The 57,377-nt window shown below is 62.5% G+C and carries 50 protein-coding genes and 1 riboswitch (1 of these 51 running past the window's edge); of the genes, 46 read left to right on the top strand and 4 right to left on the bottom strand.

What is annotated here, in order from left to right; genetic code table 11:
* The 15 genes from ACN2XU_RS10780 to ACN2XU_RS10710 all read left to right on the top strand — a co-directional run.
* Nucleotides 1–2,655: the 3' portion of an indolepyruvate ferredoxin oxidoreductase family protein gene (locus tag ACN2XU_RS10780; RefSeq protein WP_419410445.1), read on the top strand. It extends 777 nt beyond the left edge of the window; 2,655 of the gene's 3,432 nt are visible here — the last part of the coding sequence; its start codon lies beyond the left edge, outside the window; it ends in the stop codon at nucleotides 2,653–2,655.
* Between the two features lie 72 nt (nucleotides 2,656–2,727).
* Nucleotides 2,728–3,285 carry an exonuclease domain-containing protein gene (locus ACN2XU_RS10775; protein WP_419410444.1) on the top strand — a complete coding sequence of 186 codons (558 nt, stop codon included), beginning with the start codon at nucleotides 2,728–2,730 and terminating at the stop codon, nucleotides 3,283–3,285.
* A 231-nt stretch (nucleotides 3,286–3,516) separates the two neighbouring features.
* Nucleotides 3,517–5,076 (top strand): ABC transporter substrate-binding protein, encoded by a 1,560-nt coding sequence (locus ACN2XU_RS10770; protein ID WP_419410443.1) that lies wholly within the window; start codon nucleotides 3,517–3,519, stop codon nucleotides 5,074–5,076.
* A gap of 124 nt (nucleotides 5,077–5,200) precedes the next feature.
* Nucleotides 5,201–6,181, top strand: coding sequence for an ABC transporter permease (locus ACN2XU_RS10765; protein ID WP_419410442.1), 981 nt, complete (start codon nucleotides 5,201–5,203; stop codon nucleotides 6,179–6,181).
* Nucleotides 6,178–7,140, top strand: coding sequence for an ABC transporter permease (locus tag ACN2XU_RS10760; RefSeq protein WP_419410441.1), 963 nt, complete (start codon nucleotides 6,178–6,180; stop codon nucleotides 7,138–7,140). Before ACN2XU_RS10765 ends, ACN2XU_RS10760 begins: the two co-directional genes overlap by 4 nt.
* A 3-nt stretch (nucleotides 7,141–7,143) precedes the next feature.
* The gene (locus ACN2XU_RS10755; protein ID WP_419410440.1) at nucleotides 7,144–8,136 is read left to right on the top strand and encodes an ABC transporter ATP-binding protein; all 993 of its coding nucleotides are present in this window, start codon (nucleotides 7,144–7,146) and stop codon (nucleotides 8,134–8,136) included.
* Nucleotides 8,133–9,167 carry an ABC transporter ATP-binding protein gene (locus ACN2XU_RS10750; RefSeq protein ID WP_419410439.1) on the top strand — a complete coding sequence of 345 codons (1,035 nt, stop codon included), beginning with the start codon at nucleotides 8,133–8,135 and terminating at the stop codon, nucleotides 9,165–9,167. The genes ACN2XU_RS10755 and ACN2XU_RS10750 overlap by 4 nt, the downstream gene beginning before the upstream one ends.
* Before the next feature lies 1 nt (nucleotide 9,168).
* The gene (locus tag ACN2XU_RS10745) at nucleotides 9,169–10,161 is read left to right on the top strand and encodes a LysR family transcriptional regulator (protein ID WP_419410438.1); all 993 of its coding nucleotides are present in this window, start codon (nucleotides 9,169–9,171) and stop codon (nucleotides 10,159–10,161) included.
* A 248-nt stretch (nucleotides 10,162–10,409) separates the two neighbouring features.
* Nucleotides 10,410–10,519: riboswitch (guanidine-I (ykkC/yxkD leader) on the top strand.
* A 92-nt stretch (nucleotides 10,520–10,611) separates the two neighbouring features.
* The gene (locus ACN2XU_RS10740) at nucleotides 10,612–11,679 is read left to right on the top strand and encodes a putative urea ABC transporter substrate-binding protein (protein ID WP_419410437.1); all 1,068 of its coding nucleotides are present in this window, start codon (nucleotides 10,612–10,614) and stop codon (nucleotides 11,677–11,679) included.
* Between the two features lie 44 nt (nucleotides 11,680–11,723).
* A complete protein-coding gene (locus tag ACN2XU_RS10735; protein WP_419410436.1) occupies nucleotides 11,724–12,536 on the top strand; it encodes an ABC transporter permease in 813 nt (270 codons plus the stop codon).
* 57 nt (nucleotides 12,537–12,593) lie between these two features.
* Nucleotides 12,594–12,977, top strand: coding sequence for a nuclear transport factor 2 family protein (locus ACN2XU_RS10730; RefSeq protein WP_419410435.1), 384 nt, complete (start codon nucleotides 12,594–12,596; stop codon nucleotides 12,975–12,977).
* Nucleotides 12,978–13,017: 40 nt separating this feature from the next.
* The gene (locus ACN2XU_RS10725) at nucleotides 13,018–13,803 is read left to right on the top strand and encodes an ATP-binding cassette domain-containing protein (RefSeq protein WP_419410434.1); all 786 of its coding nucleotides are present in this window, start codon (nucleotides 13,018–13,020) and stop codon (nucleotides 13,801–13,803) included.
* A gap of 111 nt (nucleotides 13,804–13,914) precedes the next feature.
* Nucleotides 13,915–15,189, top strand: a complete 1,275-nt coding sequence (locus ACN2XU_RS10720; RefSeq protein WP_419410433.1) for an agmatinase family protein — start codon at nucleotides 13,915–13,917, stop codon at nucleotides 15,187–15,189.
* Between the two features lie 3 nt (nucleotides 15,190–15,192).
* A complete protein-coding gene (locus ACN2XU_RS10715) occupies nucleotides 15,193–15,642 on the top strand; it encodes a hypothetical protein (protein WP_419410432.1) in 450 nt (149 codons plus the stop codon).
* Entirely contained in the window at nucleotides 15,639–15,806 is a 168-nt protein-coding gene (locus tag ACN2XU_RS10710) for a hypothetical protein (protein ID WP_419410431.1), read from the top strand. Before ACN2XU_RS10715 ends, ACN2XU_RS10710 begins: the two co-directional genes overlap by 4 nt.
* Before the next feature lie 10 nt (nucleotides 15,807–15,816).
* Here ACN2XU_RS10710 and ACN2XU_RS10705 read toward each other — a convergent pair whose 3' ends face one another.
* Nucleotides 15,817–16,698: a MurR/RpiR family transcriptional regulator gene (locus ACN2XU_RS10705; protein WP_419410430.1), complete on the bottom strand. Its 882-nt coding sequence runs from the start codon at nucleotides 16,696–16,698 to the stop codon at nucleotides 15,817–15,819.
* A 95-nt stretch (nucleotides 16,699–16,793) separates the two neighbouring features.
* On the opposite strand from ACN2XU_RS10705, the gene ACN2XU_RS10700 reads away from it, so the two are divergent.
* From ACN2XU_RS10700 to ACN2XU_RS10650, 11 genes are all read left to right on the top strand, one after another.
* Nucleotides 16,794–17,561 (top strand): N-formylglutamate amidohydrolase, encoded by a 768-nt coding sequence (locus tag ACN2XU_RS10700; RefSeq protein ID WP_419410429.1) that lies wholly within the window; start codon nucleotides 16,794–16,796, stop codon nucleotides 17,559–17,561.
* Complete coding sequence (locus tag ACN2XU_RS10695; protein ID WP_419410428.1) at nucleotides 17,558–18,079, top strand: TRAP transporter small permease subunit; 522 nt, start codon at nucleotides 17,558–17,560, stop codon at nucleotides 18,077–18,079. Before ACN2XU_RS10700 ends, ACN2XU_RS10695 begins: the two co-directional genes overlap by 4 nt.
* The gene (locus tag ACN2XU_RS10690) at nucleotides 18,069–19,394 is read left to right on the top strand and encodes a TRAP transporter large permease (protein WP_419410427.1); all 1,326 of its coding nucleotides are present in this window, start codon (nucleotides 18,069–18,071) and stop codon (nucleotides 19,392–19,394) included. The genes ACN2XU_RS10695 and ACN2XU_RS10690 overlap by 11 nt, the downstream gene beginning before the upstream one ends.
* 55 nt (nucleotides 19,395–19,449) lie before the next feature.
* Nucleotides 19,450–20,481, top strand: a complete 1,032-nt coding sequence (locus tag ACN2XU_RS10685) for a TRAP transporter substrate-binding protein (protein ID WP_419410426.1) — start codon at nucleotides 19,450–19,452, stop codon at nucleotides 20,479–20,481.
* A 76-nt stretch (nucleotides 20,482–20,557) separates the two neighbouring features.
* Entirely contained in the window at nucleotides 20,558–21,016 is a 459-nt protein-coding gene (locus ACN2XU_RS10680; protein WP_419410425.1) for a phage tail protein, read from the top strand.
* 14 nt (nucleotides 21,017–21,030) lie between these two features.
* Nucleotides 21,031–22,380, top strand: a complete 1,350-nt coding sequence (locus ACN2XU_RS10675) for a glutamine synthetase family protein (RefSeq protein WP_419410424.1) — start codon at nucleotides 21,031–21,033, stop codon at nucleotides 22,378–22,380.
* 94 nt (nucleotides 22,381–22,474) lie between these two features.
* Nucleotides 22,475–23,857 carry an aldehyde dehydrogenase family protein gene (locus tag ACN2XU_RS10670; protein WP_419410423.1) on the top strand — a complete coding sequence of 461 codons (1,383 nt, stop codon included), beginning with the start codon at nucleotides 22,475–22,477 and terminating at the stop codon, nucleotides 23,855–23,857.
* On the top strand, nucleotides 23,854–24,999 hold the full coding sequence (locus ACN2XU_RS10665) for an iron-containing alcohol dehydrogenase (RefSeq protein ID WP_419410422.1): 1,146 nt from the start codon (nucleotides 23,854–23,856) through the stop codon (nucleotides 24,997–24,999). The genes ACN2XU_RS10670 and ACN2XU_RS10665 overlap by 4 nt, the downstream gene beginning before the upstream one ends.
* A 422-nt stretch (nucleotides 25,000–25,421) precedes the next feature.
* Nucleotides 25,422–28,769, top strand: a complete 3,348-nt coding sequence (locus ACN2XU_RS10660) for a transglutaminase family protein (RefSeq protein WP_419410421.1) — start codon at nucleotides 25,422–25,424, stop codon at nucleotides 28,767–28,769.
* Nucleotides 28,770–28,772: 3 nt separating this feature from the next.
* Nucleotides 28,773–31,172, top strand: a complete 2,400-nt coding sequence (locus tag ACN2XU_RS10655) for a circularly permuted type 2 ATP-grasp protein (protein ID WP_419410420.1) — start codon at nucleotides 28,773–28,775, stop codon at nucleotides 31,170–31,172.
* Between the two features lie 4 nt (nucleotides 31,173–31,176).
* On the top strand, nucleotides 31,177–32,055 hold the full coding sequence (locus ACN2XU_RS10650; RefSeq protein WP_419410419.1) for a transglutaminase family protein: 879 nt from the start codon (nucleotides 31,177–31,179) through the stop codon (nucleotides 32,053–32,055).
* Between the two features lie 10 nt (nucleotides 32,056–32,065).
* Here the strand turns inward: ACN2XU_RS10650 and ACN2XU_RS10645 are convergent, their stop codons facing one another.
* Nucleotides 32,066–33,301: an AGE family epimerase/isomerase gene (locus ACN2XU_RS10645; protein WP_419410418.1), complete on the bottom strand. Its 1,236-nt coding sequence runs from the start codon at nucleotides 33,299–33,301 to the stop codon at nucleotides 32,066–32,068.
* A 271-nt stretch (nucleotides 33,302–33,572) separates the two neighbouring features.
* On the opposite strand from ACN2XU_RS10645, the gene ACN2XU_RS10640 reads away from it, so the two are divergent.
* The 10 genes from ACN2XU_RS10640 to ACN2XU_RS10595 all read left to right on the top strand — a co-directional run bounded on the left by ACN2XU_RS10640 (nucleotide 33,573) and on the right by ACN2XU_RS10595 (nucleotide 42,675).
* Entirely contained in the window at nucleotides 33,573–34,250 is a 678-nt protein-coding gene (locus ACN2XU_RS10640) for an amino acid ABC transporter permease (RefSeq protein WP_419410417.1), read from the top strand.
* On the top strand, nucleotides 34,247–34,960 hold the full coding sequence (locus tag ACN2XU_RS10635) for an amino acid ABC transporter permease (protein ID WP_419410416.1): 714 nt from the start codon (nucleotides 34,247–34,249) through the stop codon (nucleotides 34,958–34,960). The genes ACN2XU_RS10640 and ACN2XU_RS10635 overlap by 4 nt, the downstream gene beginning before the upstream one ends.
* Nucleotides 34,961–34,983: 23 nt before the next feature.
* Nucleotides 34,984–35,772, top strand: a complete 789-nt coding sequence (locus ACN2XU_RS10630; RefSeq protein WP_419410415.1) for a transporter substrate-binding domain-containing protein — start codon at nucleotides 34,984–34,986, stop codon at nucleotides 35,770–35,772.
* A 228-nt stretch (nucleotides 35,773–36,000) separates the two neighbouring features.
* Nucleotides 36,001–36,858 (top strand): isocitrate lyase/PEP mutase family protein, encoded by an 858-nt coding sequence (locus ACN2XU_RS10625; RefSeq protein WP_419410414.1) that lies wholly within the window; start codon nucleotides 36,001–36,003, stop codon nucleotides 36,856–36,858.
* Nucleotides 36,855–37,568: an SDR family NAD(P)-dependent oxidoreductase gene (locus ACN2XU_RS10620; protein ID WP_419410413.1), complete on the top strand. Its 714-nt coding sequence runs from the start codon at nucleotides 36,855–36,857 to the stop codon at nucleotides 37,566–37,568. The genes ACN2XU_RS10625 and ACN2XU_RS10620 overlap by 4 nt, the downstream gene beginning before the upstream one ends.
* The gene (locus ACN2XU_RS10615; protein WP_419410412.1) at nucleotides 37,565–38,068 is read left to right on the top strand and encodes a TRAP transporter small permease; all 504 of its coding nucleotides are present in this window, start codon (nucleotides 37,565–37,567) and stop codon (nucleotides 38,066–38,068) included. The genes ACN2XU_RS10620 and ACN2XU_RS10615 overlap by 4 nt, the downstream gene beginning before the upstream one ends.
* Nucleotides 38,065–39,342 (top strand): TRAP transporter large permease, encoded by a 1,278-nt coding sequence (locus ACN2XU_RS10610; RefSeq protein WP_419410411.1) that lies wholly within the window; start codon nucleotides 38,065–38,067, stop codon nucleotides 39,340–39,342. The genes ACN2XU_RS10615 and ACN2XU_RS10610 overlap by 4 nt, the downstream gene beginning before the upstream one ends.
* 41 nt (nucleotides 39,343–39,383) lie before the next feature.
* Nucleotides 39,384–40,391, top strand: a complete 1,008-nt coding sequence (locus tag ACN2XU_RS10605) for a DctP family TRAP transporter solute-binding subunit (protein WP_419410410.1) — start codon at nucleotides 39,384–39,386, stop codon at nucleotides 40,389–40,391.
* Nucleotides 40,392–40,460: 69 nt separating this feature from the next.
* On the top strand, nucleotides 40,461–41,879 hold the full coding sequence (locus tag ACN2XU_RS10600) for an FAD-binding oxidoreductase (RefSeq protein WP_419410409.1): 1,419 nt from the start codon (nucleotides 40,461–40,463) through the stop codon (nucleotides 41,877–41,879).
* Nucleotides 41,880–41,997: 118 nt separating this feature from the next.
* Complete coding sequence (locus ACN2XU_RS10595) at nucleotides 41,998–42,675, top strand: GntR family transcriptional regulator (RefSeq protein WP_419410408.1); 678 nt, start codon at nucleotides 41,998–42,000, stop codon at nucleotides 42,673–42,675.
* Nucleotides 42,676–42,826: 151 nt separating this feature from the next.
* On the opposite strand, the gene ACN2XU_RS10590 is transcribed toward ACN2XU_RS10595, so the two are convergent.
* On the bottom strand, nucleotides 42,827–45,277 hold the full coding sequence (locus tag ACN2XU_RS10590) for a GcvT family protein (RefSeq protein WP_419410407.1): 2,451 nt from the start codon (nucleotides 45,275–45,277) through the stop codon (nucleotides 42,827–42,829).
* 159 nt (nucleotides 45,278–45,436) lie between these two features.
* Between ACN2XU_RS10590 and ACN2XU_RS10585 the strand changes: the two genes are divergently transcribed.
* From ACN2XU_RS10585 to ACN2XU_RS10560, 6 genes are all read left to right on the top strand, one after another.
* Nucleotides 45,437–45,991 (top strand): helix-turn-helix domain-containing protein, encoded by a 555-nt coding sequence (locus ACN2XU_RS10585; protein WP_419410406.1) that lies wholly within the window; start codon nucleotides 45,437–45,439, stop codon nucleotides 45,989–45,991.
* A 470-nt stretch (nucleotides 45,992–46,461) separates the two neighbouring features.
* Nucleotides 46,462–47,646: a 3-hydroxybenzoate 6-monooxygenase gene (locus ACN2XU_RS10580; RefSeq protein ID WP_419410405.1), complete on the top strand. Its 1,185-nt coding sequence runs from the start codon at nucleotides 46,462–46,464 to the stop codon at nucleotides 47,644–47,646.
* A 78-nt stretch (nucleotides 47,647–47,724) separates the two neighbouring features.
* Nucleotides 47,725–48,420: a fumarylacetoacetate hydrolase family protein gene (locus tag ACN2XU_RS10575; RefSeq protein WP_419410404.1), complete on the top strand. Its 696-nt coding sequence runs from the start codon at nucleotides 47,725–47,727 to the stop codon at nucleotides 48,418–48,420.
* On the top strand, nucleotides 48,417–49,061 hold the full coding sequence (gene maiA, locus ACN2XU_RS10570; RefSeq protein WP_419410403.1) for a maleylacetoacetate isomerase: 645 nt from the start codon (nucleotides 48,417–48,419) through the stop codon (nucleotides 49,059–49,061). Before ACN2XU_RS10575 ends, maiA begins: the two co-directional genes overlap by 4 nt.
* An 11-nt stretch (nucleotides 49,062–49,072) precedes the next feature.
* Nucleotides 49,073–50,146, top strand: coding sequence for a cupin domain-containing protein (locus tag ACN2XU_RS10565; protein ID WP_419410402.1), 1,074 nt, complete (start codon nucleotides 49,073–49,075; stop codon nucleotides 50,144–50,146).
* Nucleotides 50,143–50,691 carry a maleylpyruvate isomerase N-terminal domain-containing protein gene (locus ACN2XU_RS10560; protein WP_419410401.1) on the top strand — a complete coding sequence of 183 codons (549 nt, stop codon included), beginning with the start codon at nucleotides 50,143–50,145 and terminating at the stop codon, nucleotides 50,689–50,691. The genes ACN2XU_RS10565 and ACN2XU_RS10560 overlap by 4 nt, the downstream gene beginning before the upstream one ends.
* A gap of 9 nt (nucleotides 50,692–50,700) precedes the next feature.
* On the opposite strand, the gene ACN2XU_RS10555 is transcribed toward ACN2XU_RS10560, so the two are convergent.
* The gene (locus ACN2XU_RS10555) at nucleotides 50,701–51,837 is read right to left on the bottom strand and encodes an erythromycin esterase family protein (RefSeq protein ID WP_419410400.1); all 1,137 of its coding nucleotides are present in this window, start codon (nucleotides 51,835–51,837) and stop codon (nucleotides 50,701–50,703) included.
* A gap of 336 nt (nucleotides 51,838–52,173) precedes the next feature.
* Here ACN2XU_RS10555 and ACN2XU_RS10550 point away from each other — a divergent pair, with 336 nt between their 5' ends.
* The 4 genes from ACN2XU_RS10550 to ACN2XU_RS10535 are packed head-to-tail and all read left to right on the top strand — an operon-like array spanning nucleotide 52,174 to nucleotide 57,115.
* On the top strand, nucleotides 52,174–52,422 hold the full coding sequence (locus ACN2XU_RS10550; protein WP_419410399.1) for a hypothetical protein: 249 nt from the start codon (nucleotides 52,174–52,176) through the stop codon (nucleotides 52,420–52,422).
* The gene (locus ACN2XU_RS10545) at nucleotides 52,340–53,785 is read left to right on the top strand and encodes a lanthionine synthetase LanC family protein (RefSeq protein WP_419410398.1); all 1,446 of its coding nucleotides are present in this window, start codon (nucleotides 52,340–52,342) and stop codon (nucleotides 53,783–53,785) included. Before ACN2XU_RS10550 ends, ACN2XU_RS10545 begins: the two co-directional genes overlap by 83 nt.
* 22 nt (nucleotides 53,786–53,807) lie before the next feature.
* Entirely contained in the window at nucleotides 53,808–54,773 is a 966-nt protein-coding gene (locus ACN2XU_RS10540) for a thiopeptide-type bacteriocin biosynthesis protein (RefSeq protein ID WP_419410397.1), read from the top strand.
* A complete protein-coding gene (locus tag ACN2XU_RS10535; protein ID WP_419410396.1) occupies nucleotides 54,770–57,115 on the top strand; it encodes a hypothetical protein in 2,346 nt (781 codons plus the stop codon). The genes ACN2XU_RS10540 and ACN2XU_RS10535 overlap by 4 nt, the downstream gene beginning before the upstream one ends.
* Nucleotides 57,116–57,377 lie beyond the last annotated feature (262 nt).

Genomic DNA, 57,377 nt, shown 5'->3' with positions numbered 1-57,377 from the left:
GTGCTCGCCTTTGCCCGTGCGAATCCGATCGACCGGGCGGAATGGGGGCATCCGGCGCGCTTTGGCATCGTCACCACGGGCAAGGCCCATCTGGACGTTCTGGAGGCGCTGCGGCTCCTCGGAATCGACGAGAGCCGCGCGCGGGAACTTGGGATTGACCTCTACAAGGTCGGCATGGTCTGGCCACTGGAGCATGAGGGCGCGCTGGCGTTTGCCCAGGGCAAGGATGAGCTGCTGGTGATCGAGGAAAAGCGCGGCATCATCGAAAGCCAGCTCAAGGAGCATTTCTATGATTTTCCCGGCCGCAAGCCGCGCCGCATGGTCGGCAAGCGTGACGAGACAGGGCAGCGTCTGATCCCCTGGACGCAGGAGCTTGGCCCCATCATGCTGTCCCGGCATATCGCGGACCGGTTGGCGCGTAATGACATCGCGGTGGATCTGATGGAGGCCACGGAGACAGGAGCGCCCAGCCCGAAGCCAATCCAGATTCCCGGTGCGACACGGACCCCGTACTTCTGCTCCGGTTGTCCGCACAACACGTCGACCAAGGTGCCCGAGGGCAGCGAGGCTTTCGCGGGCATCGGCTGTCACTTCATGGCAAGCTGGATGAACCGCAACACCACATCGTTGATTCAGATGGGTGGCGAGGGCGTGAATTGGGTGGCGCGGTCGCAGTTCAACGGCAACCGGCACGTCTTCCAGAACCTCGGCGAGGGGACCTATTACCACTCTGGCTCGCTGGCGGTGCGACAGGCCATCGCTGCGAAAACCAACATCACCTTCAAGATCCTGTTCAATGACGCCGTGGCCATGACCGGCGGGCAGCAGGTCGACGGTCCGATCTCTGTCGAGGCGATCGCCAAATCGGTGCTGGCCGAGGGGGCGAAACGAGTGGTTGTCGTCTCCGATGAACCCGAGCGGTTCCGGACCGGCGATTTGCCCGGTGCCGTGGCGGTCCATCATCGCCGTGACATGGACGCGGTACAGCGCGAGCTGCGGGATATCCCCGGCACCACGGTGCTGATCTATCAGCAAACCTGCGCCACGGAGAAACGCCGCCTGCGCAAGCGTGGAAAAATGGACGATCCAAAGCGCTTCGCGGTCATTAATCCCCTTGTCTGCGAGGGATGCGGCGATTGTTCGGTGGAATCCAACTGTCTCAGCGTCGAGCCGCTGGAAACGGAATTTGGCCGCAAACGCAAGATCAACCTCAATACCTGCAACAAGGACTTTACCTGTCTGAACGGGTTTTGCCCCAGCTTCGTCACGGTTGAAGGTGGCACGCTGCGGCGGGGTGAGGGCGCAGGAGAGGCGGCGTTCGAGCGGCTGTCGAAAACACTGCGCGCGCCGGTCCTGCCGTCGCTGGATCGTCCGTGGGATATCGTCGTGACCGGCGTGGGCGGCACCGGAGTTGTGACCGTGGGCCAGCTTATTGCCATGGCGGCCAACCTTGAGGGGCTGGGCGCGTCGGTGCTCGATTTCATGGGGTTTGCCCAGAAGTTCGGCCCGGTGATCAGCTATATCCGCATGGCGCGCGATCCCGTGCAGGTGAATCAGGTGCGGGTGGAACCCGCATCGGCGGATGCGCTGATTGGCTGTGACATCGTGGTTAGCTCCTCGCCGAAGGCCTCGCAGACGTTCCATGGCGGCACCCGCGCTATCGTCAACACCGCTGTCATGCCAACCGGCGATCTGGTTCAGAACCGCGATGCGGATCTGAACGCCGATGCGCGCCTCAAGGCCATCGCGGCGGGGGTCGACGCGGGCGCGCTTCGGACGTTGGACGCCAATGCCCTGTCAGAGGCGTTGCTTGGCGATACGGTGTTTGCCAACGTGATGATGCTCGGCGCGGCGTGGCAGGCTGGGCTGGTGCCGCTGTCCCATGAGGCGTTGATGCAGGCGATCACGTTGAACGGGGTCAAACCGGACCTGAACAAGCGCGCCTTCGCCTGGGGGCGCATGGTTGTGCAGGATCGCGCGGCGGTGGAGGCGGTGGCCAACCTGTCCACGCCGCCGGTTCAGACGCTGGACGAGATCATCGAACGCCGCGCGGCGTTCCTGACCGATTATCAGGACAAGGCTTGGGCAGAGACATACCGCACCACCGTGGCCCGCGTCCGCGATGCGGAGGTGCGGGTGCTTGGTGAAGCCGGGGCATTGACGGAGACGGCGGCCAGGGGGCTGTTCAAGCTGATGTCCTACAAGGACGAATACGAGGTGGCCCGCCTGCACACGGAGACCGGGTTTGTCGATGGCCTGCAGGCGCGGTTCGAGGGCGACTTTACCGTTCGGCATCACCTCGCCCCGCCAATGCTCTCGCCCGGGCGCGACGCGCGCGGCAGGCCGATCAAGCGCAGTTTCGGGCCGTGGATCAGGATCGCCTTTCGCGGATTGACGCGACTGAAGCGTCTGCGCGGCACCGCGCTGGATGTTTTTGGCTATACCGCCGAACGCCGGATGGAGCGGGAATTGATCGGCGAATACCGTGCCTTGCTGGAGCGGTTGATCGCGGGCCTCACGGCCGGGACGGCGCCCGAGGCGGCGCGGATCGCTGGCCATGTCATGGATATTCGGGGGTTTGGTCCGGTGAAGGCAGAGGCGGCAGAGCGGGTTCTGACGCGGATCGCCGATGATCTTGAGGCGTATTCGCGATAGGGGACGCAAGCGCAGCCTTGGATCGCGGCTCCCACCTTCGTATAGAGTGAGAGCCGTAAAAGGACGCCCATTATGCCCCTGTTTCCGTCTCGCCAGAGCGCCCAGATCACGCCCCTGCCCGAAGGGCCCTTCCGCTTTTTCGCGCTTGATGTGGAGACCGCGAACAACCAGCGCGGCAGCATCTGCCAGCTTGGTATCGCGGGGGTGAGGCCGGATGGCCTGATCGAGACCTGGGTGAGTTTTGTCGATCCGCAGACCGACGACTGGTCCTGCACCCGCATTCACGGCATTACTGGCGATCACGTCTTGGGCGCGCCGCTGATGTGCGATGTTCTGGACGTGGTTGAGGAGGCGTTGAACGGCCATGTGATTTACCAGCATTCCGGTTTCGACAAGGCGGCCATTGCTGCTTCCTGCCGCGAATATCAGCGCGAAGCGCCCGAATGGGAGTGGCGGGACAGCGTTCAGGTGGCGCGCAAGGCCTGGCCTGAACTCAAGCGCAACGGCGGCCATGGGCTGGCCTCGCTCAAGACGCATCTGGGCCTGAATTTCCGTCACCATGATGCAGGTGAAGACGCCCGTGCCGCAGCGGAGGTCGTGCTGCGTGCGGAGGCGGTTTTCGCCGGTTGAGAGGCGGAGGGTGCCGGGGAATCGCGAGTCTTTTGATCATTGGTGACGTGACCCTGGGTCACGCGGTCCGCTTTCGTGGCGGCAATGGTTCCTTTAACATATTGAAAATAATGCAATGTTGAGAAATCAGAGTTGGCCATGCCGCTCGCGCATGTGCTCATGCAACATCGGCATTTGCACAGATTGTGTCCCTCTCCCTAGGGTCGGCGCCAGTCAAACAGGGAGTTAATAATGTCTTTCCTCAAATCCTGCGTTGCCGCCACAGCGCTGGCCGCCTCGCTCGCAGGCGCGGCTTTTGCCGAGATTACCGTGAATGTGGCCTACGACGCCGACCCGGTGTCGCTCGACCCCTATGAGCAGCTTTCCGGCGGTACGCTGCAGCTCAACCACATGGCGTTCGACCCGCTGGTTCGCTGGACCCAGGACCTGCAGTTCGAGGGCCGTCTGGCAGACAGCTGGGAGCAGATCGACGCCACCACCATGCGCTTCAAACTGCGCGAGGGTGTAAAGTTCCACTCGGGCAACGAGATGACCGCAAAGGACATCGACTGGACCTTTGATCGCATCAAGCAATCGCCGGACTTCAAGGGCATCTTCGCGCCCTTCACCGATGTCGAGGTTGTCGATGACTACACCGTCGACCTGAAGACGTCCGAGCCCTATCCGCTGGTGCTGCACACCGCGACCTATCTGTTCGCCATGGACAGCGCGTTCTACACCGGCGAGACCGCAGACGGCAAAGACAAGGCCGAAGTGGTCAAGCACGGCGACAGCTTTGCCTCGCGCAACATCTCCGGCACCGGCCCGTTTGTCGTGTCCGAGCGCGAGCAGGGCGTGAAAGTGGTTTTCGATCGCTTTGACGGCTACTGGGATACCGAAAGCGCGGGCAACGTCGACGAAATCGTCCTGACCCCGATCAAGGAAGACCCGACCCGCGTTGCGGCTCTGCTGTCCGGCGATGTCGATTTCATCGCGCCGGTTCCGCCGACCGATCTCAAGCGGCTCGAAGAGGCCGATGGCGTCCAGTTGATCACCATGCCGGGCACCCGCATCATCACGTTCCAGATGAACCAGGACCGCGTTGAGGCCTTCAAAGATCCCAAAGTCCGTCAGGCCGTCGATTACGCCGTGAACAACGCAGGGATCGTCGACCGCATCATGCGCGGCTTCGGCACTGTGGCGGCGCAGGCATCCCCGGAGGGCTATGCCGGTTACATTGGCGGTCTTGAGCCGCGCTTCGACGTGAAAAAAGCCAAGGCATTGATGGCCGAAGCCGGTTATGAGGATGGGTTCTCCATCACCATGATGGCGCCGAACAACCGCTATGTGAACGATGACAAGATCGCACAGGCCGTGGCCTCCATGCTGTCCCAGATCGGGATCAAGGTCGACCTGCAGACCCTGCCCAAGGCGCAGTACTGGCCTGAGTTCGACGAACGCTCTGCCGACATGATGATGATCGGCTGGCATTCGGACACCGAGGATTCGGCCAACTTCCATCAGTTCCTGACCGCCTGCCCCGATGCCGAGACCGGCAACGGCCAATACAACAGCGGCAACTACTGCAACGAAGAAGCCGACGCGCTGATGAACAAGGCGAACGGCGAGACCGATCCGGAGAAGCGTGCGGCGATGCTGCAGGAGCTTGAGCAGATCCTCTATGACGAGGCCGCTTACGTTCCCCTGCACTGGCAGAACCTTGCATGGGGCGCGAAAGAGGGCATGAACGCGGGCGAGATCGTCAACGCTCTGAACTTCCCCTACTTCGGCGACCTTGTCGTCTCCGAGTAAATCCTCTCGCACGGGGCCTCCGCTCGCCCTCGTCTGACGCCACGGGCCTTGGTTCTTCCTTGGCCCGTGTGCAATCCTGCACCGGGATCTTCTCCCGTAATGACTTCCAAAAGGATCGCCATTCATGTTCGCCTATCTCGTGAAACGGGTTTTTCAGGCCATCGCCGTGATGCTGGTGATTTCGCTGATCGGCTTTGCCATTCAGGGCAATCTCGGCGACCCGCTGCGCGAGCTGGTCGGCCAGTCCGTGTCGGAAGAGGTCCGTCAACAGCTTCGCGACGAACTGGGTCTGAATGATCCGTTCCTTGTTCAGTACTGGCGTTTCCTCATGGGCGCGCTGCAGGGCGATCTCGGCACCTCGTATTTCTTCAAGGAACCGGCGGTTGACGTCATCCTCAAGAAACTGCCCGCGACGCTGGAGCTGGTTATTGGTGCCACGATCATCATTGTTGGCCTGTCGGTTCCGCTGGGTGTCTACACCGCGATCAAACCCAACAGCTGGCTCACTCGGTTCATCATGGCGATCAGCATTGTCGGCATCTCGATCCCGGTCTTCCTCACCGCCATTCTGATGATCTATCTCTTTTCCGTGGAGCTGGGCTGGGCGCCGTCCTTCGGGCGCGGCGAGACGGTGCATGTCTTTGGCTACTGGGACACCAATTTCCTGACCGTTGATGGCTGGGCACATATCATCATGCCGTCCATTGCGCTGTCGTCGATCATGCTGCCCATGTTCATCCGGTTGATCCGGGCGGAAATGATGGAGGTGCTGCAATCCGAATACGTGCGCTTTGCCAAGGCCAAGGGGATCGCGTCGTGGCGCATCTACTTCGTGCATGCGCTCAAGAACACGCTGCTGCCGGTCATCACCGTCGGCGGCGTACAGATCGGCACCATGGTGGCCTACACGATCCTGACCGAAACGGTGTTCAGCTGGCCCGGTATGGGCGCGATGTTCCTCGAAGCGGTGAACCGCGTGGATACACCGCTGATCGTCGCTTACCTGATCGTCGTGGGCTTTATCTTTGTCATCACCAACACGATCGTTGACCTGATCTACGGGCTGGTCAATCCCACCGTCAAACTCGCGAGGCTTGGCGCATGACCGACCAATCCGCAGACAACCCCGTCCTGATCACGCGCCGCCCCTCCCGGCTCAAGGCGCTTTGGAGCAGCAATATCGGCTACGATTTTCGCCGCAATCCGGTGGCGATCGTGTCGCTGACGATCTTTGTGATCATCGCTGCGCTGAGCCTGCTTGCCCCGCTGATCGCACCGTTCGACCCGTATGATCCGGCGCAGATCGACATCATGAACAGCGAGTACCCGCCATCGTGGATTGACGGCAGCCTGCCGGAATTCTGGCTTGGCACCGATGATCAGGGGCGCGATCTTTGGTCGACGATCCTCTATGGCACGCGGCTGTCGCTGATGATCGGGATCTGCGCTGTGCTGGTGCAGGCCTTCCTCGGGATTTCCATCGGGCTGATTTCCGGCTATGTCGGCGGGCGCACGGACAGTGTCCTGATGCGGCTCGCGGATATCCAGCTGTCGTTTTCGACGCTGATGGTGGCGATCATCTTTCTCGCGCTGACACAGGCGCTCTTCGGTTCAGAGATATTCAGTCAATACGCGGTCTTCTTCCTGATCGCGGTGATTGGCGTGGCGGAGTGGCCACAATACGCACGGACCGTTCGGGCCACGGTGCTCGCCGAGAAGAAAAAGGAATACGTCGACAGTGTGCGCGTCCTTGGCTTTGGCCCCGGCCGCATCATGGTCCGGCACATTCTGCCCAACTCGCTCTCGCCGATCTTTGTCATTTCCACGGTGCAGGTGGCGAACGCCATCATTTCCGAAGCCTCCCTCAGCTTCCTCGGACTTGGCATGCCGCCGTCGCAGCCCTCGCTCGGCTCGCTGATTTCGGCTGGCTTTGATTATATCCTGTCGGGAAGCTGGTGGATTACCGTCATTCCTGGGGTCGTTCTTGTCGTGCTTGTTCTTGTGATCAACCTGCTTGGCGACTGGGTGCGCGACGTGCTGAACCCGAAACTCTACAAGGGCTGATCCATGAGCTTGCTTTCCGTCCGTGACCTCACGGTCAAATTCTCAAACCGGAGCCAGTCCGTCACCGCGCTCAACGGGATCTCCTTTGATATCGCCCGTGGCGAGCGGGTGGGCGTCGTGGGCGAATCCGGCGCGGGCAAGTCGATCACCGGCTTTGCCCTGATGAACCTGCTTTCCCGACCCGGCTATATCGACAGCGGCCAGATCCTGTTCGAAGGGCAGGACGTGCTGAAGATGTCGAACCGGCAGGTGCGCGGCCTGCGGGGCAATCGCATGGCGATGATCTTTCAGGACCCGATGGTGACGCTCAACCCGGTGCTGACCATCGGCCAGCAGATGATCGAGACCCTGCGCGCGCATCGCAAACTGTCCCACGAAGAGGCCCGGCAGATCGCCACGGTCAAGCTCAAGGAGGTTTACATCCCCTCGCCGGAGGCACGGTTGGACCAATATCCGCACGAGCTGTCGGGGGGGATGCGCCAGCGTATCGTGATCGCCATAGCGCTGCTGCTCGATCCGCAGTTGATCATCGCCGACGAGCCGACAACGGCGCTCGACGTGACCATTCAGGCCGACATCATGGATCTTCTGCTGGAGATGTGCCGCTCCAACATGGTCGGGCTGATGTTGATTACCCATGACCTCGGCGTCGTCAGCCAGGTCACCGAACGCACCCTTGTCATGTATGCCGGTCGCATCATCGAGGCGGGCAAGACCCGTTCGATCATCAACGATCCGCAGCACCCCTATACCCAGGGTCTGATCAATGCGCTGCCGCAACAGACCCCGCCGGGGCAGCGCCTGAAGCAAATCCCCGGCTCCATGCCCTCCCTCAACAGCATGCCCGACGGATGCCCCTTTCATCCGCGCTGCGCTCTCGCCACCGATCTTTGCCGCGCGACGATGCCGGAGATCATCCAATACGGCGATGTGCGCGTGGCATGTCACGAGGTGCAGCGTCTGCAGTCCGAACTGAACACGGAGGCCGCGCAATGAGCGATGCTCTCTTGCAAATCCGCAATCTCGAAAAGCGGTTCGACGTTGATAGCGGCTTTCTCGAAAGTCTGAAATTCCGCAATGGCCGCATCGTGCGCGACACGACCTCGGTTCATGCGGTCAACGATATCTCCTTTGATATCGGCAAGGGCGAGGCGGTCTGTGTCGTTGGCGAATCCGGCTGTGGCAAATCCACCGTGGCCCGGATGGTGGCAAATCTTCTCCAGCCATCCGGCGGTTCGATCACGTATGACGGTCAGCGTATCGACACGCTGAAAGGGCGCGCGCTGCTGCCGATCCGCAAGAAGATCCAGATGGTTTTTCAAAACCCCTATGCCTCGCTCAACCCGCGCATGACCATCGGGCAGACGCTGGAAGAGCCGTCGAAATATCACAATCCCTCGGCCAGTGCCGGGGAAATCCGTGACAAGGTCGCGCATGTGATGAAATCCGTGGGCGTCGATCCGGCTTGGGCCGCGCGCTACTCGCACGAGCTGTCCGGCGGCCAACGCCAGCGCATCGCCATCGCGCGCGCCCTGACCGTGGACCCCGAGTTCATCGTCGCGGACGAGCCTATCTCGGCGCTTGATGTGTCTATTCAGGCGCAGGTGCTCAACCTCATGCTGGAAATGCAGGAGGCGCACGGCATCACTTACCTCTTCATCACACATGACCTCAGCGTGGTGGAGCATTTCGGGACACGGGTGGTGGTTCTCTATCTCGGGAGCATCTGCGAGGTGGCCGACACGCGAACGCTGTTTGCCTCCCCCAAGCACCCCTATACCAAGGCGCTGCTCTCCGCTGTGCCCCAGTTGAAAGACGACCGGCCCAACCATATCCGCCTGCAGGGCGAGATCCCGACGCCGATCAACCTGCCGTCCGGCTGTCCGTTCCAGACGCGCTGTCCCTTGGCGAATGCCCGCTGCCGAAGCGAGAAGCCCGTAGCCGTCACCCAACCCGACGGAAGCCTTGTGGCCTGCCACGCAGTGCAAGAAGGTCGCGGCGAAACGGATATGAGGGAGGCCGTCTGAGGTGGAATTCAACTGGCTGAGGGATTTTATCGCTTTGACCGCGACGCAGAGCTTTTCCCGCGCCGCCGAAGAGCGCCACGTCAGCCAGCCCGCCTTTTCCCGCCGCATTCGCGCGCTTGAGTCCGCCATCGGCGCGACACTGATCAATCGCGAGACCCTGCCCCTGTCGCTGACCCCGGCGGGCGAGATTTTCCACGAACAGGCGCAGGCCATGCTGCGCACGCTGGAAGGCACCATCGAACGGTGTCAGGCGGCAGAGGTGGAGGACGAGAACCTGCTGCGCCTTGCGGCCAGCCAATCGCTGTTCACGACCTACCACCACAGCCATTTTCAGCCTCATGTGGATGCGGGCACCCTTGCGGTTGAGCTTGGCGCGACAGCCTGGCCTGCGGAAAAATTCGCCACAGCGCTGCAATCGGGCAGCGTCGATCTGGTGATGGTCTACTGGCATCCGGCTTTGACCTTTCTGAAATCGCTTGATCAAGGCGGGTTCGAGTTCGTGACGATCGCCAGGGATCGTTTCATGCCGGTCTCGCGCCCGGATGCCGACGGTGAAGCGATGTTCCGGCTGCCGGGGCAGGAGAAGGCGCGCGTACCTCTGATTTCCTATGGGTCGGCCTCGGTGCTGCGGCCGATCGTCGATGATCTTCTGGCGCGGCACGAGGGCACCGCGAATACGCTGTTGGTCAGCTCGAACGCCCTGTCGTCCTCGGTGAAGGCGCTGATATCGGAAGGCTTCGGCCTCGGATGGCTGCCACGCCGGTTTTGCGAGGCGGACCTGTCGAGCGGCGCGCTGGTCAAGGCGGGGGATTCCCGGTTTGAGAGCGATATCGAAATCCGTCTCTATCGCCGCCGTGACAACCAAAAACCCATGCTGGGGTCCGTCTGGCGCGCAGTGAGCAGCGGCGCGGCCGTGCCGGCGGATGGGCTGCGCCCCTATGCGGGGGTGACGCAGCTCAAGACAAATGGCGGGCGCACCGGGCTTGGCGATTAGCGCGGGCCTACGGCGCGGAGCGGCTCCCTCCCCTACAAAACGCCCTCGGAGGCGCGAGTCTCCGGGGGGGTGATCCGGTTTTGCGTTGCCACGTCTGGTCTGTATTCGGGGGCCGCGTTTCGTTGCTGGCGCCCGTTGAATAAGCAGATCGGCAGAAAATCCGCTCAATTGTCGGGCAGTCATCGTGCCGCGCCCGGCTTTGCGCGTTGTTGCGTTGACCGAAACAGGGCGCGAAGCGTTCGATAAAGATGCAGGACATTTAGGGTTCCACCGCCAGATGTGGCGGGTTCGGTCCGAGAAATGTCACCCGCCGGGCCAATTCCCGGAGGGCACACGGCGGGGCAAAATCCCGGGAGGATCACTGCGCAGGTTTGACCCGCGCCACGTTCCTTGTTCCGCCAGCGGGCGCGACCTCCTTTGAAAAAGGCGGAATGCACAACGGGGAAGATCATGACCAGAGCCAAGTTCCTGTCCGCCACCGCCCTGTCGCTGGGCCTGATTGGCGCGACGCTCTCACCTGCCGCCGCGCAGGAAAAGACGGATTTCAAGATCGCATGGTCGATCTACGTCGGCTGGATGCCCTGGGGCTATCTGGAAGACAGCGGCATTATGGACAAATGGGCCGAGAAATACGGCATCGACGTCGAGATCGTGCAGATCAACGACTACGTCGAGTCGATCAATCAATACACCGCCGGTGCCTTCGACGGCGTGTCCGCGACCAACATGGACACGCTGTCGATCCCTGCGGGCAGTGGCATCGACACCACCGCGCTGATCATCGGGGATTATTCCAACGGCAATGACGCGGTGATCGCCAAGGGTGACATGACGCTGGCCGATCTGGCCGGGACCAAGGTGAACCTCGTCGAGCTGTCGGTCTCGCATTACCTTCTGGCGCGGGCGCTCGACAGCGCGGACCTGGCCGAGAGGGACCTTGACGGTGTGGTGAACACCTCTGACGCCGACATGATCGCAGCCTATGCCGCCGATGGCGTGAAAACCGTGGTGACGTGGAATCCGCTGGTGTCCGAGATCACATCGTCGAACCCGGACGCCAAGGTTCTCTTCGACAGCAGCCAGATCCCCGGCGAAATCCTTGACCTGATGGTGGTGAATACACGGACGCTCGCGGACAACCCCGACTTTGGCAAGGCGCTTGTCGGGGCATGGTACGAGGTCATGGGGCTGATGGCGGCGGGCGATGAAGAGGCGCTGACAGCGATGGCCGAAGCCTCGGGAACCGACCTTGCGGGCTACAAGGCACAACTGGCGGCGACCGAGATGTTCTATGAGCCCGCCGCCGCCGTGGCACAGGCGTCCTCAGCCGAATTGCCGGCCACGATGACCGAGATTGCCGAATTCCTCTTTGACAAGGGCATCCTCGGCGAGGGGGCCCCCTCCGCCGATTTCGTCGGCATCGAATACCCGGACGGGACCATCACAGGCTCCGATCAGAACGTCATGTTTCGCTTCGACGCCAGCTATATGCAGCTGGCCGCCGACGGCGCTCTCTGAGGGGCGTGCGCCCCGGGCTTGACCCCGGGGCCACCTTTCGCACCATGCGCTTGATCAACAGAACCCCCGCCCGCCCGCTGGCCGTTCTTCTGGCTGCGTTGCCCTTTGTGCTGGTGCTGATCGCCTATGCGGTCGGCTCCGAAATCCGGCTCTCTGCGAACCCGGCGGACAAGCTCCTGCCGGCCCTCACGACCATTCAGGAAACGGCGGCGCGGCTCTTTACCGAAGGCGATCGCCGATCCGGGGAAATCCTGCTTTGGAAGGATACATGGGCCTCCCTTGCCCGGTTGCTCGGTGGGGTGGCCATTGCGGCGAGCCTGTCGTTGATCATCGGCATGGTTGTTGGCCTGCTGCCGCTGTTCCGGGCAACGCTTTCGGGGTTTGTCGCGGTTGTGTCGATGGTGCCGCCGTTGGCGCTTTTGCCGATCCTCTTCATTGTCTTCGGGCTGGGCGAGACGTCCAAGGTGGTGCTGATCGTCATCGGCATTACACCCTTCATGACGCGCGATCTGGCTCAGCGGGTCTTGGACATCCCGCATGAGCAGATCGTCAAGGCGCAGACGCTCGGGGCTTCCTCTCTGGTGATCGCTCTGCGTGTGGCGCTGCCGCAGGTCTTGCCCCGCCTGATCGCCAACGTGCGGCTGTCGCTTGGCTCCGCATGGCTATTCCTGATCGCGGCAGAGGCGGTGGCGGCGGATGTCGGCCTTGGCTATCGCATCTTTCTGGTGCGCCGGTATCTCGCGATGGACGTCATCCTGACCTACGTTATCTGGATCACCGTGCTGGCCTTTGTGCTCGACTGGTTGCTCAAGCTGCTGTCACGAAAAGCCTTCCCCTGGATGGAGGCCGGGCTATGACCGCTTGCACCAAGGCACCGGTCCGGGAACACTCTGTCGCAGGACGAGGAGGACGTGATGCCAGATCCCGAAACCAACAAGGCCACCGTTACGGCCTTCTACGATCTGATGTTCAATCAGTGCAAACCGCGCGAGGCGATCGAACGCTATGCCGGGGCAGAGTACATCCAGCACAATCCGCATGTGGCCGGCGGCAAGGAGGCCTTTGTCGACTATTTCGAGCGAATGGCGCGGGCGTATCCGGGCAAATCAGTCATCTTCCACCGGGGGATCGCGGAGAGCGACTTTGTCGTTCTGCACTGCGAACAGCGCTGGCCGGGATCGGACGACTACGCGGGGATGGACATCTTCCGGCTCGATGCGCAGGGCCGCGTGGTGGAGCACTGGGATGTATTGCAAGTCCTGCCCGAACGCTCGGCGAACGGCAACGGCATGTTCTGACGATCGCCCGAGGCCGCGTTCCAAACCAAGGAGAGCGGCCATGAGTTTCGTCGAAGTGCGCGATGTCTGGCAGGCCTACGGCGGCCGTTCGATCATCGAACGGGTCAATCTGGACGTGGCAGAGGGCGCGTTCGTGTCGATCGTCGGCGCGTCCGGCTGTGGCAAATCCACCTTCCTGCGCCTCCTGCTTGCCGATGAACGCCCGGTGCGCGGCACGATCACCGTCGATGGCGGCGAGGTGGCCGTCGAACCGGGGCAGGCGCGCGGCGTGGTGTTCCAGCGCTATTCGGTCTTTCCGCATCTGACGGTGCGCGAAAACCTGATTGCCGGGGAGGGGTTTTCCACCGGTTTCGGCTGGCTCACCGGAAAAGCACGACGCGCGGCGGCGGATCGGGCCGATGCCATGCTCGTTCGGATCGGGTTGAACCATGTGGCGGGGCAATACCCCGCAAGCCTGTCGGGCGGGATGCAGCAGCGTCTGGCCATCGGGCAAGCGATGACAGCGCGCCCGCGCGTGCTGCTCCTTGATGAGCCGTTCGGGGCGCTCGATCCTGGAACGCGGCTGCAAATGCACGAATTCCTTCAGGAACTCCGGGCCGAAACTGCCATGACCGTGTTTATGGTCAGCCACGACCTAGAAGAGGCCTTCAAGCTGGGGGACCGCGTTCTGGTGTTCGACAAACCGCGTTGGGATCCGCAGGATCCGGGGCTTTACGGCGCGACGGTCACCTACGATTTCGACGCCCGCGACGGCGGGATGCCGTTTCAGAAAATCCTCGACCGCTACCCCTCGCTGAGTGCGGCGGAGCCCGTTTTGCAGGTCTGAGACCGGGAACACCCACGCGCGCCGCCGGGCCCCGCGCGTGGGACAGCCAAGGCCCGGATCCTATCGCCCCTGACCTGATGATCGGGTGGGGCAACTGATTGGGAGACAGGAATGTTTTCTGAGATATACCGCGCGGAAGCCCGCGCACGTGATCCCCGTGCGCTTCGCGCCCGTCATGCAGATCGAGAGATGCGTCAACACCACCCGGACCTGACCAAGCTTGCGGGCTGGAAAGCCATGCGCAAGGAGGCCGAACTGCCCGAGGGGCGCTGGGCCGAGGAGCGGGCCTGGGCGCTGCGGATGGGCCTGACCGGCGCGGACAGCATCGACGACAAGTCGATCCCGACCTTCGCGCGCGGCGAGCTGCCGCATTACGCCGGGATCAACACCTTCCTCAAGGCGCCCTACACGGAGGACGTTCTGGAGGTGGCGAACTACGATGCCACCGTGCTTGGCATTCCGTTCGACGGCGGCACCACCTACCGCCCCGGCACGCGGTTTGGCCCGCAGGGGGTGCGCAAGATTTCCGCGCTCTACACGCCTTACAATTACGAGATCGGCGTCGACCTGCGTGAGCAGATGACCCTCTGCGATGCGGGTGACGTGTTCACCATTCCCGCCAATATCGAGAAGTCCTTCGATCAGATCAGCCGGGCCGTCAGCCACGTGTTCAGTAGCGGCTCCCTGCCGATCATGATCGGCGGCGACCATTCCATCGGCTTTCCCTGTGTCCGGGGCATCGCGGAATGCACATCGAAGAAGATCGGCATCGTGCACTTCGACCGGCACGCCGACATCCAGGAAAAGGATCTGGACGAGCGGATGCACACCACCCCGTGGTTCCATTCGACCAACCTGCCCAACGTGCCGGCGAAGAACCTTGTGCAGATCGGGATCGGCGGATGGCAGGTCCCGCGTGAGGCGGTGAAGGTCGCGCGCGAACGCGAGACCAACATCATCACCATGGGCGACATGGAGAAGATGGGCATCGACAAGACCATCGAGATGGCGCTGGAACTGGCCTGGGACGGCGTCGATATGGTCTATATGTCCTTCGACATCGATAGCATCGACTGTGGATTTGTTCCCGGCACCGGCTGGCCGGAACCGGGGGGCTTCCTGCCGCGCGAGGCGCTGGCGCTGGCGGCGGGCGTGGCTGCGGAAGGGATCTGCGGCATGGAGCTGGTCGAGGTGTCTCCGCCCTACGACACCAGCGATATCACCGCGCTGATGGGCACTCGGGTGATCGTGGACGTGCTTGGCAGCCTCGTGGCGCATGGCAAGCTTGGCGCACACAAGAAGCACATCGACAAACCGGTCAGCATTCCGCACGGGGCGTTCGAAGGCAAACGCTGGTCCAATCCCGGCCCGCATAAGGTGGGTTGAGACATGCCACACGATCATCATCACCACGCCGATCACGGGCATCATCATCCGCATGATCACAACCATTCGCACGAGGCCGATCATCTGCACAGCCATATGCACGATGCAGATGATGCCGCCGACCTGCAGGTGCTGGCCGCGCAGTTCATCGACGGCTTTGTGCAGGCCAGGGACAAGACCAGCTATCTCAAGCTCGCGGGCGTTCCCTTCGAGCGGCCCGGCAAGGGTGGCGCCAAGGCGCTGAAGCTGGTGGATGTGGAGCTGACCACGGACTGGCAGGTCGGCACGGCCTCGCCCTCCTTCGGCTCCAGAGAGCTGAGTTACCTGCCGTTCCCGGGCGAAATGGTGCGGGAGCGGACCAATATGGGCCTCATCTATGTTTCCATGGACGAGAAATCGACACTGGACCTGCGGGATTTCCTGGCAGGCCGCAAAAAGGAAATCGACACATGACTATTCGTTCCATCGCTGCTGCGCTCAGCCTTCTTGGCACCCCGGCTCTGGCGCACACCGGCGTTCACGTGGTGCCGCATGGCACCAACTGGACGGCGATCCTCGCCGCCGTTGCCGTGATTGCGGTTGCCGGTTTCGTGGCCTTTGGGGCCTCGCGCCGCTGAGCCGGACGCGCTATGTGCCGCGAAAAATCCGCGCGGCGCCAATCATCTCTTCCAGCGCCGCAATGCGGTCGGCGCTGGAGGATCGCGCCTGAATGCCGGCGACAAGCGCCTCGATCAGGAAATTTATGGCGAGCGTGGAGTCCCAGCTTGAGGGCGCTTCGACCATGCTGCGGAAGGTGTGCGCCGCATGGGTCTCGATGGGCGAGCCCCATTGGTCGGTGAACAGCACGATCGTGCCGCCCTGTTCGACCACAAGCCGCGACAGCCGCTCCAACTGTTTTTCGTAGCGGCGAATGTCGAAGATCACCAGGGTCGAGTGTTCGTTCATGTCCAGCAGGGACTGCGGCCAGACGCTCGGTGAAGCGTCGAGCAATGATACGCCGGGCCGGATGATCTGCAGGTGATTGAAGAAATAATTCGCGTTCGAGCGGGTAATGCGGCCGCCGATCAGGTGAATGTTCCGGGTCAGATCCGCGAGCAGGTCCGTGACCGTTTCGAAGTCCTCCACGTCCAACCTGTCGATTGTGGCATTGATGTTGCGCGCTGTCGCCACGGCGAAGCGGCTTATGATGTGATCGCTGCGCCCGCTCAATTCGGCAGGCTCCAGTTTGGCCAGCGGTTGCTTGACCCGCGCCGAGACTTCCTCGCGGATGGCATTCTGAAAGTCGGAAAACCCGTCAAAGCCCAATTTCCGGGCAAGTCGCACCACGGAGGCCGTGGACACTTCCGCGCTCTCGGCCAGACGGGTGATCGACTGCAGGCCGCTCATCAGGGAATCGTCCAGAAGCGTCGCGGCCAGCCTCCGCTCGGCAGCGGTGAGCTGCGTCTGATGATCCTTGAGCATGTCACGAACAAGGGGTGTGCCGACGGGGTCTGCCTGTGTCTTGGTCATTACGCCCACCATCCTCGCTGCTGGAAAAGAAACAATGTTGACATTCCTACTTGCTCTGTATTGATCTTTACACAAGCGAACGAAGGGGACAACAAATGGATGCGCTGGGCTGGCCTTCGGCTGCCATCATGGGTGAATTCGGGGCGGCGCCGGTCGTGCTTGTCTGTGAGCACGCGTCTGCTTTCATTCCGCCTGCCTTGAATGATCTGGGCCTGTCGGATGAGGGTAAACGCTCGCATGCGGCCTGGGACATCGGCGCGCTCGACGTCGCAAAGCGTCTGTCAGCGCGGATGCGGGCGCCGCTTGTGGCGGGGCAGATCTCGCGCCTTGTCTATGATTGCAACCGACCGCTTGAGGCAAAGGACAGCATCCCGGCGCTCAGCGAGGTGTTTGTCGTTCCCGGAAACGACGCGATCAGCGAAGAAGAGCGGACCGCACGGTATGATGCCGTGCATCAGCCCTTTCATGCGGCGGTGTCCGAGGTCATGGATCGCCAGATCGCAGCCTGTGCCGAGCCGGTCACGCTGATCACCATTCACACGTTCACCCCTGTCTATCACGGCAAACCGCGCGCGGTTGAATTAGGCTTCCTGTTCCATGCGGACGGCCGCATGGCCGAAGCTGCCGTCGCGTATGAGGCCGCGCGGGGCGGTTTGAAAGCCGCCGTCAATGCGCCGTATTCAGCCAGCGATGGCGTGACCTATACGCTGCAAAAACATGGGGATGCGCGCGGGCTGCGGTCCGTCATGATCGAAGTGCGCAACGATCTCGTCGACACAGAAGCCAAGGCCGAAGTCATCGCGGATCATTTGGCACAGACCCTGACGCAGGCGCTGGTGCAAAGCGGGGAGGCCGTGGCATGACTGTCCTGCGCCGTTACATCGCCGTGGTCGACCGGATCAACCATGCCATCGGACGGGTTGCCATGTATGGCATCTTTGCCCTGATGGCTGTGCTGCTCTGGTCGTCAGTCTCCAAAGTGTTCTTTTCGCCCTCCATGTGGACGCTCGAAATGGCGCAGTTCATCATGGTGGGCTACTATATCCTTGGCGGGCCGTATTCGATCCAGATGGGTTCCAACGTGCGGATGGACCTGCTCTATGGCGAGTGGTCCCCGCGTCGCAAGGCGGCGGTGGACATCGTCACGGTCTTCTTCCTGATCTTCTATCTTGGCGTTCTGCTCTGGGGCGGGATCGACAGCACCAATTACAGCTTCAAATATGGCGGCGAGCGCAGCCCGACCGCGTGGCGCCCCTACCTCTGGCCGATCAAGGTGACCATGTGCTTCGGCATAACGCTGATGCTGCTTCAGGCGGTGTCTGAATTGTTCAAGGATATCCTGCGACTGCGCGGAGAAGAGGTGCCCGCCCATGTCGTATGAATTCATTGCGATCTTCATGTTCGCCACGATGATGGCGATGCTTTTGACCGGACAGCGGGTCTTTGGTGCCATCGGCTTTGTCGCGGTGATCGCGGCGCTGGCGCTTTGGGGCGACCGGGGGGGCTATGACCTCGCCTTCTCCTCCGCGATCAAGCTGATGAAATGGTATCCGCTGCTGACGCTGCCGATGTTCATCTTCATGGGCTATGTGCTGTCGGAATCGAAGATCGCGGACGATCTGTACAAGATGTTCCACGTCTGGATGGGCGGCCTGCGCGGCGGGCTGGCGATCGGCACCATTGGCTTGATGGTCCTGATTTCCGCCATGAACGGGCTGTCGGTGGCGGGCATGGCCATCGGGGCGACCATCGCCCTGCCGGAATTGCTCAAGCGGAACTACGACAAGAAGATGGTGACCGGGGTCATTCAGGCCGGGTCTTCGCTTGGCATTCTCGTTCCCCCCTCCGTGGTTCTGGTGCTTTATGCCATGATCGCGCGGCAGCCCGTGGGGCAGCTTTGGCTCGCCGGGGTGATCCCGGGGCTGATGATGGCGGCGCTGTTCATCCTCTATATCGTGATCCGGTGCCGTATTTCACCGGAGCTTGGCCCCGCCCTGTCGCCCGAAGAGCGTGACATGCCGATGCGCGAAAAGCTGCGCCTGCTGCGCGCCGGATTGCTGCCTGTCGGCATCTTCGCGGTGATGATGGTGCCCTTCGTGAACGGCTGGACCAGCCTCGTCGAAAGCTCCGCCATTGGCGCGATTGCGGCCTTCCTCGCCGCCGTGGCCAAGGGCCGGATGACGCGGCAGGTTTTCGAGGTAACGCTGCGCAATACGCTTGGCATCACCTGCATGTTCATGTGGATCATCCTCGCGGCCCTGGCCTTTGGCGCGGTGTTCGACGGACTTGGCGCGGTCAAGGCAATCGAGTCGCTGTTTACCGAAAAACTGGGCCTAAGCCCGTGGATGATACTCATCCTGATGCAGCTGAGCTTTATCCTGATGGGTACGTTCCTCGATGATACCGCGATGCTGGTGATCGTTGCGCCGCTCTATGTGCCGCTGGTCGGGGCGCTTGGCTTTGATCTGGTGTGGTATGGTGTGCTTTATACCATCACATGCCAAATTGCGTACATGACACCGCCGTTCGGGTATAACCTCTTCCTGATGAAGGCGATGGCGCCGCCGGAGATCTCGCTGCGCGACATCTATGGCTCCATCGTGCCCTTCGTTCTGGTGATGGTTCTGGCGCTGGCGTTGGTGATGGCCTTCCCGGACATCGCGCTGTGGCTACCCGGTGTGGTCTATGGAAACTGACAACAAACAAGACCCCGCGAAGGGGCAAATGATCCAATCAACAAGGAGACGACAGATGACTTTGACAAGACGCAAGATCCTCGCAGGGGCCGCCGCTGCCCCGGCGCTCGCCGCCCCGACATTGGTCAAGGCGCAAGCGCCGATCAAGTGGCGCTTCCAGACCTACGCGGGCGCTGCGCTGGGCGAACATGTGACCAAGCCGATCATCGATTACATCAACACCGCCGCCAACGGCGAGATGGAAATCGAACTCTACTACGCCGATCAGATCGTCCCCACTGGCGAGCTGTTCCAGGCGCTGCAGCGCGGCACCATCGACGGCGTGCATTCGGACGATGACTCCATGGCGTCGCCCACGCCGCTGCGCACCTTTGGCGGCTACTTCCCCTTTGCCACCAAGACCATCCTCGACGTGCCGGTGCTGTTCAACCAGTACGGCCTCAAGGATATCTGGGAAGAGGAATACGCCAAAGTCGGGGTCAAATGGCTGTCGGCTGCGGGTCAGGATCCGTGCAACTTCAACACCAAGAAAGAGGTCACTTCGCTGGCCGATCTGGATGGTCTGAAGCTCTATACCTTCCCGACCGCTGGCCGGTTCCTGAGCCAGTTCGGCGTTGTTCCGGTGACGATCCCCTACGAGGATGCGGAAGTCGCGGTGCAGACCGGCGAGCTTGATGGCATGGCCTGGTCCGGCATCACCGAGGATTACACCGTCGGCTGGGCGGATGTGACCGATTACTTCCTGACCAACAACATCTCGGGCGCGTGGATCGGGTCCTTCTTCGTCAACGAAGAGCGCTGGGCCGAGCTGCCGGAGCACCTCAAGACGCTGGTCATGGCGGGTATCGAAGCCGGTCACACCTATCGCAACCAGTGGTACTGGGGCGGCGAGGCCCGCCTGCGGGCGCAGGGCGACAAGCTGGCGCTGCGCGAAGTGCCGTCCTCCGAGTGGAAGCAGGTCGAAGAGGCCGCGGTCAAGTTCTGGGACGAGATCGCCGAAGAGGGCGAAGTGCACCAGAAGATCGTCTCGATCTTCCGTGAGTACAACGGCGTGATCAACTCGGCGGGTGCCCCTTACACCTTCTGATGTGACGACATGGCGTGACACAGGCCCTCGCGCGGAGTTGTGCGAGGGCCGATTTTGGCTCCGGGAGACGCGGGACATGACGGATGGCGACGAAGAGCAGGGCGCTGCCTGGCCGCTGCCCAAGTTCTCCTTTCAGGTCTCCATGCCGGGTGTCGGCAACATGCCGTTTCAGGAAGTCACGGGGTTGGAGATCGACGCAGAGGTGCTCGACTACCGGTCCGGGAATTCTGCCGCATTCTCGGCGATCAAGATGCCGGGCGTCACAAGGACCGGCACCGTGGTGATGAAGAACGGTATCTTCGCCAGCAACAACACGTTCTGGTCCTGGTTCAGCCAGATCAGGATGAACACGATCCAGCCCGCGACGGTAACCATTTCGCTGCTGGATGAATCGGGGAAGCCGACGATGGTCTGGAAACTGGCCAACGCCTGGCCGACGAAGATCTCCGGCACGGATTTGAAGTCCGACGGGAATGAAGTGGCGGTTGAAACGATCGAGTTTGCCCACGAAGGGCTGACGATCGCAAACGGCTGAGGAAGGAAATCGGGATGACATTCGAAGAGCTCAAGACGGCGGTGACCGCAGGCGAGATCGACACCGTACTGGCCTGCATCGTGGACATGCAGGGCCGCCTCATGGGCAAGCGGTTCCACGCAGGCCATTTCGTGGCAAGCGCCTGGGAAGAAACCCATTGCTGCAATTATCTGCTGGCCACCGATCTGGAGATGGCGACGCCCGAGGGTTACAAGGCGACCTCCTGGGAAAACGGCTACGGCGATTACATCATGAAGCCGGATCTGGAGACCCTGCGTCCGGTGCCTTGGCTGGAAGGCACGGCGCTGGTTCTGTGCGACGTGCTCGATCATCACAGCCATGAGCCGGTGCCGCATTCCCCGCGCCAGATGCTGAAAAGCCAGGTCGCCAGGCTCAAGGCGTTGGGCTTTGATGCGATGATGGCGACAGAGCTGGAATTTTTCCTTTTCGAGAAGAGCTTTGAGGAAATCCGCAAGGGCGGTTTCCGCGATCTGACCCCGATCAGCGGCTATAACGAAGACTACCATATCTTCCAGACCACCAAGGAAGAGCACGTGATGCGCCCGATCCGCAATCACCTTTGGAACGCGGGCATCCCGGTCGAAAACACCAAGGGCGAGGCGGAGGCCGGTCAGGAAGAGCTCAATATCAAATATGCGCAGGCTCTGGACACGGCGGATTACCACACGATCGCCAAACATGCGGTGAAGGAAATCGCATGGCAGAATGGCCATGCGGCAAGCTTCCTGCCGAAATGGCACCAGGATCGCGTGGGCAGCTCCAGCCACGTGCATCAATCGCTCTGGAAGGAAGGCGCGCCGGCGTTCTTTGATGCCGACGATGCGCTTGGGATGAGCACGCTCATGAAGCACTACGTGGCCGGTCTGCTTAAATACGCGCCTGATTACACCTATTTCCTCGCGCCCTACATAAACAGCTACAAGCGGTTCATGAAGGGCACCTTTGCCCCGACGCGGATCATCTGGTCGGTGGACAACCGCACCGCCGGTTTCCGTTTGTGCGGCAATGGCACCAAGGCGGTTCGGATCGAATGCCGGGTCGGTGGCTCCGACATCAACCCCTATCTGGCCATGGCTTCGATGCTGGCCGCCGGGATTGCCGGGATCGAAGAGGAGCTGACGCTGGAAGAACCGACCGTGGGCGACGTGTACAAGGGGGCGACGGGGATGATCCCGGGCAATCTCGATTCGGCGCGGGCGGCCCTGCAGGAATCGTCGGTGATGCGCGCGGCTTTCGGGCACGAGGTAATCGACCATTACTGTCGCGCCGCCGAAGTCGAACTCGAAGAGTTCGCGCGGGTGGTGACCGACTGGGAAATCGCCCGCGGGTTCGAGCGGGCGTAAGAGATCTGGCGCGCGGGGCGCGGCCCCGCGTGTGCCGGAATATTTTGACCAAGAAAAAACAGAGGCGCGGCCTCTGAGACGTGGAGGTTTGGCGATGAGCCGGACATTGGACTGTATCTCGCCGATCGACGGATCGGTTTACGCATCGCGTGAGGTGATGGCGCTTGACGCGGCCCGCGACAAGATTGCGGACATGCGCACGGCGCAGGCGGCATGGGCCGCGCGCCCGTTGCAGGAACGCATTGACCTGGTGATGGCGGGCGTTGCGGCGGTTGGCGCGATGAATGACGAAATCGTGCCGGAGCTGGCGCATATGATGGGCCGCCCCGTCCGCTTTGGCGGCGAGTTCGGCGGCTTCAACGAGCGTGCAAGCCATATGGCGGCGATTGCCGCCGAGGGTCTGGCCGATCTGCAGGTCGGTGAGGACGAGACCTTCAAACGCTATATCAAGCGGGTGCCGCATGGCGTGGTCTTTGTCGTGGCGCCGTGGAACTATCCCTACATGACGGCGATCAACACGGTTGCCCCGGCGTTGATCGCGGGCAATGTCGTGCTGCTCAAACACGCAACCCAGACCCTGCTCGTGGGCGAGCGGATGGCGGCGGCGTTCCACGCGGCGGGCGTTCCGGCGGAAGTGTTCGACAATATCTTCCTCGACCATGACACGACATCGGCGTTGATTGCCGGCAATGCCTTTGATTTCGTCAACTTCACGGGCTCCGTCGGTGGCGGTCAGCAGATGGAGCGCGCGGCGGCTGGCACATTCACCGGCGTGGCGACAGAGCTTGGCGGCAAGGATCCGGGCTATGTGATGGAGGACGCGGACGTTGATGCGGCGGTCGATACGCTGATTGACGGGGCGATGTTCAACTCGGGCCAGTGCTGCTGTGGGATCGAACGGATCTATGTCCATGAGAGCCTCTTCGACACGTTCCTCGAAAAGGCGCTGGCAGTGGTGCGCGGGTACAAGCTGGGCAATCCTCTGGAGCAAGCGACGACCATCGGCCCGATGGCCAATGTCCGCTTTGCCGCCGAAGTGCGCGCACAGATCGCCGAAGCTGTCGAAGCTGGCGCCACCGCCCATATCGAGACCTTTTCGGAGGACGATGGGGGCGCCTATCTGACGCCGCAGATCCTGACAGGGGTCGACCACACCATGCGGGTGATGCGCGACGAGAGCTTTGGTCCGGTCGTGGGCATCATGCCGGTGAAGGATGACGCCGAAGCGATCGCCCTGATGAACGACAGCGAATTTGGTCTGACGGCGAGCCTTTGGACGGCTGACATCGACCGGGCGCAGCGCGTCGGCGATCAGATCGAAACCGGCACGGTTTTCATGAACCGGGCCGATTACCTTGATCCGGGTCTTTGCTGGACCGGCTGCAAGAACACGGGGCGCGGCGGGGGCCTTTCGCTGATTGGCTACCACAACTTGACGCGTCCAAAATCCTACCATCTCAAGAAGGTGACCAAATGAACCTGACAGGAAACTGGTCTTATCCGACAGCTGTGAAATTCGGGGCGGGGCGCATTGCCGAACTGCCCGGCGCCTGCGCGCAGGCGGGGATCACACGGCCCCTGCTTGTCACGGACAAGGGGCTGGCCGATCTGCCGATCACCGATCAGACGCTGGATATTCTGGAGACGGCCGGATTGGGGCGGGCCTTGTTTGCCGATGTCGATCCGAACCCGAACGAAAAGAATCTCGAAGCCGGTGTCGCCGCCTATCGCGATGGCGGGCATGACGGGGTGATCGCCTTTGGCGGTGGTTCCGGTCTGGATCTCGGAAAAATGGTTGCCTTCATGGCCGGGCAGACGCGGCCGGTCTGGGATTTCGAGGATATCGGCGACTGGTGGAGCCGTGCCGACGCCGATGCGATTGCGCCCATCGTGGCCGTGCCGACAACCGCCGGAACCGGATCGGAAGTGGGGCGCGCCAGCGTCATCACAAACTCCGAAACCCATGTGAAGAAGATCATCTTCCACCCCAAGGTGCTGCCGAGCGTGGTAATCTGTGATCCCGAACTGACGGTCGGGATGCCGAAATTCATCACTGCCGGGACCGGTCTGGATGCTTTTGCCCACTGCGTGGAAGCCTTCAGCAGCCCGTTCTATCACCCGATGAGCCAGGGCATTGCGCTGGAAGGCATGCGGTTGGTGGTCGAGTATCTGCCGCGCGCCTATGCCGACGGGAGCGACCTTGAGGCGCGCGCCCAGATGATGAGCGCGGCGGCCATGGGCGCGACAGCGTTCCAGAAGGGGCTTGGCGCGATCCATGCGCTGTCGCATCCGATCGGAGCCGTCTTCAACACCCATCACGGTACCACCAACGCGGTCTGTATGCCCGCCGTTCTGGAACTGAACGCGCCGAAGATCGCGGATCGGTTTGACCGCGCAGCGTCCTACATTGGGGTGGACGGCGGCTTCGATGGTTTCCGCCGCTTTGTGCAGGACTTCAACGACAGCTTTGCCATTCCGGCGAAACTGTCGGAGATGGGGGCCACGGCCGACCGGATCGACGAGCTGGTGCCGATGGCGCTGGCCGATCCGTCCTGCGGCGGCAATCCGGTTGAGCTGACCGAGGCCAACGTGAAGGCGTTGTTCGAAGCGGTGATCTGATCCGTCGCAAAAAGGCCTCAGGTCAGGAATGGTACGATTTCGCGCAGAAATCGTACCATTTTTTTTATAGTCCACGGTTGGCTTCCGCCCCGTGCAGGTCCGGCGATTAGAGCGGCGCATTGGACCTTTGTTCCGGTCCCCTTGCCGCATCCGCGTCCAGGACGTGGGGGAGACAGAAGACCCCGCGCGCCAGCGGCCCGGCAAGCCCGTTGCCCGCGTCGAGATCACGAATGTCACAGAGGGTTTTCGGCAAGGGCCTGCCCTGCCTTGGGGGATGTGATACACCCGCCGTATCACTGCGCTTCTATCGGGCAAACGCTGTAATTCTACATCGCCTGTCCGGCTGAATTCCCTAACGCCCCTTGCTGCGTCGCGGCAAACTCGCCATGCTTGCGGGCACCTCAAAACAGCGAAAGATACTCATGTCGATCACGGCCAGCATCTATCACCTGACGCACTACAAGTATGACCGTCCGGTCACACTCGGGCCGCAGGTGATCCGGCTGAGGCCGGCGCCCCACTCGCGCACACGGGTGATCTCGCACGCGCTCAAGGTCTCGCCCGAAGGGCATTTCGTCAACCACCAGCAGGACCCCTATGGCAACTGGCTGGCGCGGTTTGTCTTTCCCGAGCCGGTGACGGAGTTCAAGATCGAGGTTGACCTGGTAGCCGACATGTCGGTCTATAACCCCTTCGATTTCTTCATCGAAGACCACGCCACGAAGATCCCCTTCACATATGGCGATGAGATCAAGGAAGATCTGAGCATCTATCTTGTGAAGGAGCCGGTGGGCCCCTTGCTTGAGGGGTTCCTCAGGAAAATCCCGCGTGAGCCGACGCCGACGGTGGATTTCCTTGTTGCTCTGAACGCGATGGTCGAAAAGGAAATCACCTACGAAATCCGGATGGAGCCGGGCGTGCAGACGCCGGAGGAAACGCTGGGCCGGGCGGCCGGATCCTGCCGGGACAGCAGCTGGCTTCTGGTTCAGACCCTGCGCAATCTCGGCCTCGCGGCCCGCTTTGTGTCCGGCTACCTGATCCAGCTCAAGCCCGATTTGCAGGCTCTGGATGGCCCGTCCGGCACCGATCACGATTTCACCGACCTGCATGCCTGGGTCGAGGTGTTCCTGCCGGGTGCGGGTTGGGTCGGGCTTGATCCGACGTCCGGCCTCTTTGCGGGAGAAAGCCACATTCCGCTGGCTGCGACGCCGCATTACCGCACCGCCGCGCCGATCTCGGGGGTGGCAAGCTATGCCGAGGTGGACTTTTCCTTCGACATGCAGGTGATGCGCACCGCCGAGCATCCGCGCATCACCAAGCCATTCTCCGATGCCTCCTGGGAGGCGCTGAATGCGCTGGGACATGCGGTGGACAAGCGGCTAGAGGCCGGGGACGTCCGGTTGACCATGGGCGGCGAGCCGACCTTTGTCTCCATTGATGACTTCGAAAGCAGCGAGTGGAATTCCGACGCGGTTGGCCCGACAAAACGTGTGCTGGCCGACAGTTTGATCCGGCGTCTCGACGACAAGTTCGCGGGAGGCGGGCTGCTGCATTATGGGCAGGGGAAATGGTATCCGGGCGAGACCTTGCCGCGTTGGACCTTCTCCCTGTACTGGCGCAAGGACGGCAAGCCGATCTGGCGCGATCAGAACCTGTTGGCGAGAGAGGACACGCGTGAAGATGTCGGTCCCGAAGACGCCGAAGCGCTGCTCAAGGGTATTGCCGACGCGCTGGAGGTTTCGAACGAGAATGTGATGCCGGCCTTCGAGGATCCGGCGGACTGGATCATCCGGGAAGGCAACCTTCCGGAGAATGTGACGCCGGACAACAGCAAGCTGAAGGACCCCGAGGAGCGGGCCCGGATCGCGCGTGTGTTCGAGCGCGGTTTGACCACCGCTGCGGGCTATGTGCTGCCGGTTCAACGCTGGCAGAGCGCGGCCAGGAAGACATGGCTTTCGGAGGTCTGGAAGCTGCGCCGGGGCAAGGTCTTTCTTGTCGCCGGGGACAGCCCGGTGGGCTATCGTCTGCCGCTTGGCAGCCTGTCGCATGTGCCCGCCGCGCAATACCCTTTCATCAATCCGCAGGATCCGACGGTGGCGCGCGACCCGCTCCCCGAAACGTGGCTGAAGGACGAAGAAGACCACGATGCCGCGCAGACGCCGGATCGCGATCAGGCGGTATCGAGCCGGACGGACGACACCGCCGGACAAACAATCATGGCGCAAAGCTTCAAGCCCGACATCGACGGCTATGTGCGCACCGCGATTTCGGTCGAGCCACGCGATGGACGTCTGTGCGTCTTCCTGCCGCCGGTGGAGGCGCTGGAAGACTATCTCGAACTGATCGAGGCGGTCGAACGGGCGGCCAAGCGGATCGGGCGCAAGGTGATGATCGAAGGCTATGCCCCGCCCCATGACCCGCGCGTCGAGGTCATCCGCGTTGCGCCCGACCCGGGCGTTCTGGAGGTCAACATTCATCCGGCATCGAGCTGGGCGGAGTGCGTTCAGACCACCGAGACCGTCTATGAAGAGGCGCGGCAGACCCGTCTGGGCGCGGACAAGTTCATGATCGACGGGCGGCACACCGGCACCGGCGGTGGCAACCATGTTGTGGTCGGCGGCGCAACGCCGATCGACAGTCCGTTTCTGCGCCGCCCCGACCTGCTCAAGAGCCTGATCCTGTTCTGGCAACGGCATCCAAGCCTCTCCTACCTGTTTTCCGGCACCTTTGTCGGGCCGACATCACAGGCACCGCGCATCGACGAGGCGCGGCATGATCAGCTCTATGAACTGGAAATCGCGCTCGACCAGATCTGGCCGCCGGAGCAGGGGCATGTGCCGCCGCCGTGGCTGACGGATCGTCTGCTGCGCAATTCGCTGATCGACGTGACGGGCAACACGCACCGCACGGAGATCTGCATCGACAAGCTGTATTCGCCGGACGGCCCGACCGGGCGGCTTGGCCTTGTGGAATTCCGTGGCTTTGAAATGCCGCCGAACCCGCGCATGAGCCTGGCTCAGCAGCTCCTGATCCGGGCGATCATTCTGCGCTGCTGGGAAGATCCGATCAGCAACAGCTTGACGCGCTGGGGGACCACGCTGCACGACCGGTTCATGCTTCCGGCGTTCATCTGGGAAGATTTCCTTGATGTGCTGGAAGACCTGCGCGCGCATGATCTGCCGATGGAGGCCGATTGGTTCAAGGCGCAGGCCGAGTTCCGCTTTCCGTTTTGTGGCGAGGTCACTTACGAGGGGGCGACGCTGGAAATCCGGCAGGCTCTGGAGCCGTGGCACGTCATGGGGGAGACCGGCGCAATCGGGGGCACCGTGCGCTATACCGACAGCTCGGTCGAGCGGCTTCAGGTCCGGCTCGAAACCGCCAATCCCGAACGCTATGTCGTGACGGCGAACGGCCGCCGCGTGCCGCTGCACAGGACGGCAACAACCGGCGAGCGTGTGGGCGCGGTGCGCTACAAAGCGTGGAAGCCGCCAATGTCGCTGCATCCGGTGCTTGAGGTGGACGCGCCGCTGACCTTTGACATCTATGACACCTGGACGGGCCGGTCCATTGGAGGCTGCCGGTATCACGTCGCGCATCCGGGCGGTCGGAATTTCGATACCTTCCCGGTCAATGGCAACGAAGCAGAGGCGCGCAGGCTCAGCCGTTTCGAGGCGTTTGGGCATACGCCCGGCGCCTTCGAGCCGCCACGCGAGACGACGCATCCGGAATTTCCGATGACGCTGGACCTCAGAAGGCGTCCGGGGCTCTGAGCGATGCAGAAATCTGAGCGGACCGTCCCTTCCGAATTGCTCAAGGCCTATGCACGGCAAATGGGTGTGTCGGACGAGATGCTGGATGCGGATGGCCGCGTCCGGCCCGCCTGGGTTTCTTTCATCAACCATATCAGCAGCCTGGGCGCCGCTCAGTTGGAGAACCGCTTTGCCCGGGGGGATCAATATCTTCGCGATGCGGGTATCCTGTTTCGGCAGTATGACGATGCGTTGTCGACCGAACGGGAGTGGCCACTGAGCCATATTCCCGTACTTCTCGACGAAACGGAGTGGCAGGAGATTTCCGCCGGGCTGGTCGAGCGGGCGGAGCTTTTGGAATTCGTGGCGCGCGATGTCTACGGGGCCAATACGCTGGTATCCTCCGGGCAGCTTCCGGCGGCTATTCTGAGCCAGAATCCGGCGTGGCTGCGACCGATGATCGGGGTGAAGCCGCGCGATGGCAACTTCCTCAACTTTCTGTCTTTCGAATTGGGCCGTGGTCCGGATGGCAAGTGGTGGGTGATCAGCGATCTGGTCGAGGCGCCGTCGACCGCCGGCTTTGCCATCGAGAACCGGGTCGCCATGGGGCGGGTCTTTCCCAACTTCTTCTCCCGCTCGAATATTCACAGGCTCGCCGGGTTCTTTCAGGCGTTCCAGCAAAATCTGTTCAACCTGCGTGGCCGCAGCAGCGAGGGCCAGATCGCCGTGCTGACGCCCGGCCCGATGCATCAGAACTATGCCGAACACGCCTATATCGCCCGCTATCTCGGGCTGTTGCTGCTCGAAGGCGAAGACCTGATCGTTCAGAACGGCAAGGCCCTTGTGCGCACGATTGACGGTCCGAAACCGATCAGCCTGCTTTGGAACCGGGTGCCGAGCGGCATGGTCGACCCGCTCGAACTGGATCCCGGATCGCTCATTGGAACTCCGGGTCTGCTTGAGGCGGTGCGGACGCAGGGCCTGAAGACGCTCAACGCCATCGGCTCCGGCGTGTTGGAAACCCGCGCGCTCATGGCGTTCCTGCCGCAGATCGCGCGCTCCACACTTGCCAAGGAGCTGCGTATTCCCAACATTGCCACATGGTGGTGCGGCGGCGATGTGGAGCGCGAGCATGTCATCGTACATCGCGACCGGATGATGATTGGCTCGGCCTTTTCGACGGTTCCGCTGATGTCGGATCAGGGGACGACGATCCTCACATCCGAACTCGACACGCCTCAAGCGGAAAACATCGCCGCCCTGCTGCGCAGCCGCGGGCGCGAACTGGTTGGTCAGGAAGCGATTACCCTGTCGACGACGCCGACATGGGAACAGGGCGGGCTGGCGCCGCGTCCCGTGTGCATCCGGATTTTTCTCGGGCGCACGGCCAAGGGCTGGGAGGTCATGCCCGGTGGCTACGCCCGCGTCAGTGCCGGTCAGGATGCGAAAGCCTTTGCAATGCAACGCGGCGGCAAGGTGGCGGATGTCTGGATCGTCAGCGACGAACCGGTTCAGAAGTCGAGCCTTCTGGACAGCACCACATCTGACGCCGTGCGCAGTGCCGAGCGCGCCGCCTTGCCAAGCCGCGCTGCGGAAAACCTGTTCTGGCTGGGCCGCTATGTCGAGCGGGCGGAGCTGAACCTGCGGTTGGTGCGGGGCTACTATGCCCGGCTGAGCGAAGGCGTGCCGCATACGTCGCGGTTCCCGGCCTTTCAGCGCGAAAAGCTCATGGCCGGGGTGGAGCCGGGACTCGATGCCATTGCCGATTGGTGCCGGGCGCCGCTGCAGCAGGCCTTGCAGGCGGCTTCGAAGGTCGGCGACCGGTTCTCGCCCGACGGCATGATGGCGCTGCGCGCGCTTGTCGAAGATGCCCATGCCTTTGAGACGCGTGGCGCCAACGTGGATGAAATTCCGCGTGAGATCAGCGCGTTGCTGCGGCAGGTTTCCGGATTTGCCGGGCTGGTGCATGAAAACATGTACCGCACCGACGGCTGGCGTTTCTTGAGCCTTGGCATCTCGCTCGAACGGGCATCGAACATGTGCCACGTCATGGCCTGTCTGACCTCGCGGGAGGCGCCGGAAGGCAGCCTGGACCTCGCGTTGGAAATCGGAGACAGCGTGATCGCGCACCGGGCGCGGTTCTCCATCATGGCCAACCGGCTTTCGGTGTTGGATATCCTTGGGATCGACGATCAGAACCCGCGTTCGATCCGCTATCACGTGGCCCGCGCGCGAAGGCATATCGAGGAATTGCCCGGCCATGGCGCAAGCCACGTGCTGACGGACGTGGCCCGCCGCGCGCTGACGCTTGAAACCTTCCTTGCGGTGCACCATGTGGATGATCTGACACCCAAGATGCTTTTGCGGGTCCGGCAGGACATCTGGGATCTGTCGGACGCCCTGAGTGCGGCGCATCTGGTGTAGGGCCATGCTGTACGACATTCGCCTGAAGATCACCCACCGTTACGAAGCCCCGGCTGGCAACAGTCGGCATTTGCTGCGTGTCTTGCCCGGGACGATCCCGGGGCGGCAGCGCGTTTTGGCGGTGCTGCTCGATGTGTCGCCGAAACCTGACGAACGCGGTGACAGTCTCGATTTCTTTGGAAATATGGTTGCCACGGTGTCGCATCTCGAACCGCATGACGAAATGGCGATCAGCATGTCGTGCCGTGTCGAGGTACTGCCGGTTCAGAGCCTGCTGGACGTCTCTGCCGAACGCGTTGACTTGCTACGGCAGGTCTCCGAGCTGCGCGATCTCACGCCCGGCTCGCCGGTGCACTTTCTCGGACCGTCACAGCGCCTGATGCCAAGCTCCGAAATATCCGACTTCGCCAAAAACGCGGTGCGTGCCGGAGAAAGCTCCGCTGCGGCGGTCAAGAGCATCGGGGAGGCGCTGCACGAGCGGATGACCTTTGATGCAGAGGCAACGACGGTGCGGACGGACCCGCGCGACGCCTTCTTGCTGGGGCGCGGGGTTTGCCAGGACTATACGCATATCATGATCCTCGCGCTGCGCTCGCTTGGTATACCGGCCGGCTATGTCAGCGGCTTCATCCGGACCGTTCCGCCGCCGGGGCAGGAGCGGCTTGAAGGAGCGGACGCCATGCATGCCTGGGTGCGGGCGTGGTGCGGGATGGAGCAGGGCTGGATCGAATACGACCCGACGAACGCGACGTTCGTCGGGCAGGACCACATAGTGCTTGGGCATGGCCGTGACTATGCCGACATAAGCCCGGTTGTCGGCCACCTGCGCTCCTCCGGGGGATCGCAGAATCAGCAGGCGGTCGACGTGATCCCGGTCGAATAGGGGGGCCACCCTAGACGGAGCCAAGATCCGGGAGCGTTTCTGCGTAGCGCGACAGGCCTCGGGTCAGCGGAAACAGATCCGCTTGCAGCGCGTGGTAAATGTCGGGTTTACCGTGGAATTGGCGTCCGGTTGGCGTGCCGCTCTCATCGAGCTCCGGGAACCAGCCGCCGTTTTTGTGGTCTATGAAATGGGCGTCCGCGAACTGCCAGAGCTTGCGATACCACGCCTCGTCCTCCGGCCTGGGATCAAGTTTGAGAAATGAGGCGAGGACCCCGATCGCCTCTGTCACGGGCCACCAGTACCGGTCCGTGATCGCGGGGCTGCCGGCCCAGTCGAGCGTGTAGATCATCCCGCCATCTTCCCGCCACGCATCCTCAAGCGCGCGGTAAGCCACCGCGCGCGCGGTTTGTGGCGCGTTGTTGTCGGGGCGCCCGCTCAGATCCCAATGTTGCAGCAGTAGCCGGGAGAATTCGAACGAATGGCCCGGCGTGGTTCCGGCGGGGCGGAACATCGGATTCTCTGAGTAATCCCGGTCCACGGTCCAATCCGCATGGTAATGCTCGGGGAGCCGGTCATGGGTCTGCGGCGCCATCGTGTTCAGGAAGAAATCCAGAATGCGCCCAGCCTTCTCCAGGTAGTGTTCGCGGCCCGTGGCTTCGTAAGCCGCGAGCAGCGCCTCCGTCCCGTGCATGTTGGCGTTCATGCCACGATAGTTGGAAAACGGCGTCCAATCGCGGTTCCATTCGTCCGCAAAAAGGCCCGGCCCCTCCTCCCAGAAATGCCGCTCCAGCACGGCTGTCACGTCGTCGATCAGGGCGTCCGCGTCCGGATGTCCGGTCATTTTCGCGCTGGCCCCTGCGAGCAGGACGAACACATGGCCATAGGCCAGCTTGCGACCATCCGCGATGCGATCTCCGTCCATCGCCCACACGTATCCGCCGTGGTCCGCGTCGTGATGATGGCTGGCCAGATAGCGCATGCCCTGATCGACGACCGCCTCGCAATCGCGCAGTCCGCCGAGCATTCCAAGCGCGTAGGAATGAATCAGGCGTGTGGTTGTATGCAGCTCCTGCACCGTATCGGGCAGGGGATTGCCATCGAAGTCGAGCGTATGAAAGCCCGGCTCAGTACCGACGCTGGCCAGAAAAAACGCGAACTGGCGCCGGGCGTCATCGGCGAGCCATCGGCGGTGTGTTGTATCGGAGAGCCAATCGGCGGCTCCGTCGGCGGCTAATGGCGCTGGCATTGTGGTCTCACTCCCTGTTCGCGCCAAGCCTGACCCAATCGGTGCAGGATCACAAGCTGCAGTCCGGGTCCGTCCGGGCGCGGTTTGGGCCCGGCGGATTTTGCCGCCGATCTTAAAGCAGCGCCCTTCAAGCGCTTGAATTTTGTGCATTCGGCGCGTGGATGCACGAAAAATGATCAGCTTCCGGTATCTCATCCCGGTGTGCCTTGGCCCTTCTTGTTTCCTGCCGGGCTGGTCCGGAAGCATCCGAACGCGAACACGGGGCGGATCATTGGAACTGAGATTTTTCGAAATTTACCGGAACGCAGATTATCTCTGGCTGCTGGCAGAGGGCGTTATGACAAGCGCGGGCGTGACCCTCGCGGGGGCGGTGCTTGGTTTTGTCTTTGCCTGCGGTCTTGCCTTTGCGCGCTATGAACGGGTTCCGGTGCTGCGCTGGATCGCGGCGGGGTATGTGGATTTCATCCGCAACACGCCGCTTATCGTGCAGCTTTTCTTTGTTGCTTTCGGCCTGCCGCAGCTCTTGGGGTATGTCTGGCCATTCTGGGCCCATGCCGTGCTGGCCTTGACGTTGAACTTCTCGGCCTACTTCGCGGAGATCCTGCGTGCGGGCTTCCAGACCGTGGATGATGGCCAGCATGACGCGGCCAAGGCACTCGGCATCGGCCGGACGGTGCGGTTTTTCCGGATCATCATGCCGCAGTCGGTGGCGCAGATGTTCGCCTCGCTCAATTCACAGTTCATCTTTCTGTTCCTGACCACAGGTGTCATCTCGGAAATCGGGGTGCGGGATCTGACCTATGCCGGGCTGTTTATCGACAGTCGCACGTTCCGGTCGTTCGAAGTGTTTATCACTCTGACCGTGCTCTACATCCTGATATCGCTGGCTTTCAAGGCGGCCATGAGCCTGCTTGAACGGCGCGCCTTCCGCTGGAAGACCGCGCGATGAAGGATCTTTTCGTCAGCCTGCTCGGCAAACCCGAAGGCATCATCCTGTTTCAGCTGCTCGATGCGACGCAGTACACGATCTACCTGTCTTTGATCGCCTTTCTGGGCGGCGGGCTGATCGGTGCGATGATCACCTTGATGCGGATTGCGCCCGTGCGCAGCCTCAAGCGGATCTCGGTGAGCTACATTTGGCTGTTCCAGTCCACACCGCTGCTGATGATGCTGTTCCTGACAGGTCTGGGCGTGCCGCGCCTACTCGATATCGACGTCAATCCCTGGACGGCGGCGGTGGTGTCCCTGGTGATCTATGCCTCGGCCTATCTGTCGGATGTGTGGCGCGGCGCTGTTGAAAGCGTGCCGGAGGGGCAGTGGGAAGGCGCGCGGTCCATTGGCCTGACCTTTCTGCAGACGCTCCGGCTCGTGATCCTGCCACAGGCGTTTCGGGTCGCCCTCGCGCCCACCGTTGGCTTCATGGTGCAGATCATCAAGGGCACGTCGCTGGCCTATATAATCGGGTTCCACGATCTCATGGCCATCGGCAAACGCTGGGCGAATGCGCCGGTCGATGGGTCGGAGCCTTTCGTCATCTTCCCGCTGATGGCGCTGATCTATTTCGCGCTGTGCTACCCGCTGACGCTGTGGTCGCGGCATCTCGAAAAGCGTCTCGGGACGATCAAGAACAAGGAAACAGTCGCGCCAGCGGCTGCATGACAAACCCAACAGAGGAGAACACGATGTTAAAAACAAAGCTCAAATCCCTTGTGGCCGCGCTGGCCCTGACCTTGCCGCTGGCCGCGCCGGCGCAAGCGGACCTGACGGATATCCTTGAAGCGGGCGTGATCAAGATCGCCGTGCCCGAAAGCTTTCCGCCGTTCGGCGCGCTGAGCATGGAAGGCGAGCACGAAGGCTATGACGTGGATGTGGCCAAGCTGGTGGCGGAGAACCTCGGTGTCGAGCTGGAGCTTGTCCCCGTGGTCTCCAAGCAGCGCATTCCCTTCCTCGAAACGGACCGCGTGGATCTCGTGATCTCTGTCATGGGGGCCAACCCGGAGCGGGCCAAGTCGATCTGGTTCTCGGCGGCCTATGCGCCGTTCTTCTCCGGCGCCTTTGCAACCGCGGACAAGTCCATCTCCTCGCCCGACGATCTGGTCGGCATGAAAGTCGGCCTGACCGGTGGGACGCTCGAAGATCTGGAGCTGACCAAGACCGCCCCGGAGGGTGTCGAAATCATCCGTTTTGGTGACAATGCAGCGACCCTGTCGGCCTTCACCTCGGGGCAGGTCGATGTGCTTGTGTCCGGCAACACGGCGGCTGCGCAGATCACCGACGCCAACCCGGACATCGGTCTGGAAACCAAGTTCATCATCAAGGAAAGCCCGGCGTTCATTGGCGTCAAGAAGGGTAACTATGATCTGCTGCAATGGGTCAACGTCTTTATCTTGCACAAAAAACTGGGTGGGGAGCTTGACGAGATTTCGCAAAAATGGCTCGGCCAGCCGTTGCCGCCGCTGCCGACTTTCTGAATATCTGAAGACCTCGATCGCAAGGATCAGGGCGCCGGTTTCGGCGCCCTTTTTCGTTTTCTGTTCCGGGGTGCCGGCGCCGGACATCTGGCCTGAAAGTCGGATTGGAAAGGCGGCCTTATCAAGCCACTTGACGAACCTGCCGTGTTACATGTTACATATTTCATGACAGAGACGCCGAGCGTCTCGACGCGCCGGGAGGACGGCGTGACGTGGGAGGAGACAGGGATGACAGGAGCGTCTGCGCTGCGCGCGAGCCTGCGCGAGAACAGGTTGGTCGTCGCACCCGGCGCGGCCGATGCGTTGACCGCACGGCTGGTGCAAGGGCTTGGATTTGATGCGGTTTACATGACCGGGCTCGGGGCCACGGCGGTGCGCCTTGGGCAGCCCGATCTTGGTCTGATGACGCAGACGGAAATGGCCGATCACGCCCGGGCATTTGTGCGCGCTGTTGATATCCCGGTGATCGCCGACGCCGATACCGGGTATGGCGGCGCGCTCAACGTGGCGCGGACCGTGCGCGAATACATGCAGGGCGGCGTTGCGGCCATGCATCTGGAGGATCAGGTGTCGCCAAAACGATGCGGGCAACTGGCGGGCGTGCGACTGGTCGATCCTGCAGAGGCCGCAGCCCGGTTGAGCGCCGCCGTCGAGGCGCGCGGCGATGGCGATATTGTCCTGATCGGGCGGACCGACGCGTTGCCAGCGCAGGGCATGGACGAGGCTGTCGCCCGCGCGGCGCGGTTCCGCGATACCGGCGTCGATCTGATTTTCGTCGACGGGGTCAAGACCCGCGCCGAGGTTGAGGCGATTGCCAGACGTGTCGAGGGGCCCAAGGTGCTGAGCCTTGTGGATGGCACCGACGCCGCACAGCTCGGCATCGCCGATGTGCGCGAGCTTGGCTTTTCCGTGGTGATGTATGCGGTCACGGCCTTGTTCGCCGCAACCCGGGCCAGCGCCGACGCCCTGGCCCGGCTGAAGGACAGCGGCCTGCCGGGTGGCGGAGATGCGCTGAGCTATGCCGATTTCTGCGACTTGGTGGATCTTGTCGGTCATCAGGCCTTTGCCCACAGGCACGGCGAATGAACGCGGCCGTTCTGATAACCGGCGGTGCCTCTGGCATTGGCCGGGCCGTGGCCGAAAGGGTCGTGGCACGCGGTGCGCGGGCGATCCTGTGGGATGTGTCGGGCGCGGCGCTTGAGGCAACCTGCGCCGACCTTGGTCCCTTGGCGGACGGGCGTGTCGTGGATGTAGGAGACGCGACGGCAGTGGCAGAGGCCGGAAAGGCCCTGAACGCGCCCACGCATCTGGTGAACAATGCGGGCATTCTGGGCGGTCGCATGGACTGGCAGGCGATTGATCCCGTGGAGGTAAGCCGCATTCTGGCAATCAACGTTACAGGGATGATGCAGGTGACGTCGGCCTTTCTGAACGCCCGCGTCGCGCATCCGCAGGCGTCGATTGTCAACATCGCTTCTATTGCCGGTGAGAATGGCGGCGCGCCGGGGTTTGCCAGCTATGGCGCGTCCAAGGGCGCGATCCTTGCCCTGACCCGGGCATTGGCGCGTGATCTGGCGCCGGAGGTGCGGGTGAATGCGCTGGCGCCGGGGATCATCGACACGCCGATCCAAAGCGCTGTTCTCGGCAGCGCCGAAGCCCGCACGCAGGCCGAAGCAGGCATTCCGATGGGCCGCATGGGCACACCGGAAGAGGTGGCCGAGGCGGCGGATTGGCTGCTGTTCAAGGCCTCCTACGCCACTGGAGAGAGTCTCAGAATTGCGGGAGGACGGCGATGACAAAAGCCATTGATCTCTTTTTCAGGGCGCTGGACTGGCTGCTCGTCTTTCTTCTGGCGGGTATGACCGTGATGGTCTTTGCCAATGTGGTGCTGCGCTACGGGTTCGGATCGGGCATCGACATCTCTGAAGAGCTGTCGCGCTTTTTCTTCGTCTGGCTGATTTTTCTCGGTGCCATCGTGGCGATGCGCCACAACATGCACATGGGCTTCGATCTGGTTGTGACGAGCGTTTCTCCCGGAACGCGCCGCGTCCTGCTGACCATAGCCAATCTTCTTGTGCTTGGCTGTTGCGTGTTGATCCTCGTCGGGACGCTTCAGCAATTCCATGTCAACGCGACCAATATCGCGCCGGTGACGCGCATGCCGATGATCTGGGTCTTTGGCGTGCTGATCCCGATGTCGTTGATGGTGGGGGTGATGGCGGGGCTGCGGGCCTTTGGCTATGCCACGGGGCGGCTTCAGGACGCCGCAAGCCATGACGTGGAGGGACTGGAATGACCCTCCTTCTGTTTGTCGTCGTCCTTGGCGTTTCGCTGGTCATTGGCGTCCCGGTCGCCTTTGCGCTTCTGCTGTGCGCGGCCGCCATGGGCCTGCAGATGGATCTGTTCGACCCGCAGATCGTCGCGCAACGGATGGTGGTTGGAGCGAACAACTTCTCCCTTCTTGCGATCCCGTTCTTCCTGCTTGCGGGCGAGTTGATGAACGCCGGCGGCATGTCCAAGCGGATCATCGGATTTGCCATGGCCTTTGTTGGCCACCTGCGTGGCGGTCTTGGCGTGGTGGCGATCTTTGCCGCGATCATCCTTGCATCGCTCTCAGGGTCGGCGGCGGCGGACAGTGCGGCGCTGATCGCAATCATGCTGCCAATGATGAAGGAATCCGGCCATGACGAGGCGCGCTCTGTGGGACTCATGGCATCCGGTGGGGTGATCGCGCCGATCATTCCGCCCTCGATTGCCTATATCGTTTTTGCCGTCGCGACGAACCTGTCGATCACACAGCTTTTCATGGCGGGGATCGTTCCCGGGATCATGATGGGTGTCGGGGCGATCATCGCCTGGCTGATCGTGGCGCGGCGCGACCAGGTCCCCGCCTTGCCGCGCCAGGGCTGGGGTGTGCGCCTGCGCGAGGCGCGCACGGCGCTTTGGTCGCTCGGCATGCCGGTAATCATCCTCGGCGGCATCCGCTTTGGCGTTGTGACACCGACCGAAGCCGCCGTGATCGCTGCGGTCTATGCCGTCTTTGTCGGGATGGTGGTGCACCGCGAACTCAAAGTGAGCCATCTGTTCGATGTCTTCCGCAAGGCGGCATTGACGACAGCCGTGGTGATGATGCTCGCCGCTGCCGCGTTGGCCACCGCATGGTTCATCACCATCGCTGACCTGTCGGGCATCGTGCTCGATCTGGTCGGGCCGCTTGTGGACAGTCCGACGCTGCTGCTGATCGCGATCATGGCCTTGGTCCTGATGATCGGGACCATGCTGGATATGGGTCCGACGATCCTGATCCTGGCGCCGGTGCTGTTGCCGGTGGTCGAAGAGGCGGGAATCGATCCGATCTACTTCGGGGTGCTGTTTGTCATCAACTGCGCCATCGGGCTTGTGACGCCGCCGGTTGGCATCGTGCTGAGCGTGTCGGCGGGCGTCTCCGGCGTGCCCTTGCACCGGGTTGCCAAGGGCGCCGCGCCGTTCCTGATCGCACAGATCACCGTTTTGATTTTGCTGGTTATTTTCCCGCAACTTGTCCTGACGCCGCTGGAGTGGCTCAGGTGACCCAAAGTCTATTACGAACCAAAACAAGGAGGAGACTGACAATGAAACTGAGCAAGGCATTTGCCACTCTAGCGCTCTGCGCCACGGCGCTGACCTCGCCCGCGATGGCGGCCGAGTATGGCAAACACACCTTCAAGGTGTCGAGCGGGGCGGCCAAGGACCACCCGATCGCGACCGGCATCGCAGCTATGTCGACCTGCATGGAAGAGGGCTCCGGAGGCAAGATGAAGCTGCGCGGATTCTACTCGGGCCAGCTGGGTGACGACGCCGACGCGACGCAATCGACGCGCTCGGGCTCTATCGAGATGGTCGTGACGGGCTCCGCCGCCATCGCGGGGATCGAACCGGCGCTTGGCGTGTTCAGCCTGCCGTTCATGTTCGCCAACGACGCAGAAGTCGACGCCATCATGACCGGCCCCTTCTTCGATTATCTTGCCGAGAAGATGCCGCAACATGACCTGATCCTGCTGTCGATCTGGGAGAATGGTTTCCGCAACGCCACCAACTCCAAGCACCCGATCCAGGCCGTATCGGATTTCGAGGGCTTGAATTTCCGTGTCATGCAGAACCCGATCTTCCTCGATACGTTCCGTCGCCTCGGGGCGAACCCGGTGCCGATGGCCTTCGGCGAGGTCTTTACCGCGCTGGAAACCGGTGCTGTCGACGGGCAGGAAAACCCGCTGCCGCTGATCGAGGCGACGAAGTTCTACGAGGTGCAGAGGTACCTCACGCTGACGCGCCATGCCTATTCGCCGAACCCGGCACTGATGAACAAGACCGTCTGGGACGGGCTGAACGGGGACGAACAGGCATTGATCATGTCCTGTGCCGCGACGGCGCGTGACGCGCAGATCGCACGTTCGCGCGCTGCGGTCGGGGAATCGGCGGAGAAGCTGACCTCCGAGGGCATGGAAATCTCCGAGCTGCCCGTGGCCGAAATGGACAAGCTGCGCGAATTGGTGGCTCCGGTATACGAGACATCCATGGAATCGGTCGGCAAAGACAACTTTGACCGTCTGATGGAAGAGCTGGGCAAGATCCGAAACTGAAGCCAGCTTGCCGGCGCCCGCCCACTCCCCGGGCGCCGGCCCCCTTTTCCTTATTCGAGTGATACGACGATGCCTCTGGACACTGCTCCCTGCCTTGCCGATCTGGTCGCGGCCTTTCCCGGCGCTGCGTTTCTGAGCGGTGCCGACTTGCCAGCCCGTAACTTTCACGACACCAGTTTTCTTCCGGACGTCGCGCCCTTGGCGGTGGTGCGGCCGGCTTCACCGGAGGAGGTAGCAGAGGCTGTGCGCATCTGTCAGGCCCATGGCGTGCCCATGGTGCCGCAGGGCGGATTGACCGGGCTTGCGGGCGGGGCGCATCCGATCGCGGGTGCCGTTGCCATCTCGCTCGAACGCATGACCGGGATCGAGGAAATCGACCCGGCGGCGGCGACTATGACGGTGCGGGCCGGAACGCCGCTGGAGGTGATTCAGAAGGCAGCGGATGAGGCTGGGTTCTTTATCCCGCTGGATCTTGGCGCGCGGGGCTCCTGCCACATCGGCGGGAACATCGGCACCAATGCGGGCGGCAACCGGGTGATCCGCTATGGCATGACCCGCGAGATGATCCTTGGGCTGGAATATGTCCTGCCGGATGGGACGCTCATTTCCGGTCTGAACAAGATGATCAAGAACAACGCGGGCTACGATCTCAAACAGCTTTTCATTGGCTCGGAAGGCACCTTGGGGATCGTGACGCGCGCCGTGCTGCGCATGCATCCGAAGCCGGGCTGTGTCAACGCGGCACTCTGCGGTCTGAAATCCTATGACGATGTTCTGGCGCTGCTGGCCGCCGCGCGGCGTGGGCTTGGGCCGATGCTGTCGGCCTTCGAGGTGATGTGGCCGGATTATTGGCAAATGGTGACACAGACCGTCGGTACGCGCAGCCCGTTGGAGGGCACTCACGGTCTCTATGTTCTGCTCGAAGCGCAGGGGCTGGACGAGGCCATCGACAGTCCGCGTTTCATGGCGTGGATCGAGGCACAGTACGAGGCCGGTGTGATCGAAGACGCCGCCATCTCGCAAAGCCTGTCTGATGTGCGCGATTTTTGGGGTGTGCGGGATGCCTGTGCTGAGTTCCAGACGGTGCTTGGCCCGCACTGCGCCTTTGATATCGGTTTGCCGGTCGCGAAAATGGACGACTTTTCACGTGCGTGTCGCGCGCGGCTGATCGAGGCGATGCCCGAGTCGCTCTCGGTCTATTACGGTCATATTGGTGATGGGAACCTGCATATCGTTGCGCTTGACCGTGCCGCCGCCGATCAGGCGGCCAGTCCGATCAGCGGCATCGTTTATGACGCCGTGCGCCAGTTCGGCGGGACAGTGTCCGCCGAGCACGGGATCGGACTGTTAAAAAAACCCTATCTCGGGTATACCCGGTCAGACCGCGAACTGGCGCTGATGGCTCGGATCAAGGCGGCTCTTGATCCCAAGGGGTTGCTCAACCCGGGCAAGGTGATTGACCGGCCAGCTTCTGAATCGCCGGAATGACCCCGTCACCGTCTCTCGTGTCAGGCCTCTGTACCAGCCCGGGGGCCTCTCGGACGTTGCCGCAGGTGCCCCTGCGGGCTAGGGTATCGTCTGATCAATCAACGGGAGGCCCGATGGCATGACGTCCGACACCAAGATGCGCATCGAGCAGCCCAAGACCCTGACCGAGATCGTAGTCCAGAAGTTGCGCGCGGCGATCATCGAGGGGCATTACGGATTTGGCGAGAACATTTCCGAGGACAAGCTCGCCGCCGCATTCGGGGTCAGCCGCACACCGGTTCGCGACGCGCTGAGCGCGCTTCAATTCACCGGTCTGGTCACGGTGAAACCCAAACGCGGCAGCTTTGTCTTTGTCCCGACCATCGAGGACGTCGGCGAGATTTGCGACTATCGTCTGATGTTGGAGCGCGAGGCTTTGCGCCTGTCGATGCAGGTCAAACCCGACGCCTTTCTGGCGGAGCTGGACAAGACCATCGAGCAGATGCGGGAACGGATGCAGGCGGGGGACGAAATCGGCTATGTCCGGCTGGATACCGTCTTTCACAACCTATTCTTCGATCATTGCGGCAACCGCCTTGTTCAGAATGCGTTTCACCTCGTCGAGGCGCGGATTGCGACGATCCGGACTGCGCTGAACGCACGGTTCAAACAGCGGCGCGAAGCCAGTTTCGACCAGCACGTCGAGATCGTCGAGGGCCTGCGCGCGCGGGATTGGGACCGCGTCGACACCGTGCTGCGCCGGCACATTACCAGCATCCGCGCGGATGCAATCGACGAGTTGTCCAAGACCGCCTGATCCCGGTCCGGGTCTTGAAACCGTTTACGCCTGCATGAGTTGGACAGCGCGGCTCATGATGCGGATCTTCGCCTTCCCGCATTCTGGTTATTCGTCATACCTTCATGAGGTCCGGGCCGGGATGCGGCCGGAGTTGTGGGGCAGGGGGGCCTCAGGCGCGCACGCGTTGCGATTTCGGATCGTAGAAGGGGCGAAGCGATGCTTCGGCGCGCACCACGCGCCCGGCCACGTCGATCTTGTATTCGGAAGCCAACATCTCTGCGCCTGTCTCGCCCGCGTGGCGGCAAGGCACGTAGCCAAGACCAACGGCGCCGCCGAGCGCATGACCATAATTGCCCGAGGTCAGGTAGCCGACGATCTTTCCGTCCCGCAGGATCGGCTCATTGTGGAAAAGCAGCGGGTCGGGGTCGGTCAGACGAAACTGGAGCAATCGGCGCTCCAGCCCGGCCTCGCGTTTGCGCAGAACGGCCTCGCGGCCGATGAACGCGCCCTTGTCCGGCTTGACCGCAAAACCAAGGCCCGCCTCGATCACATGATCCTCGCCGCTGATATCGTGCCCGTAGTGACGATAGCCCTTCTCGATCCGGCAGCTGTCCATGGCGTGCAGCCCGCAGAGCCGCAGGCCGTGAGCCATGCCCGCCTCCATCAGGGTCTCGAAGACATGGGCGGCCTGATCGGTCGGTACGTAAAGCTCCCAGCCGAGCTCGCCCACATAGGTCACGCGATGCGCGCGGGCCAGCGTCATGCCGATCTCGATCTCGCGGGCGGTGCCAAAGGGATGATGCGCGTTCGACAGATCCGCGGGCGACAGCGTTGCCAGCAGGTCTCTGGCCTTTGGCCCCATCAAGGGCAGCACGGCCTCGGCGGCGGTGACATCGGTGACGACGGCAAAAGCGTTCCTGACGTGACGGCGCAGCCAGGTCAGATCGCGCTGCAGCGTGGCGGCGGGCACGACGAGAAAGAAAACCGTCTCAGACAGCCGTGTCACCGTCAGGTCGCACTCGATTCCGCCGCGCTCATTGAGCATTTGCGTATAGACGATCCTGCCTGCCGCAACGTCCATGTCGTTTGCGCAAACCTCCTGCAGGAAGGTCAGCGCATCGCGGCCTTCGACCCGGATCTTGCCAAAGGAGGTCATATCCAGCAGGCCGACGCCTTCGCGCAGGGCCATATGTTCGGCGCGGCTGTTTTCGAACCAATTCGGGCGGTTCCAGCTGTATGCGTACTCTGCCTGTTGCCCGGCCTCGGCGAACCAATTGGCACGCTCCCAGCCTGCAACTTCGCCAAAGACTGCACCGCGCGCCTTGAGATGCTCATGCAGCGGCGAGCGGCGGATCCCCCGCGCGGTCGCCATCTGCCGATAGGGGAAATGATCCGCATAGAGCAAGCCAAGCGTTTCCGTGACACGCTCTTGCAGATAGCGGCGGTTTTTCTGGAACGGCTGTGCCCTGCGGATGTCGACCTCCCACAAATCGAAGGGCGGCTCGCCATCGTTCATCCACTGTGCCAGCGCCATGCCGGCCCCGCCGGACGAGACGATCCCGATTGAATTGTAGCCGGCAGCGACCCAGTATCCCGCCAACTCCGGCGCTTCGCCGAGGTAATACCGGTCATCGGGGGTGAAACTCTCCGGTCCATTGAAGAAGGTGTGAATCCCCGCTTCGGCCAGCATCGGCATCCGGTCGCAGGCGGTTTGCAGGATCGGCTCGAAGTGGTCAAAGTCTTCGGGCAGCTGATCAAAGCAGAAATCGGCGGGAATGCCGGTCATGCCCCATGGCTTTGCCTTTGGCTCAAACGCACCCAGTAGGATCTTGCCCGCGTCTTCCTTGTAGTAGGCGCATTCATCGGGGACGCGCAGTACCGGCAACTGCGTCAGCTCCGGGATGGTTTCCGTGACGATGTAGAAATGTTCGCAGGCATGCAGCGGCAGGGTGACGCCATTGCGCGCGGCCAGATCCCGGCCCCACATGCCGCCGCAATTCACTACGGTGTCCGTGCTGATCGTGCCGGTCTCGTCTCCCTGTTGCCACGTCACGCCAGTGACACGGCCGCCTGCTTCGGTGACCTCGTTGACGATCACGCCTTCGACAATTCGCGCGCCCATCATCCGCGCGCCCTTGGCCAGCGCCAGCGCGACATTGCCCGGATCGGCCTGGCCGTCGCCGGGAAGATGCACCCCGGACACCACGCCGTCCATGTTAAGGTGAGGGTAGATATCGAGAATGTCCCTGGGAGACAGCTCGTTCACCTCGACGCCGAACACCCGTGCCATGGCCGCCTGCCGGCGCAGCTCTTCCCGGCGTTCCCCCGTCAGGGCAACGGTGATCGAGCCGCATTGCCGTAGCCCGGTGGCCAGCCCGGTTTCCGCCTCCAGCGTACGATACAGATCGGCGGAATATTTTGCCAACCGGGTCATGTTGTTGCTTGCGCGCAATTGCCCGACAAGACCGGCGGCATGCCAGGTGGTGCCGCAGGTCAGTTGCTTGCGTTCCAGTAGCACGATGTCCGTCCAGCCGAGTTTCGCCAGATGGTACGCGACGGAGCAGCCAGAGATGCCTCCACCGATGATGACGACGCGCGCCGTTGACGGAAGGGCAGTCATGGTGAGACCTCATGTGATGTGTTGGCTTCATGGAGCAGGCATGGCGGTAAAAAATCAACAAGAAATTTTACCAGTAGTCACAATCTCTGTGAAATTTTTAAAATTCTTGTTTTTTCTCGGAATTTGTGGTCTCTCGTGCGCGTAGCAAGGAGACGCAGTGTGAGCAGTCAGGTCGGTTCGGATATCCGCGCCATGCGGCGATCTCGCAAGATGACCTTGCAGTCTCTTTCTGACGCCATCGGTCGCTCGCCGGGATGGCTGAGCTTGATCGAACGGGGGCAGGCGCAACCGTCAATTCGCGATCTCGAACAGGTCGCTGCGTTGTTTGACGTCAATATTTCGTTCTTTTTCAGGTCTTTGGGGCAAAACGAAGACGAAAAAGGTTTGGTGGTGCGGGCCAAGGATCGCACGGCGCTGGGCACGCAGGAAAGCGGGTTGGTCGAGGAGTTGCTTTCTCCGGGGTTGGACGGCGCGTTCGAGATGATCAAGTCGACCTTCGCCCCGCACGCCACGTCCGGTGGCATGAAGCCGGTGCGCGCCACGGAGAATGGCGGCATGTTGATCTCCGGCAGGCTGGTCCTGACCTTCGAGGATTTGAGCCTGTCGCTGTCGGCGGGCGACAGCTTTCAGTTTCAGCAGAAAAGCTATGGTTGGGAAAACCCGGGGGATGATCCTGCCGTGGCACTCTGGGTCGTTGCGCCACCGGTTTACTGAGGTGTTTATCCAACATGCGGACGTGTCCGACCGTGTGGAAAATGCCGGGAGGATCATGCGCCTCAGGCGGCGGTTCATGGTCCTCCGCCCACCCCTGAAGGCGCGGACGAGGCGGAGCAGGGTGCCATGCGCCGGATGGACGGGCGGATCGCTTTAGGCCCCTGCAAGTCCGGCGTCGCGCGGGTTCAACGCCGTCTTGCCAATGTCAGTGTCCAGTCTGCGTGGGATCGCCTCGGGGTGATGATCTTTTTGTTGACTGGCGTGTCGGGTCTGCCTATTAATAAGCATACATACTAAATCGGTGTTGCAGCGCGTTGGGAGGGGCGGATGGAGCATGATTGGACCTGCGGCGTCGCGAGGCGCTCTCATCTACCGATCCTTGGGCGCGCTGTTGCCCGGTTTTCCTTGGCATCTCTTGTGTCGACCGCCCACTGCCGCGCTTCGGGCTGCCATTCTGAAAGGACCCTCACATGACCGATCTTCCCATTCTTATCGCCGGGGGCGGTATCGGCGGTCTGGCGGCGGCCTGCGGCCTTGCCCGCAAAGGTCTTCGGTCGATCGTTTTTGAGCAGGCATCGAAGATGGGCGAGATCGGCGCGGGAATCCAGATCGGCCCGAACGCCTTTCACTGTTTCGACTATCTCGGGATAGGGGATGAGGCGCGTGCAGTAGCGGTCTACATCGACGCACTGCGTTTGATGGATGCGCAGACCGCCGAGGATATCACGCATATTCCGCTCGATGAGCCGTTTCGAAAATTCTATGGCAACCCCTATGCAGTGGTGCACCGGGCCGATCTGCACGGCGTGCTCTTGAAATTTTGCGAGGACAGCCCGCTGGTTGATATTCGGACCAGCCATGCCGTCACCGGATATGCGCAAGACGGCGACAGCGCGACGGTCCTCCTCAAGGATCGCGATCCGATCAAAGGCCTGTTCCTGATCGCTGCCGAGGGGCTGCGCTCGCCTATTCGCGCGCAGCTTGTCGGGGATGGCGCGCCGCGCATTTCCGGCCATACGACCTATCGTTCGGTCATCCCGAAAGACCAGATGCCAGAAGATCTGCGCTGGAATGCGGCGACTCTCTGGGCGGGGCCGAAGTGCCACATCGTTCATTATCCTCTGAAAGGCGGCAAGGTTTACAACCTTGTCGTGACCTATCACCGCGACGTGCGGGAGGCGATTGCCGGGCGCCCGGTGTCGAAGGAAGAGGTGGCACAGGGTTTCGAACACATCCACCCAAAGGCGCGCCAGATCATCGAGCATGGCGAAAACTGGAAGCTCTGGGTGCTCTGCGACCGGGATCCGATTTCGAATTGGGTGGACGGGCGCGTGGCGCTGCTGGGCGACTCGGCGCATCCGATGCTGCAGTATTTTGCGCAGGGCGCCTGCATGGCGATGGAGGACGCGGTGGCGTTGTCGCATTGCATGGCTATGGATCGTGAAACCGTCGAGGGCGGCTTGCAGCGCTATCAGGGGATGCGCCGGGTTCGCACCGCACGCGTGCAGATGAATTCGCGCCTGATCGGGGAATACATCTACCACCCGGACGACGCCAAAGCGGCCGTGCGCAATCATGTGATGAAGGGCATGTTGCCAGACGATTGGTATCGGCAGCTGAATTGGCTCTATGGTTCGAACGGGCTGGAAAGCTGAAACGTCCCGCCTTTTTGGATATTTTTGCAGAGAAGAAGAAGCAGGCCTGTGTGCCTGAACGACGCAAGGAACATGACCATGGATTTGGCCTTTGAGGCAGCGCCCACTCCCACCGTCGCCATTGCAGGCAGCGCGGAGCGTATTCCAGTGCGGCGCATTTTCTGTATCGGGCGCAACTATGCCGCCCATGCGCGGGAGATGGGCAAGGATCCGGATCGTGATCCGCCGTTCTTTTTCCTCAAACCTGCGGATGCGGTGGTCGAGGATGGCGCAACGGTTCCCTATCCGCCGCAGACGGCGAACCTCCATCATGAGGCAGAGCTGGTCGCCGTGATCGGAACGGGCGGTGTGAACATTGCCGAAGCCGACGCGCTGGGTCATGTCTGGGGCTATGCGGTGGGCAATGATCTGACGCGGCGCGATCTGCAACTGATGGCGCGCGAGCAAGGGCGCCCTTGGGATCTTGGCAAAGGGTTTGATCGCTCGGCGCCGATTGGGCCGGTGTTTCCGGTCTCGCGCGTCGGGCATCCGTCGAAAGGGGCGATCCGCTTGACGGTGAACGGGGCGGTGAAGCAGGAAGCGGATCTGTCGGAGCTGATCTGGTCGATCCCCGAGATCATCTCGATCCTGTCGCAGTCCATGGAGCTGAGACCCGGTGATCTGATCATGACGGGTACACCTGCCGGGGTTGGCCCGTTGCAGCCCGGCGATGTTTGCGTGGTTTCGGTTGATGGGCTGGGTGATCTCACCACGATCATTGGGGCCCCTGCATGACTTTGACGCTGCATAATTATTTCCGCTCTTCGACCTCCACCCGCCTGCGGGCGGCGCTCAACCTGAAGGGGATGGAGTATGGGTATGTGGCCTATGCCTTGCGTGAGGGGGAGCATCGGGCGCCTGGGTTTCTGGCCAGAAATCCACAGGGTCTGGTGCCGGCACTGGAGCTTGGGGATGGCACCACGCTGACGCAGTCGCTGGCGATCATCGAATGGCTGGAGGAGACGCAGCCGGAGCCTGCTCTGTTGCCCGCCGACCCGTTGGGACGGGCGCGGGTTCGGGGGCTGGCTTATATGATCAGCTGCGAGATCCACCCGCTTAACAATCTTCGGGTCTTGCGGCGGCTGAGCGATCAGTTCGGAGCGGACGACGCAGCGCAGGTGGCGTGGTTCACCCATTGGGTCGAAGCCACTTTCGATCCGTTTGAGCAGGCGCTGCAAAGCCCGGACACCGGCGTATATTGCCACGGCAATGCGCCGGGGCTGGCGGATATCTGCCTTTATGCGCAGGTCTGGAACAACAAACGATTTGGCATCGCACTCGACAGATGGTCGACGGTGGCGCGAATTTTCGAAGCACTCGATGCCTTGCCGGCCTTTGCCGATGCGGCGCCGCCGCGCCAACCTGACGCCAGTTGAAGGAGAGGCCCATGGACAATGCCATGCAACCCGAGGACACGCCGGACCTGCGGGCGCTTTACAAGGGGTTCGAGGACAACCACCTGAAGCCGCTCTGGACCCAGACCGGTGATCTGATGCCCGTGCATCCCAAGCCGAAGGCGGTGCCTCACGTTTGGAAATGGTCCGATCTTCTGCCGCTGGCCGAGCGGTCCGGGGATCTGGTGCCGGTGGGGCGGGGCGGTGAACGCCGCGCCATCGGTCTGGCCAATCCCGGCCTTGGCGGGCGGGCCTATGTCACGCCGACGCTGTGGTGCGCGATCCAGTATCTTTGCCCCGGAGAGAACGCCCCGGAGCATCGTCATTCGCAAAATGCATTCCGCTTCGTGGTGGAGGGCGAGGGTGTCTGGACCGTGGTCAATGGCGATCCGGTGCGGATGTCGCGCGGCGATCTGCTGCTGACGCCGGGCTGGAACTTCCACGGCCACCACAATGTCGCGACCGAGCCGATGGCGTGGATCGACGGGCTGGACATTCCGTTCAGCCAGCAGATGGACGTGGGCTTTTTCGAATTCGGGGCCGAGCGCGTCACCGACAATGCCACGCCGAATTACAGCCAGGGTGAGCGGCTGTGGTGTCATCCCGGCCTGCGTCCGCTGTCACAGCTTCAGGACACGGTGTCGTCGCCCATCGGCGCCTACCGCTGGGAGTTCACGGATCAGGCGCTGACCCAGCAGCTCTTGCTGGAGGATGAAGGCAGTCCCGCGACCGTCGGGCCGGGCCATGCGGCGGTGCGCTATACCAATCCGACGAACGGCGGCGACGTGATGCCCACGATCCGCTGCGAATTTCATCGGCTGCGCGCGGGGACCGAAACGCCCGCGCGGCAGGAGGTCGGCTCATCGGTGTTTCAGGTCTTCGACGGGGCGGGCAGCGTTGTGTTGAACGAGGAGGTGCGCAAGCTGGAGAAGGGCGATCTCTTCGTGGTGCCGAGTTGGGTCTCTTGGTCCCTTCAGGCCGAGACGCAGTTCGATCTGTTCCGTTTTTCCGATGCGCCGATCATGGAACGGCTCGGGTTCATGCGCACACAGGTCGCGGACGGATGAGCATCGGGTTCGATGCGGCGCGGGAGGCTTTTCGCGCGCGGCAGGGCGGGGGCGCACGCTATGACGCAGAGACGGCCCCGCACGGGGACCTTTTGCTGGCACGGCGCGGCACGGCCTATTTCGCGCGCAAGCTCAACGCGCTGAGCGATGCGGCTTTGGCGGCGCCGGCACTGCGGGACGGTTGGACACGCCGCCATCTCATTGCCGATATCAGTCATCAGGCGCGGGAGATGGCCCTGGCGCTTCAGGCACTGCGCGGCCCGCTCGTCGGTGAAGAGGCTGCGTGGCGGCCGGATCTTGCCTCGGCAGTCAGCCTGCCCGACCGCGCGCTGCGTCATCTGTTTCACCATTCGGCCAAACATCTTGACGTGGAGTGGCGCGATTTGCCCGTGTCCGGGGGGGATCGAACTGTGGTGCTGCGGTCCGGGGAGAGCGTTTCTGCGCGGGCGGGCGCGCGGATTCGGGCGCGGGCGATCTGGTGGGCGGCTGTCGATCTGAACAACGGTGGCCGGGTGTCCGATATTCCGGAACCGCTGCGGGGCTGATCACAGGTCTTACCAGAAGCTGTCGGGGCCGCGACGCACAGTGACCGGCGTGATGGCCTCCATCCAGATCACGATATCATAAAGGTCGGCAGGTGTTGCGGTGATCGAAAATTGCGGGCGCCCGCCGGCGAGCGAGACTTCTCGCATCAAGCAGGGGCGTGCCAAAGGATGTCCTGTGCCGCGCAATGGCCGCAGGTCGAGGCAGAACGTGTGCAGCGCATACTGCGCCAGGATCTGTTCGAAACTGCCGGGCGGGGGCCGGTCTGCATCGAAAACCACCAGTTTCGGATCGAAACTGTCACCCTTGGCCGTCCCGGCGCAGAAACTCCCAGTGCCAAACGCCATACCAACCGCGCGGTATGACTCGCCCAGACGTTCCAACAGACGGCCCCCGGCCATGTTGGATTTTCGGGACACATGCCCGTTGTGAGCAGAAAAGATCACCGGCGTGCTGTGATCTGCGAGGTCCAGCACATTGTCGGCCATGCAGCCATCGCGCAGTGCCTGCGCAGTTCGCCCGGCGTCTGGATCGTCGCTGAGCGTGGCGAGGCGAAAGCGTGCCCATTGTGCCGTGGAGGAGACAAGGATCTGCTGCCGCGGCGCGAGATTTGTGTTGCGCGCTTGCGCGAGGGCCCAGCTTTCAAGCGCGCGCAGTGCGGCGTGTTCCGGCTCGGGCCCGCGTGATCGCGCCATCAGCGCACGCGCATGATCCGGGTCCGGCACGGCCAGCGTATCGAAGAGCGTATGCGGCACCGGGCCGTCCATGTCGATCCCGTGCACCTCGGGCGTGTCGGTGCGCGCGAGCCATTCAAACAGCGCGTGTGCCTCGCCGCTGACCCAAGGGTAGAGAAACCGCATCTGTTCTTCTGGTGGTGCCACGTTGGCGTGGAGGCGGTTCAGCGTCTCGGTGACATGCCCCGGCCCCCGTTCCCAGGCAACGACAGGCGTCGGTGCCTTGTTTGCCAGCGCGGCAATCAGCGCCTGCTTCAACTGCAGCGAAGTTGCATCTCCATGCGTCGGCTCCCCAATCCCGATGACTGAAGCCCCGTCCAGAAGGGGAAGCAAGAACGTCACGTCCGGTCCACCTGCGCCTGTGGGCAGCGGGTGCGCCTCTGCTTGCATGGATTGGATGGAGTCGCGGGTCATGGGTTTCTGGCGGCAGCGGCGGATATCGGCAGATCGCGAGCCGCATGCCGCCGAGTTTGTTGAAATCCGTTGCACGGTGCAAGGGGCTGGAGTCGCGATCTATATTTGCAATTTATACGGGTTTCAATCGGTCGGAAAGGTATGGATTCGTTACGAGGTCATGGCGTGAAGAGGGGCCTCTAAAATCTCAAAAGAATCATATTTTTAAGGGAATATGACGTATTTTTGGATGTCAATGCGTGGATTCCGGAGTTCAACCAAAGGAGGAGTGCAGGTAGTCTCTGCCTGTTGGCAGACCATTTCAGTCCAACACATTTTCATTTGAGGAGAACAAAAATGGCTGATTTTACCAAAGAACTAGATGCGCGGCTCAGTGCGCTTGAAAGCCGCGTCCTGCGGACCGGCCGCCTTGGCATTGGGCTGGCCGCGGATGGGGATACCAACGGCTGCACGAACTGCGACACGAACACGTGCACCAACTGCGTCGCCAATGAGCTGATGAATGTGCTGTTGCCGGGCGAAGACCGCCCGCTCACCGGCCGCGAGATCGTCAAGCTGCTGGCTGTCGCGCGCCAGAAAGGCTGAGGTCGTCAGGTCTCAGGTGGTGTCCGGTCGATCCGTTGGCCGGGCGCCCAAATGTCCCGGCGGCCGCATTTTTGGCCAGGATCCGGTTCGTAGTTTTCAGCACACAGGCATTCTCATGACCCTACACCCCGTATCAAATCCGACTGAGCCGCGATGGACGGCCATGGAGGCAGGTCTGTCCCACGCCCTCAGCGCAGATCAAAGGCGGGCGGAAAGCATCCGTCTCGCGGTGGACGTTCTCGATATTTATTGCGCTGGCGGAGGTGCGGATCGGTGTGGACACGATGCCGGGCCTGTTCTGGCTGCGGTGGCGCTTCATGATATGGCGCCGGACAAGCGCGGGCTTGTGGAGGCTGCCCTGCTGACATGGCTGGAGTCCTGTCCGCAGGATTTTGCGGGCATTGGCCCGTTTGGCGGTCTTTCCGGATTTCTCGCGGCGCTTCGGGCGGCCCGGCGGGTGATCCCGTCGATCGACGGCCTTTACCGCGATGTGTGTGCCAGAACGCCGGAGGCGCTGGCAGCAATGACATGGCGCAGTTCCGACGTGAGCTGGCGGGATTATGATTATTTTATGGGGCCATCCGGCGTCATTATCGCGGGGAGCAGCGAGGATACGGCGGAGCATATGGTGCGCCCGGCGCTCGACCATCTGGCGGCGCTCTGTGTCACGCCGGGCTTTGAAGCCTTCCGGGCGGGTGACGACATCGACCCGCGCAGCGCTTTCAACATCGGCCGGATCAACGCCGGTCTGGGCCATGGTCTGGCCGGGGTGTGCGCGGCGTTGATACGGGCGATGCGCGTGTTTTCGCCTGATCCAGGGCGACAAGCGGCGCTAAGGCGCCTTTGTGACTGGCTTGAGCAGGAGATGATCACCGATGCGTTGGGGTTGATGACCTGGCCGCCGGTCGGCAGCGACGGCGGTCCGCAACCGACAGGTTTCAATGCCCGGCAGGCGTGGTGCTATGGTGCGCCGGGCAATGCCTGGGTGCTGTTCGACGGGGCGACAGTGCTTGGCGATACGCGGCAGCAGGACCGCGCGGTTCGTGCCATGCAAAGCTTCTGCGCCCGGTTCGACGCGGACCTTTATATAGACGACGCGGGCGCGGATGACGCGCTGAGCCTCTGCCACGGCGCAGCGGGCACATTGATCACGGCGGATGCCTTTGCGCGCCATGCCGGTCTCAACGGGGCGGCTGCGCTCCGCGATGCCCTTGTGGAGTATGTTCTGGCGCGGCGCGAGGCGGTTCTGGAACTCGCCACGGGCAACATGTCGCTTCTGAGTGGGGCCGGGGGTATCGCCGCCATTTTGCTGACCGCGGCCGGTGCGGACCGGGGCTGGCTGCATCATCTGACATTACGCTGATCGCAGAGCAGGGGGACAAATCATGGCCATGTCTGAAGACGCCGAACGGCTGCGGAGGCTGCAGGCTCGCTGGGCCGCGATGCTGAGGGCCAAAGGTCTCGACGCGGAGGCAGCAACCGGCGATGCCGGCGCGCTGGAGTGTTTCATCAAAGGTGGCGCGCTTGCGCTCAAACAAAGACAAGAGCGCGGAAACTGGGTGCAGATGGAGGTCGGTTACGCACAGGTGACGGACCTGCCTGCGCTGTTCGGTGCGATCCGGGACCTGGCGATCGACCTGTTGGCGGACGATCAGATCACCAACCACTTCTTCATGCGCAAGCCTCCGGGCCTTCGGCTTCGGTTCGAGGCGAGCCGGGCGCCGAACGCACTGCGCGCGCGTCTTCATGACCAAGCGGGCGCATGGCGCGGGGCTGGACTTATCACGGATTATGGCTTTGGTCTTTACGAACCGGAATGCCAGCTTTTCGGCGGCCCGCAGTCGATGACTCATGTCCATGCGCTTTTTACGCTCGACACGCTTGCCTGGCTGAACTGGTTTGGCACGGAGGGCGGGCGCGGACAAACGGAGACGTGGCGCGCGTCATTTGCCCTGCTGCGCGCGGTGCTTGACGGGCTGGAGATCGTCGGTTGGGAGGATCTGGGCGTCTGGAGCCAGGTGGTCGACGGTGCCGGGCGACGCCTGCCTCCGCAGAGTTTCACCACGCGAGAGGAGCAAGCGGCATTGACCGCGCCTGTGCTGCGTTGGTGGTCGGAAGCGGGGGACGCTGACACGCTCGTCCGAAATGAGGCCAGCGCAATGATGGCGGCGGCAGCACGGTGGCGCCACGGGTATTTTCGCCGGCCCGAGTGTCGGATCGGGGCACGGCAGGCGGCGGCACTCTTTACGATCTATCACTGGAATCGGGCCGGGCTGTCCCCGGTTGAGCAGGGTCTGATCGCTGAGACGTTGGCCCATCGCCGTTCGGATCGGCGGGGGTCGGCGGCATGAGCCGCGATGCAGCGCTGGTTCGCGCCAATGCGCTGCCCGTGCGGCTTTGGCTGCGCGGCGGCAATCCGGCGCTGTTCGCGGCCTGCCGGGCCTTGCAAACGCGTGAAACCATTGCGGCCGAAGAGGCGCAGGCCGTGGCCGCGCAGATTGGCGAGACACTTGTGCCGCTGCCGTGGCTTTCGGATGGGCAGCGCAACCGGTTGCTCGCGCTTCGGCGTGCTCTGCATGCGGCGCGCCGCCCGAGCCGCGCGCTGATTGAGGAGGCTGACACAATCGCGCGGCGCGCGGAGGCACGCGATTTGGCGGGTCGGATCATGGCGCAGCGGCGGGCGTTGATTGGATTGAAGCGCGCGCGGGAGGCCTTCACCGCGCGGGTTGCTGAGGAAGAGGCACGCATGCTTGATCTGCCGGGGGCGCTTGCTACGGATGATGCGATGGCGCAATTTCTGCTTCGGCGGCTCGGCGCGCCGCCATCCGGTGGCCCGACCAAGAAACGACAACGCTATCTGGAGCGTGCCTGGCAGGTGATCACCCGCGCCAGCGTGGAGGCGACGCCGCGCGATTGGCTCAGCCACGTGTCGCTCATCCCGGTTGCGGACGGCATGCCTGCGCCGACCATCCTGCCGGGGTTTCACATCCACTGCAGCGAAAGCGTCCGTCGCGCGCAGTGCGCGGCACAGGCCGCGATCAACAGCGGCTGGCCTCGGGGCGCGGACCGCGTTGCCTTGAACCCGCTGCATTGGATTGAAGAGGGCGACTGTGTGTCGGTCGTCGTCGATGAGGCGGGGACCCCCAGTTTTGCGATTCTCGCCATGACAGAAGATATCGCCGCAGTCATGGCAAAGCTTCGCAAAGGCGCGGTGTCGGTCTCTAATCTGCTGTCCGGCGTCCCCGACCCGACGGCGGCGCGCAGGCTCCTGCGGGATCTTGCGGGGAACGGCGTGTTGGAGGCCTGTTGCGATGTCACCGGGGCGTATCGGCAGAGCAGCGTACCGGAGGATATGCCCGAACCGTATCCCTGGACCGATGTCTACCGCGATACGGGCGGCGCGCTTCCGGATCGGCTCTATCGCAGGTTGGAGCGAGCCTTGCCAACCATTTTGCGCAGCCTCGCCCTGTTCGAGCCACCGTATCGCGCCATTGACCGGCAGGGCGAGGCGCGGTCGTGGAGTTTTGCCGATACGTTGAAAAGCAGTCTGGTCGAGGAGCATCTGAAACAGAATGGCGCGCCCAGTGTCACAGCGGACTCCGGGTCCGGGTTACGCGGGACTGACGCGCCGCCGCCCGTCGTGCCTCGGTGGCCCTTGCCGCTGACCGAGGGGGCAAGACAGATCACGCTCACCGATGCCGAACTCCGTAGACTGGCTGCGCCTGAGCTGCCGCTCTTCTGGCCGGTGGATGTGGTGGTACGGGTTGGCGGCGACCCTGAAGATCCGCTGCTGCTGATCAAGGGAATCTGGCCGGCGGCCACTTTGGATTCGCGGATGGCAGAGGGGTTGTCACAGAGCGCAGGGATGCGGCACCAAATGGAAGCGCGGCACGCGCGCTACAGGGCATTCCTGCGGCGGATCGAACGGCGCACCGGCTTTGTCTTTGTCGAGGTTGTAGCGCCGCCGTATTCAGAGCGCGCCGACAATGCCGTACGCCGCCCTCTCTATACATCGCTTTGGACGGGCCATCCCGATGCGCGCGCCTATTTCGCCCAGGACCCGGAGAATGGCACGTATGTCGATCCGGCGTCTCTACGCTTCTCTCGCGGTCCGGGGGGGACGACCTGCCGGGTGGGATCGCAGAAGATCTGGCCGATTTGCCACGCGACCCGGACAAGCGCCGCGCCTTGGAAACAGCTTCAGAAAACGCTTTCCGCCGCTGCGCCGCTGTCTCTGCCTGTGCACTATCAAAGCCTGCGCAGGTTGATGACCTCCGGGGAGACGCGCGATCACTGGCCGCGTGTGACAGTGCTGGACGGCATCGTCCTGTGTCCGGAGGTTGTTGCCATCTCCGCTGAGGACCTTTGGCCGGACGGTGCGGAGACCTCAGTGCGACTGCGCTGGATTGAAACGCTGCGCGGGAAAAGAGGGCTGTCCCGTTTCGTTGAAGTCGGCGCACCCGGGGAAGTCGACTTCGTGACAGTGGATCTCGAAAGCGTCCCCGCATTGCGGATCCTTGAAAAGAAGGTTCGGGCCGCTGGCCGCGTCCATATCGCGGAGAAGCTCCCGAACCCGGAAGCGCTGATCATGACACTGGGCGATGGTGGGGCGCGGGGATCCATCGAGTCGGAACTCGTTTTGCGATTCTACCCGGACGATGCGTGTCTGAGCCCAGAGATTCTGCCTCGGTAATGGCTATTCGTCGACAATAGCTTTGGAGGGCGCAGGCGATTGCCTTTGTGACCATGAGAATCGCGGTTCCGGCGTGGTTCACGCTGGGTAAGGCTCTCTTTTCAAGGTGAGGTTCCCCTCTATCGCGCCTGCATACCTCTGTTTTTATTGAGAAATCATAGTTTTTCGAGGAAAAATGACATTTCCTGAAAAAACTGCTTGCGGAGCAGTTGGTCTAACCTTAGAACCCCCTTCACCGGCGGCGCTGAGGCGCACAACGGGA

The sequence above is a fragment of the Pacificoceanicola niger genome (genome assembly GCF_048553275.1).
In the GTDB taxonomy this organism is placed as follows: Bacteria; Pseudomonadota; Alphaproteobacteria; order Rhodobacterales; family Rhodobacteraceae; genus Pacificoceanicola.
This window is presented reverse-complemented; position numbering and strand designations above follow the sequence as displayed.

Coding starts and splice junctions, on each gene's coding strand:
- ACN2XU_RS10775 (WP_419410444.1), top strand. CDS start 2,728: ATGCCCCTGTTTCCGTCTCGCCAGAGCGCCCAGATCACGCCCCTGCCC.
- ACN2XU_RS10770 (WP_419410443.1), top strand. CDS start 3,517: ATGTCTTTCCTCAAATCCTGCGTTGCCGCCACAGCGCTGGCCGCCTCG.
- ACN2XU_RS10765 (WP_419410442.1), top strand. CDS start 5,201: ATGTTCGCCTATCTCGTGAAACGGGTTTTTCAGGCCATCGCCGTGATG.
- ACN2XU_RS10760 (WP_419410441.1), top strand. CDS start 6,178: ATGACCGACCAATCCGCAGACAACCCCGTCCTGATCACGCGCCGCCCC.
- ACN2XU_RS10755 (WP_419410440.1), top strand. CDS start 7,144: ATGAGCTTGCTTTCCGTCCGTGACCTCACGGTCAAATTCTCAAACCGG.
- ACN2XU_RS10750 (WP_419410439.1), top strand. CDS start 8,133: ATGAGCGATGCTCTCTTGCAAATCCGCAATCTCGAAAAGCGGTTCGAC.
- ACN2XU_RS10740 (WP_419410437.1), top strand. CDS start 10,612: ATGACCAGAGCCAAGTTCCTGTCCGCCACCGCCCTGTCGCTGGGCCTG.
- ACN2XU_RS10735 (WP_419410436.1), top strand. CDS start 11,724: ATGCGCTTGATCAACAGAACCCCCGCCCGCCCGCTGGCCGTTCTTCTG.
- ACN2XU_RS10730 (WP_419410435.1), top strand. CDS start 12,594: ATGCCAGATCCCGAAACCAACAAGGCCACCGTTACGGCCTTCTACGAT.
- ACN2XU_RS10725 (WP_419410434.1), top strand. CDS start 13,018: ATGAGTTTCGTCGAAGTGCGCGATGTCTGGCAGGCCTACGGCGGCCGT.
- ACN2XU_RS10720 (WP_419410433.1), top strand. CDS start 13,915: ATGTTTTCTGAGATATACCGCGCGGAAGCCCGCGCACGTGATCCCCGT.
- ACN2XU_RS10715 (WP_419410432.1), top strand. CDS start 15,193: ATGCCACACGATCATCATCACCACGCCGATCACGGGCATCATCATCCG.
- ACN2XU_RS10710 (WP_419410431.1), top strand. CDS start 15,639: ATGACTATTCGTTCCATCGCTGCTGCGCTCAGCCTTCTTGGCACCCCG.
- ACN2XU_RS10705 (WP_419410430.1), bottom strand. CDS start 16,698: ATGACCAAGACACAGGCAGACCCCGTCGGCACACCCCTTGTTCGTGAC.
- ACN2XU_RS10700 (WP_419410429.1), top strand. CDS start 16,794: ATGGATGCGCTGGGCTGGCCTTCGGCTGCCATCATGGGTGAATTCGGG.
- ACN2XU_RS10695 (WP_419410428.1), top strand. CDS start 17,558: ATGACTGTCCTGCGCCGTTACATCGCCGTGGTCGACCGGATCAACCAT.
- ACN2XU_RS10690 (WP_419410427.1), top strand. CDS start 18,069: ATGTCGTATGAATTCATTGCGATCTTCATGTTCGCCACGATGATGGCG.
- ACN2XU_RS10685 (WP_419410426.1), top strand. CDS start 19,450: ATGACTTTGACAAGACGCAAGATCCTCGCAGGGGCCGCCGCTGCCCCG.
- ACN2XU_RS10680 (WP_419410425.1), top strand. CDS start 20,558: ATGACGGATGGCGACGAAGAGCAGGGCGCTGCCTGGCCGCTGCCCAAG.
- ACN2XU_RS10675 (WP_419410424.1), top strand. CDS start 21,031: ATGACATTCGAAGAGCTCAAGACGGCGGTGACCGCAGGCGAGATCGAC.
- ACN2XU_RS10670 (WP_419410423.1), top strand. CDS start 22,475: ATGAGCCGGACATTGGACTGTATCTCGCCGATCGACGGATCGGTTTAC.
- ACN2XU_RS10665 (WP_419410422.1), top strand. CDS start 23,854: ATGAACCTGACAGGAAACTGGTCTTATCCGACAGCTGTGAAATTCGGG.
- ACN2XU_RS10660 (WP_419410421.1), top strand. CDS start 25,422: ATGTCGATCACGGCCAGCATCTATCACCTGACGCACTACAAGTATGAC.
- ACN2XU_RS10655 (WP_419410420.1), top strand. CDS start 28,773: ATGCAGAAATCTGAGCGGACCGTCCCTTCCGAATTGCTCAAGGCCTAT.
- ACN2XU_RS10650 (WP_419410419.1), top strand. CDS start 31,177: ATGCTGTACGACATTCGCCTGAAGATCACCCACCGTTACGAAGCCCCG.
- ACN2XU_RS10645 (WP_419410418.1), bottom strand. CDS start 33,301: ATGCCAGCGCCATTAGCCGCCGACGGAGCCGCCGATTGGCTCTCCGAT.
- ACN2XU_RS10635 (WP_419410416.1), top strand. CDS start 34,247: ATGAAGGATCTTTTCGTCAGCCTGCTCGGCAAACCCGAAGGCATCATC.
- ACN2XU_RS10630 (WP_419410415.1), top strand. CDS start 34,984: ATGTTAAAAACAAAGCTCAAATCCCTTGTGGCCGCGCTGGCCCTGACC.
- ACN2XU_RS10625 (WP_419410414.1), top strand. CDS start 36,001: ATGACAGGAGCGTCTGCGCTGCGCGCGAGCCTGCGCGAGAACAGGTTG.
- ACN2XU_RS10620 (WP_419410413.1), top strand. CDS start 36,855: ATGAACGCGGCCGTTCTGATAACCGGCGGTGCCTCTGGCATTGGCCGG.
- ACN2XU_RS10615 (WP_419410412.1), top strand. CDS start 37,565: ATGACAAAAGCCATTGATCTCTTTTTCAGGGCGCTGGACTGGCTGCTC.
- ACN2XU_RS10610 (WP_419410411.1), top strand. CDS start 38,065: ATGACCCTCCTTCTGTTTGTCGTCGTCCTTGGCGTTTCGCTGGTCATT.
- ACN2XU_RS10605 (WP_419410410.1), top strand. CDS start 39,384: ATGAAACTGAGCAAGGCATTTGCCACTCTAGCGCTCTGCGCCACGGCG.
- ACN2XU_RS10600 (WP_419410409.1), top strand. CDS start 40,461: ATGCCTCTGGACACTGCTCCCTGCCTTGCCGATCTGGTCGCGGCCTTT.
- ACN2XU_RS10595 (WP_419410408.1), top strand. CDS start 41,998: ATGACGTCCGACACCAAGATGCGCATCGAGCAGCCCAAGACCCTGACC.
- ACN2XU_RS10590 (WP_419410407.1), bottom strand. CDS start 45,277: ATGACTGCCCTTCCGTCAACGGCGCGCGTCGTCATCATCGGTGGAGGC.
- ACN2XU_RS10580 (WP_419410405.1), top strand. CDS start 46,462: ATGACCGATCTTCCCATTCTTATCGCCGGGGGCGGTATCGGCGGTCTG.
- ACN2XU_RS10575 (WP_419410404.1), top strand. CDS start 47,725: ATGGATTTGGCCTTTGAGGCAGCGCCCACTCCCACCGTCGCCATTGCA.
- maiA (WP_419410403.1), top strand. CDS start 48,417: ATGACTTTGACGCTGCATAATTATTTCCGCTCTTCGACCTCCACCCGC.
- ACN2XU_RS10565 (WP_419410402.1), top strand. CDS start 49,073: ATGGACAATGCCATGCAACCCGAGGACACGCCGGACCTGCGGGCGCTT.
- ACN2XU_RS10560 (WP_419410401.1), top strand. CDS start 50,143: ATGAGCATCGGGTTCGATGCGGCGCGGGAGGCTTTTCGCGCGCGGCAG.
- ACN2XU_RS10555 (WP_419410400.1), bottom strand. CDS start 51,837: ATGACCCGCGACTCCATCCAATCCATGCAAGCAGAGGCGCACCCGCTG.
- ACN2XU_RS10550 (WP_419410399.1), top strand. CDS start 52,174: ATGGCTGATTTTACCAAAGAACTAGATGCGCGGCTCAGTGCGCTTGAA.
- ACN2XU_RS10545 (WP_419410398.1), top strand. CDS start 52,340: ATGTGCTGTTGCCGGGCGAAGACCGCCCGCTCACCGGCCGCGAGATCG.
- ACN2XU_RS10540 (WP_419410397.1), top strand. CDS start 53,808: ATGGCCATGTCTGAAGACGCCGAACGGCTGCGGAGGCTGCAGGCTCGC.
- ACN2XU_RS10535 (WP_419410396.1), top strand. CDS start 54,770: ATGAGCCGCGATGCAGCGCTGGTTCGCGCCAATGCGCTGCCCGTGCGG.